The sequence below is a fragment of the Patescibacteria group bacterium genome, from assembly GCA_020148045.1.
Classification (GTDB): domain Bacteria; phylum Patescibacteriota; class Minisyncoccia; order Minisyncoccales; family GWA2-38-27; genus JAHCRG01.
In genome coordinates, this window is sequence record JAHCRG010000017.1 from 1 (window position 1) to 56,198 (window position 56,198).

Below are 56,198 nucleotides of genomic sequence, written 5' to 3' on the forward strand. Positions count from 1 at the left end.
CACCATCATAGTATTGCCATAATGGTTGATGGCCAGTAATAGTAGTATCCAAAGCTATCTCGCCTGTAGCATCAGTTGTAGGAGTATCAGATTGAGGTAGTTCAAATGAAGTAGCCCCGCCAAAATCGTGAACTCCTAACCATACTGCTCCATCTGCTTTATTAACTAATGCTTTATCAGTAACCCAAGCATCTAATTCGCTAAAAGTATTAATGTCCTCGTCCTGCATATAGCCAGTTACGGTAATTGCGTCTGGAATGTCAGCATCCACTACATTCGCCCAAGAATAATTATGTAAGTTATTATCTACATTTAAGGTAGTCCCTGTCCAACTAATAAGAGTGCCTGCAGTGATAAGCTCTGATGGAGTATGCCATTGGAAATCACCAGTTGTAGTTTCGTAGGTTAAAATATCTTCATCAGCCGGAGTGCCGTCCACTTCTTTAAGCATCGCTTCTGTTATTTTGTCAGCACCGATTGCAGTAGTTATAGCTGTCGCCCCAGAGCCAGTGACATCTCCAGATAAGGTTATAGTTTGATTGCCGGTGATATAACTGCTGGTGTCATAGTCGATTACTCCGCCAGTGGTCATATTTAAAAGATATGTCCCGGCAGGTTCGTCAGCAGGCAAATAGAAGTCAGCATTAGAAGTCATAGCACTGTTAGGATTTAAACTAACAGTATAATCAGTCCCTCCCTGTTCTGAATAAAGAATGACTTTGCCGTCAGCTCCATCTGCTCCCGAGGTAAAGTTTCCTACTGTTACGGCATCAGCTGTTGTTGCTCCTCGGCCAGTAACGCTGGCCAGGTTATCAGCTTCAGTGGCCGTAATAGTTAAAGTGTCAGAGCCCGGGCTAATTGCCGTGGAGGCAATGCCTGAACCAGCTATGGTTAAGGTATCAGTGGTAGTGTCGGCAGTGGTACTGCCGCCGTCGCTTGATATTGTTTCCCAGAGGTTCTGGTCTACATTAGGACTGGCATTAGCAATGGTAACAGAACCACTGCCGTTGGTGATAGTTATTCCTGTTCCCTGAGTCAGGGTTGCTTTGGTTAAAGTATTGCCAGTAGTATTGCCTATTAACAGTTGTCCATCAGTATATGAGGTTTGGCCTGTGCCTCCAAATCCAACAGCTACTGTATCGCCTTGCCAAACACCAGCGTCTATTGTGGCTAAAGTTGAAGTAGCTGAAACCGTTAAGTCGCCTATTACATGTAATGTGCTACTTGGACTCGCCGTCCCAATGCCGACATTGCCATTCATAAAAACAGCCGAATAGTTGTTGTCTGCACCAGTAGCACCATTAACATATAAACCATAAGCATTTGTTGTAGCTGCACCAGTGTCTTCACCCGTAGCAGTAAAGTAACCGCCATAAGTATTAACAGTTCCACCAGTTGAGACCCCAGAAGATGTGACATCCCCATATAGACCATAAACATTGGCAGTGCCAGCTGTGAATATGCCGGTTGAATCAGTGTCAGACCTGAAGCCATAATAAGAACCGGCAGCAGTAGCAATTTCATCGTAATCGATATCTAACTTCGCCCCTGGTCCCGTCGTCCCGATGCCAACGTTGCCTTCATAGCCAATAGCATTAACTACGAGAGTGTTTGTATCAACAACTAAATCTCCAAATGTCCCTGTGCCTGTGACATCAAGATTTCCCGACAAAGTGGAGCTGGCTGCAGTTAGGTTGCCTGTAATCGTTGCGTTTCCTGAAGGGACTTCCACCCAGAAGGGAGCCGTAGATGTGGCATTGCTGCCGACGACAAAGTCATACCCGGTGTCCTGAGGATAGATAAGGTCGGTGGAGGTGGCAAAGGCGCCGCCACCAGCCCCGATTCCCGTCAGATTAGAGCCGTCTCCGTAAAAATAGGCAGCCGTTGAGGTTCCTGTAGTTGTCAGATTAGCTGAGCCTAATGATATATCTCCACCTGTGACAGTTAAGGTTAAGTCACCACTGGCATCTATAGAGAAGGCAGAGTAATTTGAATTATCATAACCTACTTTTAACTGAGGGGTAGTGGTTGTAATGGCGGCGATTGCTCCAGCATTTATATCACCGCCGGCGGCAAAGCTCCCAGTGCTCCCAGTGCTTCCAGGAGGACCTTCAGGGCCCCGATTACCTCTGCTTCCCCGAGAACCAGTAAGGCCAGTTAGACCCATGAGACCAATTGGTCCTGGAGAACCAACTGGTCCTGGAGGACCAGCAAGACCTATAGGCCCTTCTTCTTTCAATTTCTCAAGTTCTTCTCGAAGGGATTCTATTTCTTTTGTATGGTCAATAACAATCTTCTTGGGCGGAAGTATCCTCCAGGGTCGAACGATAAATCTTAAACCATCAAAAACCCAGTCAGCCAATCCCTTTACCCCTTCCCGTCCCCGAGAAATCTTTTCTTCAATATAATTATTGACAGCAATATATTCCTGTCTAATCCTTTGCCAACCTGCTCTGAATAATTGGAAAACAAATCTTGTTGTCCGGGGGAAAGCAGAAGCAATAGCTTTGGCAAGCTGACGAATACCGCTAACAATTTTCTCTCCAAATTGGGAAATCTTATTTCTGACAACTGAAAAATTCTCTTCAACAAAATTGTTGGTAGCAATATATCCCTTTCTAGTGTTTTGCCAAACAAAGTTGAACGCCTTTCCAGCCGTTACAACAGGAGGTGCTTTTTTAATTTTTGAGATTTGGTTTTTAAAACCCTTATCAAGCCATCGGCCATATTCTTTGAAAGTATCTACTGTTTCGTAAACTGCTGCTGAATAAATTTCATCTTTAGATATTTTGGATTCTATTTTAGAGAGCCCAATTTCTATATCCTTGTGGATAACAGAAAAACTTTCTTCAACAATCTTCTTTCCTATTTCTCCTACTTCTCCCACCTCATCCATCACTTCTTCTAAAGAAGCTCTGCCAAAAACTCCACCAGCAATTATCAAAACGAAAACCATTGCCCAAGCAAATCCAAAACGAAAAGCAGGAGAACGAACTGCCCTTCCAGCAATCTCCTGAATCATCTCCCGAACCCGAAAATGCAGAGGTCGGACCTCTGCAAGTTGAAATTCACCAATTGGAAGATTTCTCGGAACTAAAACTTCTTTCTCAACCTTTTTAACCTTAACCTTCTTTGCTGTTATGACTTTCTTAGTTTTCTTAGTTTTTAAATTATTGTTGTATTCTACAACCCTATTTAAATACTTTTCCAACCATTCTTTTTTTGTCACCCAGTTTCTTCCAATTTTTACTGCTTTTAATTTTCCCTGACGCGCTCGCAAACTCAAATACTCCTGTGAGTGCTCGCAGTACTTTGTTGCTTCTTGAAGGGATATGTAATTGTCTTTTCCACTAGTCATGGTATTGACAAATATGTCTGTATAATTAAAATAAGAAAAGAAGACCCTAAAAAAATTACCTTAGGATTTTGCGCAGACTTGGGGTTCAATTTTCAAGGGGTCTTCTTTATTTTATAGATAGATATATATAATATATTATTATATATAATATCTATAGTTATTACTATATTATCGCTGACCTCAAAATGCCTGTCAAGAGAAAAACTGTGAATAACTATCGGATAGCAAATAGCCCCTTTTCTATATAAAAAAGCCCCTACAAGGGGGCTGTTTCTGTCCGATATGGCAAAAGAATTCTTAATTCTCAGTTATTAATGACTCTTTATGCTCTGTAATATGCCCAATCCAATAAAAATTGCGATTAAGCTACTTCCTCCATAGCTAACCAAAGGTAAGGGAATTCCAATGACAGGTAAAATCCCAAGATTCATGCCAATATGAATAAAAATCTGAGAGATTAAAACAATCGTAAAACCCGAAGCAAAGAGCCGAGGAAAATTTGACTGGGCCGAAATAGCAATTTTCATAATCCGCCAAATTAAAATCGTAAACAAAAGAAGAAGAACCGCCACCCCTATTAAGCCAAATTCTTCTGAAATAGCAGCGAAAATAAAGTCAGTATGGGGCTCGGATAAAAAGCCATATTGGGTCTGAGAACCCTTGCCTATGCCCTGACCAAAAATTCCTCCAGAACCTATAGCAATTTTTGCCTGAGTTTGACTCCAACTCATTCCCAGGGGCTCAATCTGAGGCGCTAAAAAACTTATAATTCTTTCTTTTTGATACTCTTTCAAAAGAAATGACCAACTTAAGGTTAATAATAAGAGGCCGCAAAGAACTAAAATTAAAAAATGCCTTAGTTTAATCCCAGAAATAACCAAAATTCCGAACCATAAAGCAACCAAAATCAAAGCAGAACCTAAATTTGGCTGGTAAGAAATTAAAATAAAAGGAAATATAACATACAAACCTGATAAAAAAATATGAGATAATCGATACATCTCAATATTCCTCATTGAGAAGAATTTAGCTAATAAAATGATTAAAATAAGGACGGTTAACCCTATCGGATCGAATGAAATAGCACCTAATTTATACCAACTTTTTACTCCCCGGATCTCGGGGGCGAAAAAAAAGAGCCCAAGTAAAAATATAAGACAAAGAAAATAAAGCACTAAAATAAAATAAGGGTTTTCCCGGAGTGCTCTCCAATCAAAAGAACTTAAAAAAAGCATTAAAATAAACCCTATTCCTAAAAAAATTATTTGTTTCTTAAAGTTTAAAAAATCTCCCTTGCCTAAAGAAATACTATAAATCGAAAGCAGGCCAATCCCAACGAGCAAAAGCACTGAAATTATAAGCAACCAATCTAGTTTTTTGAAATGCTGAATCATATACTTAGAAATTAATAATTATTTTATCATCTTTAGAAACTCTTGTTCATCTATTGTTTTTATCCCTAGTTTTTTAGCTTTATCATATTTTGAACCAGGTTCTGAACCAACAATTACATAATCTGTTTCCTTTGATACTGATTCAGAAATATCTCCGCCCAATTGCCTAATTCTATCTTTTGCCTCATCTCGAGTCATACTACCTAAACTTCCTGTAAGCACGAAGTTTAGGTTTTTCAATTTTTGCTCTCTGTTCTTTGTTCTTTGTTTTTTGATTATAATTCCTACCTTTTCTAATTTTCTCAAAAATTCTATATTTTTCTTTTGTCTAAACCAACCATAAATTGATTTTGCTACCACTGGTCCAATATCTTTTATATTTTCTAATTCTTCCGAACTGGCTTTTTGGAGTTTTTCTAAACCTTCAAAATGTTCTGCTAAATCCAAAGCGGTTTCTTCTCCAACATTTCTAATCCCTAAAGCATAAATAAATCTTGGGAGAGTAATTTCTTTTCTGTTTTGGACAGCTTTAATTAAATTCTCGGCTGATTTCTCAGCAAATCTCTCTAAAGACAAAAGGTCGCCTTCTTTTAATTCAAAAAGGTCAGCCGGGTCAGAAACTAAACCTTCTTCTATAAGTTGGTTGATAATTTTTGAACCCAGTCCCTCAATATCAAAAGCTCCTTTAGAAATAAAATGACAAAAGTATTCTCTTTTTTGGGCAAAACAATTTGGGCTTAAGCAGCGAGAAACTGCCTCTCCTTCTGGCCTTATTATCTTACCTTCACAAACAGGGCAGCGCTTGGGCATTTTAAATTCTTTTTCTTTGCCGGTTCTTAATTCTGGAAGAACCTTTATAATATCTGGGATAACATCCCCTGCCCTACCGACAATAACTGTGTCTCCAATCTTCACTCCTAATCGTTTTATTTCATCTTCATTATGTAAAGTTGCACGGGAAATTGTTACCCCTCCAATCTGAACTGGTTTTAGATAGGCAACTGGTGTCAAAGCACCGGTCCTGCCGACTTGAACCTTGATATCTTCAACAATAGTAGTAGCTTGTTTGCCGGGAAATTTAAAAGCAATTGCTCCTCTCGGCGCTTTGCCAACTACTCCTAACTTTTCAAAAATTTTGTTTGAATCAACAATAACAACTAGTCCGTCTATTTCGTAAGGAATTTTTTTTCTTATCTTTTGGATTTCTTTATGGAATTTAAAAACCTCTGATAAGTTGCGGCAATATTTATTATAGGGATTAGTTTTAAAACCGAGGGTCTTTAAAATTTTGTGTTTTTCCTGATGAGTCGTTTCGCCAAAATTTGTAATCAAATCATAAGCAAAAGAATCCAAGTGACGAGAAGCAGTAATTTTAGGGTTAAGCTGACGAACCGAACCGGCGGCTAAGTTCCGGGGATTGGCATAAACTGTCTTGAATTTTTCAAATTCTTTTTTAGGGATAAAAACTTCTCCCCGAACAACAACTGATTTTTTAACGTTTTTTCGCAAACGTAAAGGGATGGCTTCAATGGTTTTTAAGTTTTGGGTAATATCCTCTCCAATAATTCCATCTCCTCTAGTTGAGCCGGTTTTCAAAATTTCATTTTGATATATTAATTCAATTGCCAATCCATCAATTTTTAACTCACAATAAAAATCTATCTCTGACATTTCTCTTCTTGCCAAAAGCTTTGAAATTCTTTCTAACCAATTTTCAATATCTTTTTCAGAAAAAGCATCGTTAAAAGAAAGCATTGGCTTGGGATGTCTTACTTTTTCAAATTTCTCTAATGGTTTCCCCCCTACTCTTTGGGTTGGAGAATCCGGGGTAATAAATTCTGGGAATTCTTGCTCTAAATTAAAAAGCTCTTTTTTCAAAGAATCAAGAGCTGAGTCAGAAATTTCTTGACGGTCAAGAACGTGATAAAGATAGCGGTGGTAGTTTATAACTTTTTTGAGTTTTTCAATACGTTTTTTTGCTTCTTTTTTTGTCATTTGTAAATAATAGAAATTGGAAATTAGAAACGTTATATTTCAACCTCAATTGCCCTTCTCGTCTCTTTATAAGTTCCAACTGACTTAATACAATAAAGAGAAGCATTGCAATCAGACTCCCCAGATAAAAACACTCGAACATAGTAAGAAGCGTCGCCAACAGAAGTCTGTCCGGTTAGGGGATAACGAGGATTAGGAGTACCGACATCATGGATTATTACTCTTAATACTTCTTCAATTCCAGTATCAGCTGCATAAAAAGCAATTACTGAATTTTCCATTTCTTTTATCATCCTTAGCTGCCCTACTAAAATTGTAGCTACACTTAAAACAATGGTTAAAAGGATAACCATTATTATAATGGCTAAATAGAGAGAAACACCTCTTTGTGAAAATTTAGACATATTATTTTATGATTTTATTTTGTAATTTAGCGACTAAAAAAATTTCAGTAAAAAGAAAGTAATCAAAAAATAAATTACTAAACTTAAAATATCACGAAAAATTGTGGCGAAAGGTCCAGTCCCAATAGCTGGATCTTTTTTAAATCTTTGCAAAAACCAGGGAACAAAAATCCCAATTAAAATTGCTGCCAAAACAGTAAAAAATAAAGAAACTCCTAAAATAATTCCAATGAGATAAGGAGAATTAAACCAAAAAATAGATAAGAGAAAAAGCAATCCACCTAAAATTAAAGCCATTAGAAAAGCTGTTTTAATTTCTCTTAAAAGATATTTTTTAATCTCCAATTGGCTATCTAAAACTAAGTTTCTAATGAATAAGGTCTCGGTCTGGGCGCCAACAGCACTAGCAATATAAAGAATTAAGGGAATAAAAGCTGCCAAAATAAAATGAGCTTTTAATGGAGTTTCAAAAAAATTAATAATTTGGGCAGCGAAAATTCCCCCAAAAAGACCTAAAATTAACCAGGGGATTCTAATTTTAGCTAAAAATAGAGGAGAGCCCTTAAAGATTTTTTTAAAAGGGCTATGAATACCGGTTGACTTTAGAAAGTCCTCAACATTTTCTGAATGCAAAATATCTAAAATAATATCTGAAGGAACAGCTCCTAAAAATTTGTCCTCTTTATCTACCACCGGGATAGATTTAAGGTTGTTTCTAAGAGCCAAAATTGCTACTCTTTCCTGGTCAGTATAGGGTCTTACTTTAACAACTTCTTTTCTCATCACTTCTTCCACTTTTACCTCTCCGGACCTTCGAAAAATTTCTTTTATAGAAAATACTCCCAGCAGTTTTTTTTCTTTATTAATAACATAAATATAATTGATGGTTTCCAAATCCTTCATTTTTTTAAAGAGCATTTTTTCAACATCTAAAATCCGTTTCCCAGGATAAGTAAGAGGAACGGCTTCAATCATTTTCCTCCCGGCCGATTCTAATGGAAATTTTTTGTTATCCATATTTAACAGGTTAGGTGAAAAAGACCAATTACTTTTTTTTGTTCTCCTTCCTCCTCTTTGGATTCTTCTTTGATTATATTGAAGGTCTTAGTTGCTTCTCCGGTTTTATCAACTATCAACTCAATTCCTTTTTCTTTTATAAAATTCTGGGCACCTTCAGTAACCTTTGCTACTCCGCTTTCTCCGGTTCCAATTATGATTGTCTCGGGACCCTGCTCCACTGCTCTTTTAACATCTCCAACATCAATTAGATGGCTTTCTTCTCGCCACCAAGATAAAACCTCGCCCGTCCAACGAACTTCAACATCATAATCATAGGTTTTGCCATTAATAGTTATTGAACCGAAGTGATACTCTTTTATCATATTCAAAAAAGGGTTGCCTGTTTAGATATCTCTCTTTGTTCTTCTTGAGAAAAAATCCTGATTTTTCCAAAAACCCCATCGTAACCCGGCTCTATCTGAACATTTCCTTGCCTGACCCTTATTATGCCTTCGGCAATTTCTGGAAGAGTGACAGCTTCCAAATTTGGGTAAGGGGTGTTTAACAAAATTTCAAACTCATTTCCAAATTTTTTTATTAAATTTTGATATTCTAAACCAACCTGCTTTGTGCCCACTGTTCGCCCTAAAGCATCAGCGATTATTTCTTCTAAAGGAATTAAACTTCTAAAAGGAATTGCTCTTTCTGGCTTGAAGCCGCTTGGCCTGTCCGCTAATTCTTCTACCCTATTTAAAACTCCAAGCGTTAAAGGTCTGCCGCAATTTGGACAAATATTATTGTATTTTTTTGATTCCTGGGGAGACAATCTCAGCTCACAAGCCCGATGGCCGTCATAATGATATTTTCCTTCTTGAGGAAAAAACTCAATTGTATAAAGAAATTTAGCTGGGTCTTTTGCTTTTATCGCCTCAATAATTGCAGGATAAGAAAGCTCTGTGTCAAAAACATTTGCTTCCCGACCAAGCTTTTGGCACGAATGCGCGTCACTATTTGAAATCAAAGTAATCTTGTCTAATGCAGATAACCGCCAGTTCATCGGAGGATCGCTGGAGAGCCCGGTCTCTATAGCATAAATATATTTTGTATAATCTTCAAAACATTCTTCAAGAGAATCAAAGCCAGAACGGGAACCAAATATACTAAACCATGGAGTCCAGGCATGTGATAAGACAATAAAGCAATTTTGGGAGATGCCTAAAACAATTTTTACTAACTCTTTGGCATCTAATCCTAAAATTGGTCTTCCATCAGCCTTTAAATTACCAATCCAACCCAAGTGAGTATTAATTTTTTCACAAATTTCAAAAGAAGGAGAGAAAACTATAATATGAATTTTTCTAACCCTACCATTTTTGGAGTAAATACAACTGATCTCTGAAGTCAAAACAAAACGAGTTTCAGCGTCACTTCCCTCAACTAGGTTAGGTTCCGTTGATGGATTGTTTTTTAGTTGATAAAGGCCGGGTTCTGCTGGTTTAAGTTTTTCTTTTAAGTTTTTTAGCCATTCTGGATGAGTAAAATCTCCTGTTCCTAAAACTTTTATTCCCTTGAGTTTTGCCCATTTATCCAAATTCTCCAAATCTATGTTTTTGCTAGTCGCTCGGGAATATTTAGAGTGAATATGAAAGTCAGCTATAAACCTCATAGATTTATTATTTCATTTTATCATTTTTTTGATAAATTTAAAATATACCCAAATTATCCCCAAAAACCCTTGACAGAACTTTCTGAATTCTTATAATAGAAAATATAGTGAATGGAAGGCAAAAGGTCGGAAGAAAATAAAAAATAAACCCTGTTAAATTTGCTTTGCAACTGTTTAACAGAGTAAAGTAAATAAAGTAAAAAAAAAGTCCATGATTAACGACAAATTATATCCTACTTTTACTGCTCAAGAAGAGCCTGAGACTCCTGAAGCTCCAGCAGAAGGAGGAGAAGAAACTCCTGAAGCTCCAGCAGAAGGAGAAACTCCGGAAGCTCCAATTGCACAGGAAGAAGCCCCAGAAGAAACTCCTGAAGCTCCAGCAGAAGGAGAAACTCCGAAAGCTCCCGAAGAAGGTTCAGAGGTTTAAAGTAAGCTCTATTTTCTAATCAAAAATCCCGTTTCTAACGGGATTTTTGATTATCTTAGTTATTTTAGTATAATGAAGATTTTTTAATAATGATTTTATAAAGATTTTCCAAAAAATCCCCACCCGCATAAGCAATAATAAAAGCTAAAGCTGGACTAAGGTAATCCAAACCTAAAAAGGTAATCCCGGTTTCTTTTACAGCTATGGCGACGAGAAGACCAACAACTCCCGACAGAAACATCATAAATAAAAAATAAGGGAGTTGGAATTTAACATTTTTGTAGGAAAACTGGTGTTTAATAAAACCAACTAATCCTCTTAAAGCTCCTCCACCGAAACCAGCAATGAGAATTGATGTGTACATAATATAAATTATAGTTTTAATTTCCTTTGCCTAAAGGTTTTAGCAGTTTCTTCAGCTGTCTTCCTACCAAGTTTAGTTAAAGAAAAAAAGCTCTTTGGGTCGCCAGTAATCAATCTTCTTTTCCTTAAAGTCCTCAAGGGTCTGTCAAGTTTGCGAGAATCTGGCCATTTTGAAATTCTTGAAAAAGAAAATACCTTAGGAAAAAGAATAAAGCATTCCTTAACTAATCTCTCAAAGGCACACTTTTCTTTCTTCGCCATTACTGAATAAATACTAAAAAGAATTAGGTCATTGATAGAGATTCTTTGATATAGTTCTTCTTCAAAAGCTTTCTTTGCCATTATTAAAAGTTTGGTAAAATATTAGTAAAAAGATACCAAAACAAAAAAGCAACAAAACAAACAACAGTTATAATATCTAATAATATAATCATTTTATTATAATTACCTAATCTACTTCCATTTTAGCACATAAAATAAACCATTTCAAAGATAATTCCTAAAACAAAAATCCCTACCAATAAATAAAAAACAGGGTTCATTTTTTGAGAAAACTTTTTTTTCAAAAATTCCCGATACAAAAGAACAATAATCATTCCTTCAACTCCAAGAGCTATTGCCCCAGTAAAACTAATTACTTCAATAAATTCTCTAATCCCTAAGAGAAAAAGAAACAAAGGCAAAAAACAGGTTAAAAACCAGGCAAAATTTTTGGGGATGCCAAAATCATACCAAAATACTTTTTTTAAGGTTAAAGCCAGAGTAAGAAAAGAAGTGAAACAAGTAATCACCCCAAAGATAAAACCTAATTTTATAATCTTATCTCCTAATGTCTGCTCTAATCCTGAAATTGCTTCCTCAGATGTGACAGGCCCTGAAGCACCCAGAACTATAACAATAAAAAAAAGATAAATAACGACAGCTACAACAGTTCCCCAAAATATCACTCTTCTTAAATGGATTCTTGAACCAGCCAACATCTCCTTAATTTCTGGAATCACAGCCGAACCCCAAAGAGAAAAAAGAATTACTCCGTAGGGGAAAAATAAAAATTTTGGATTTAAGGTTTTGAAATAACTGATATTAATAGAAGGGAATGCTTTTATAAAAAAGATGGTAAGGATAATAAAAAGAACAAAAAGTAAAGACAGCTCAATCCCAGAAATACTTTTTATACCCCGAAAAACTAAGTAAGCACCGAGCCCAAAAAATAGAAGGGTATACAAGGTTGAATTACCTCCCAAATAAGGACCCAAAAAGAAATTCAAAAATTGACCTCCGATAATCAAATAAGCAAGAAGAGCCCCCATTAGACCAACTGTAATAACAAGAAAAGTAATTCTCTTCCATTTTTCCCCGAGATATTCTCCTACATATCCTGGCAAACGACGCATTTTTTTGCTGCCTAAAACCACCTCACCGTAAAGAAAGTTAATAAAAATAGCAACTAAAGCCATAAATAAAAAATAGGAAACTACAACAAAAAAACCGGCCTTAAAGGCCACAAAAGGTAAACCAAATATCCCTACTCCTATTACTGTCCCAAGAAAAACAGAGAAAGCTCTAAGGAAAAGCATAAAAGTATAGAGTGCGGAAGTCTGACTTCCGCATTACTTCCGCGTTAAATCTTTCTTAAAAATTTTTCTTTCAAGCTCGCCAAAACCAATTAGAACAACCGTAGCTAAGAAAAATGTCAAAAGGGCTAAAAAATAAAGTCCAGCACCAATAGCTACGCCAATAGCAGCAGAACACCAAAGACCAGCAGCAGTGGTTATCCCCTCTACTCGAAACTGCCTGTGGATAATAACTCCAGCCCCAATAAAACCAATTCCAGTAGCTACTGCTAAAATCAATCTGGAAGGGTCAAAGTTAATACCTGCTTGCCCGCTAAAAAAATTAAAAAACTCAAAACCAATTATGGTAAAAAGACAGGAGCCTAGAGTAACTAAACTATAAGTTTGAAGCCCTGCTTCTTTCCCTTTATACTCTCTTTCCAGACCAATTATACCACCCAAAACAACAGCCAGAGTTAACTGAAAAATAAGTTGGATATCAATATCCATAAAAATTAGAAATTAGAAATTAGAAATTTAAACTTTATACACCTTGTATCCTTCTCTTACTTTTTCTTTAACTTTTATTCCAACCGCATCACCGGCTTTTGCCCCTTTTATTTTTTCGTGCTCCATCTCCATTGAATCAACAGCTTGCTCAAAATCAGTAGCTTCTCCTCCAACAATCCGAACAGTATCCCCTACTGAAAGCTTGCCTGATAATTCAATAACCGCTACCCCAATTTTTGAAAAATAATGGGCAACCTTTCCAATTAATTTCCCCTCTTCTTTAGGAAGATCTTCTGGCATATTTTACAATTTAATTATTTAAACAATAAATCTCTCGACCTTTCTTTCATTGTAGCAAACTAAAAATGGGAATTCAATAATTCCCATCTTTAGTGAGGGGGACCGATCCAACAAACTTGGCCTATTCTTCAAAGCTGGGTTTGGACCTAGCCAGGGATATCCGTTAAACCTCCTTCATTAAATCTGGTGTCCTTAAGGAATTTTATCCCGCACCCCCTCACTTCCAATATTAATAAACCAAGAGAGACTGTCAAGCCTTTTTTATCACCAAATTATCCACACCTTATCAACAAAATAAAAGTGCCCTTGGGAAGAATCGAACTTCCATCTAGACGTTAGGAATGTCTTGTTCTATCCGTTGAACTACAAGGGCAAATTTAGATAATTTATTTTAGCAAGTTTTCCACTTGCTGACAAGGATTTCTATGATAAAATAAACTATTATGAAAAACGCTTCACCAATTGTTGAAATTGCAAAAAAGGTCTGTCCAGCAGTAATAACTATTGTAATTTCCAAAGACCTTCCAAAAATAGAAGGCTTCTATTTAATGCCCTTTGGCGGCAGAGGAATTATTATGCCAAAATTCAAAAAAGGAAAAAAAGAGCCAACAAAAATAGGAGGAGGGTCTGGCTTTATTATTTCCGCTGATGGTTATGTCATAACTTCCAGGCATGTTGTTGCTGACCTCGAAGCTGACTATACTGTTATTTTAGAGCCAAAGAAAAAATATCCAGCTAAAGTTCTGGCTCGCGATCCGATTAATGACATTGCTGTTTTAAAAATAAAAGATAAAAAGCTTCCTTATTTAGAATTAGGCGATTCAAATAAAATTGAACTCGGAGAAGAAGTAGTTGCTATTGGAAATGCTTTGGGGGAGTTTCACGATACCCTAAGCTCGGGGATTGTTTCTGGATTGTCGCGATATATTCAAGCAACCGACCGACTCACCCGCCAAGCAGAAAGATTAAGGGGCCTTATTCAAACTGATGCTGCTATCAATCCAGGGAATTCTGGAGGACCTTTAGTAGATATGGGAGGGAAAGCTATTGGTGTTAATACTGCTATGGTAATGGGAGCTCAAAATATTGGCTTTGCTATCCCAATTAACTATGCTAAAAAGGACCTGGAAGAAGTTAAAAAATATGGAAAGATAAGAATTCCATTTTTAGGAGTGAAATATGTTCTCCTAACAAAAGAAATAGCCGAAAAAAATAAGCTACCGGTAAATTATGGAGCTTTGATAGTCAGAGAGACCTTAGGGGAATCAGCCGTAGTCAAAGGGTCAGCTGCTGAAAAAGCTGGGCTTAGAGAATTTGATATAATTTTGCAAGCCAGAGGCAAAAAAATTACCACTGAAAACCCTTTATCAAATATCTTGCAAAAGTGCCAAATTGGAGAAGAAATTGAACTAAAAATTTTAAGAGAGAAGAAAGAAATGACTGTGAAGGTCATCCTTGAAGAAAGAAAATAATACTACGAGAACAGTTCTCGTAGTATTATTCTTGTTAAGAATCATAATTATCAACGAGGCCCGTCCTCGTTGATTTTTAACTCCATCACTTCAAATCTTATGGTCATTAATTGATAAAACTGATAAAAAATCATTGCTCCTACCGAACCGGCAACCAAAAGAAGAATAATAATTCCTGTGAGGGTAGAAATCCTTATATTTAAAAAATCAAACATAATGAAAAATTGTGCATGCCCTTATTTTTTGGGTGGCTAGTCGGATTCGAACCGGCGACGGCTCTTCCACAAAGAGCAGTGTTACCGCTACACCATAGCCACCACATGTGCCCCCGAGAGGAGTCGAACCCCTATCGCAAGTTTAGAAAACTCGCGTTCTATCCGTTGAACTACGGGGGCATACATAACATTATACCTGAAATAAAGTATTCAGTCAACTTCTGGGAAAGGCACTGATTCTAAAAACGGATTAGGATATTCTTTAAAATCAGCCTCTTGGGATATTCTCTCGTGTTCCTGCCAAACCCCCAAAACTTCCTGATAGGCCCCTTCTTTTAATAGGACGAATCTATCTAAAGCTTCAGGTTCTACTTTCTGGGCTAAGATACTATATTTATAAAATAGAAATCCTCCAAAAATCAGAGACAGAAGAAAAAGAAACAAACAAGCCAGAAAAGCGTGTTGAGCTATACTCAGAGATAATTTCTCCAAAAATTTTTTAAATTTTTTAATCCCTATCTTCATAATCACTTAGTATAAACTTTTATTACTAAAGTAATGCTAACACCTTGGGCTGATTTTTCTACAGTTAAATTTTGAATTTCAATTAGATAAGGGCTTGTTTCCGTTTTTTCAAGAAATTTTAAAAAATTGGGGAAAGAGCCAATTAAGCTTAGGCGAAATCCTATGGAATTCCAGGGGTCAGTTTCAGCTGCCTCCAGGAAGACAGGCGAAATCTCAATTGAAAGTTCAGAATCTCCTGCTTCTTTTTCCCAAAATTTAATTAAATCAATTGGAATCTCCGGGTCAACAAAAAGCTGGTTGATTTTTTCTAAATCTGGCTCTAGTCCTTTATAAATCTCTTTAAATTGTTCAAACTTTCCAGCCTCTTCCTTAGATAAAATTAATTCTTTTTTCGCTGCAATAAGTTCTTCAGAGCTTTTCTCAATTCCTTTAAATAGAGGACGTATTATAAAACCAACTATAGATATGGTTGCTACCCCAAAAATTACTGAAAATATAATTATTTTTTTCTTTGGGGACATAAGTCTAGATATTTACTTTGAAGCTTGTAAAAAAGTTAATATCAGTTGGTTCAACCCAATTTGCCGGTGGAAAGGAAATCTCTTTAAAATTACTCTCTTTTTCAAGGTTTTCCTTAAATTCAAATAAAGTTTCTCTGGTTGAAACAAAACCAGAAAGAGAAACCCTAACATTACCTTTTTCTTCGTCAGGAGAAAAAACAGCAGAAAGATTATTTAAGTAAGTTTCCGAAGGCAGAGTTTGGGAAATTTTTTCTAAAATCTGAGAAAAATAAATTTTTTGTTGGTAAAAAGAATTTAATTTTGTTAGGGTTAAATTGACTGAACTAATTTTTTTTCGAAGATCTTGAATTTCAGACTGCTCAAATTCTTTTTCGGCTTCAACTAAAAAAGCTTTTTGAGATTCAACTTGGCTCCGAAGATAAATTTTAATTGAAAACAAAATCAAAATTAAACAAACAAGAAAAAACAAAACTAAAGCCCAAAGAATTATTACTATTTTCTTTTTCTTTTCTAATAAAAGTTTTCCTTTTTCTACTGGCGGAAGTAGATTAATCATAAACTTATTAAGTGAAGCCCGACTTCACTTATCATTTATGCCTCTCAGTGCTAAACCCAAAGCAGTGGTATAGCCGAGTGATTCTTCAAACGCTAGTTCCGGCACTTGTTTTAAGGGCTCTGGCAAAATATTTATCCAAGGGTTACCAAGCTCAACTGGGATTTCAAGTTCAGAAGAAATAAAATCAGTTAATCCTTTAAGATTAGCTCCTCTACCGCAAAGAAGAATTTTCTTTATTTCTTCACCATCGGGAGGAAGATGTTCACGGCTGCTATGAGTATGATAATAACTAATATATTTTTTAATTTGCTTGACTAAATTGGTTAGAACAGGAGTTATTACTTCGGAAATTTTTTTATTTTTAACAGTTTTTTTTAGCGGCCGCAAACCATATTTTAATTTCAATTTTTCAGCTCCAGCTAAATTTACCCCCAGAGTTCGAGAAATAGTTTCAGTCAGCTTCTGGGAAGAAACAGGGACTGAAGAGGTAAAACGCAAAGAATAACCAGAAAAAATAATAAAACTAGTCCTACTTTTCCCAAAATCAATTATAAATAGAGGGAAAGGACTAACTCCATTTTTTATTAAAGCTCGGCTAATAGACTGAGATTCAACCTCCAGAACTTGGGGAAGAAGACCTGCTTTTTTTAAACAAGATAGATAAGGGTCAACAGTTTTTTTGGGAAGAGCGGCAATTAAAATATCAAGATGGTCTAAATTATCGTGAACTGGGGCAACAAGCTGAAAATCCAAATAAACTTTTTCAACTGGTAGGGGGATATAATTCTCAGCTTCAAATAAGACAGCTGTTTTTAACTCTTCTTCTTTCATTTTCGGCATCTGGATTACCTGCAGGAAAGCTTTTTTCTCGGGTAAAGAGGCAACAACATTCCTTGTCCTCAATTTTTCTCCTTTAACTTTATTCAATCCTTCTTTAATAATTTCAATTAAAGCCGTTTCATTTTTTATTTCTCCTTCTTCAATTATTCCTGGTTTTATTTTTACTTCTCCCCAAGAAGCTAAAGCCAAAAATTTCCCCTTTTTTTTAAGTTTTACAATCTTCAAAGATAAGTCAGAGAAGTCCAGACCGAATGACTCTGGTTTTAAACTTAAAAATTCTAACATAATTTTAGAAATTAGAAATTTTAATATGACTCTTCCCAATGGTCGATGGTGATTACTGGGGAGAATGTCGGTTTTATTTCCTCGCTATCTATTCTATATCCTAACCCATATCGTATTATATCATCATCCAGAGTAATATTAAGCCACTGCCAAAGACTAACTAAAGATAGTTTTCTGGCTATTATTCCCCCTTTCACATCAAAAGAAGTATCCGGTATGCTGACAAAGCTTACCTCATCATTGGCATAAATTACTCCTTCAATATCAAGGTCAGCAGGGAAAGAAGAAAATAGACCAAAATCTATTTTTCTTTTAGTCAAAAGACCAGAGGGACTTTGAGCCGTAGGTTGAATAATTGTTATTTGAGAAAATCCCTCGTCTTTTTGTCCTCCTCTGGTCCAAGAATATTTCTCTCCGATTTTAATATTATCATCAGCTACTAAGGCCCCTTTAACAACAAGATGGCGACCTCCCCTTAAATCAATATTACCCGTAACATAAGTAATAACATTATTGAGGGTCAAAGTTCCCCCTTCTCCTACTTCCCATAAGAGGTCCTCAAATTCTGAAGTGGAATAGACACATTTGTTGGGTTGGGTAGTACAGGAAGCACCATTGCATAAAACCTCGCATTCCAAGCTATCCTCAGCCGCTTGGGCTCTACATTTAAAAGAATAACAAGGAAGAGGCCCTGGGGAATCAAAATCAACCAAGGGAAGGGATAGGGAATCTGGCGGACAGCCTGAGCCGGCCGGTAGACACTTCTCTGTGCAAACATTTTTTGTGCAGGTAGCTTCAGCAGCTAAAGTACTGGCAGAGGACTTGTTAAGGTTGCCTACTGCTAAAACCTGGCCTTCTAAATCCTCTATTTCAGGAGTTTCAGGATCATCAGGAGTAGCTGGATTATCATAAACTTCAACCGTGCTTGCTCCTTTAATGTCTAAATTGTGATTACTGAAAAGATTACCGTCATTAATCCTCAATTTGCTAAACTTGATGTCAACATTTTCACTGCTTCCACCGGAAAGAATAGCACTGTCTCCAACCGGGCTGGCCAATGCCTTAAATACTGTTGTTTTGACTATTCTTTGAGCGGTTTTCCCATTAGGAAGTGACAGGGTAGAAGTAGAAATTATTTTACCCCGACCGCAAGCAGAATTTTGGATAGTAACTTGATATGATGAACCGTCGCCAAAAGAGTGGGTAAACTCGGCTGTCCAGTAATCTCCGCTCGGATCAGGATTTTTATTATCGCAGTCAATAAAATCAGTTTCCCAAGCCGGATCTCCGTCAGCCGTTATGTCATCGTTCCCTAACTTCCAGATAGCTTCGTTTATTCCTGCTTCAGCTAAATAATAAGTTCGAACTCCTGCCTCCTGGCTTTTAGAAATTCTTAATTCGGTTAAAGTAAAAATTAAAAAATAAGAACCTAAAAGCAATAACGCTATTAAGATTAAAAAAGTAATAATAATAACGGTTCCTTTAGAATTCATAAGTTTCTTCCAAATATTTTAGTTTCTAACTCAATACTTTTATTCCTCTTTTCTAAGGTCAGGGAAATATTAATAATCCTAGAGCCCCAAAATTCTAAATTAGTTACATATTCCCCAATTATTACCGGTCCCTCGGTAGTGATAGTAGTTAAAGTTTCAGTCGGCGAGGTAGTATCCCAGGAAAGAAAAGTACTGGGATCACTGGGAAAATAATATCTTTTTACTTTCCTTTTCACCTCACTACCTTCTTGATAATAACAAATGTAATAGTACCTAGTTGTAATATGACCATCTTCAAATTCAATTATACTGCTTATCTCACTTCCATCATCAGAAAGTTCAGTAATTATCTCCTTTGCCTGGCGAATTTCTCTAGACATTCTTTCCAAAATCACTCTTCCATTTTGAGTAATTTCCGCTACCTCCTCTCCGCTCAGATAACCTCGCTGACTTAAGGTATAGGCAGAATAAACAGCAACGACAACTAAGATAAAAATGGTAATGGCAACGAGCATCTCGGTTAGGGTAAACCCATTTTTCTTGAAATTTGAAATTTGAAACATTAGATATGTAAAGTATTTATAATATTTATCTTTTTGTAATTAAAGTAACGAGTTCTATTTTTTTGGCGGGCACTCCCCAGGAAACGATTACTTTTATCTTTTTTATTCCTGTATCTTCGGGACAATTAGGAGAGGAACTGCCGTTAGGATCAAAACAGGTCACTTCTGTTTCCCTTGAATAAGCGCTAAAAGGAGGGTTAAGTGTTTGCTGTTCACCAGAAATTTCTTCGTATGATGTAGAAATAATTTCTTCCATTTTTGCCTCTCCAAGATAAACTGCCGTAGTAGCCATCTTAGAAGAACTCACTATCTGAATGCCCAATGGAAACATAGCCAAAACTGCCGTAATTCCTACTGCTAAAATAAAAATTGCTATTATCACTTCGATTAGAGTAAAGGCATTCTTCATACTAATCTTTTTTAATTTTAACAAAGCCAGATGGTCTAACCTCAATAGTTTTTGTTTGGTTTTTAGTATTTTCTAAAACAATGGTTCCACTTTCTTTTACTGCTCCATAGGGATTAAATTCCACTTTATCATCAGTAAAATCAGCAGAAAGGGACTCAATTTCGTTCGGTAGAACTACTTCTAAAAGAGGCTGAGTTTGACCACACTGGACTATTTGATATTTTTTTTCTGTCAAAAATAATTGAAAGCAGTGATTAATTTGTTCGGTTACTGCTATTTGCTGGGCGTAGCGGAGGTCAGTAACCAAAGTTCTAACCGCCCCATTCAATTGGATAGTAGGTTGAAATTGTCTATACACCGGGATACTAATTCCAACAAGAATTCCAATAACAGCAAGAACAATTAGAAGTTCTATTAGGGTAAAACTATTTTCCTTGAAACATGAGACATGAAACATGAAACAAATATCTAATATCTAATTTATAGTGCTTCCATCATTGAATACATTGGCTGAATCATTGAGATGGCAAAAAAGCCTACTATTGCTCCAACAATAAGCATTAAAACTGGTTCAATTACAGCTGACAAATTTTTAGTGGCATTAGCAACTTCCTCTTCAAAAAATTCAGCTAATTTTTCTAAAACATCTGAGGTCTTACCGGTCTCTTCCCCAACCTCAATCATCTGAATTACTAAGGTCGGGTAAATATTTTCGTATCGCTTAAGAACTCCAGCCAACTTAGCTCCTTTTTTAACCTCCTCTGCCGCCTCTGATATTGCTTTCTTGTAATGAACATTACCTAAAGTTCCCGAAACAATTTCCAAAGACCTAACAATAGGCACCCCAGCAGCAATAAGAGAAGACAAGGTTCTAACTGTATGGGCAGAATTGGTCTTTTTTATAATAGGGGTTATAATAGGGATTTTTAAAGCAAGGGTATCAAATACTAATCTTCCAGCCTTCGTTTTTAAAATCACCCTTAACAAGAATATAAAAAATAGAATCCCTAATGGAAGCGAGAACCAAAACTTGGATAAAAAAGTGCCAGTAGCAATCACTAATTTAGTAGTAATTGGAAGTTCAATCTCCAATTCAGCAAAAACCCGAGCAAGCTTTGGGACAACTACAATCAACATTAAAATTCCAATACAGGCCATGGCAAAAATTATAACTGCAGGATATATCATTGCCCCTTTTATTTTTGATTTTATCTCATGTTCTTTTTCCATTTGTTGGGTTAAAACTCTTAAAACTTCCTCCAGGGTTCCTGTTTCCTCTCCGACTTTTACCATACTAATGAAAAGTTCAGAGAAAATATTGGGGTATTTAATAAGACCATCAGAAAATGTTTTTCCTTTGATAATTTCTTCTCTTATCTCTAAAAGAGTCTTTTTAAATTTTTTGTTTTTAGTTTGATTAGCTAAAATTCTTAGGGTCCTGGGTAAGGAAACACCGGCAGCAATCATAACTCGGAGATTTCTGGCAAACATTATTTTCTCAGTCAAAGAAACCCAACCAAAAAAAGGAACTGTGATTAAAAATTTCTTTTTATGCTCCTCTTCTTCAGAAGTGGCTTTAATTAAAATAGAACCTTCTTTTCGAAGGATTTTAGCAAGTTCGTGTTCGTTCTTAGCTGACAGAGTTCCTGAGCGCGGCTCTCCTTTTAGGGTTTTGGCAATATAATTATACCGAGGCATGGGATTTACTCTATTATTACCCTCAAAACTTCCTCGATTGACGTTACTCCCTGGGCTGCTTTTACAAATCCATCTTCAATTATTGTTCTCATCCCCTCTTTTTGAGCTTGCCCTTGAATTCGGTCAGTAGTTGCCTGGCTAACAATTAGCTCTTTTATAGTTTCGGTAACATTTAAAACTTCAAAAATCCCAATTCGCCCTTTATGACCTTCGGGACATTCTTTTGAGGGTTTTGGTCGGTAAAATGGAATATTTTTGAAAGTAGCTCTTGGCTTTACTGCTTTTTCTTCCTTTAAAACTTTAAGGACCTTCTCTAAATCACAATATTTAGCTAAATTTTTCAGTTCAGAATCTGTTAAAATGTACTTTTCACTTTCTGAACAAAGCCGCCTAACCAATCTTTGAGCCATAATTACATTTAAAGTTGAAGAGATTAAAAAAGGCTCAGCTTTCATATCAATCAACCGAGGGATGGCTCCGGCAGCATTGGTTGTGTGTAAAGTAGATAAAACCAGATGACCGGTTAAAGCAGCATTAATAGCCAAGCCGGCGGTTTCGTTATCTCTAACCTCACCAACCATAATAATATCTGGGTCCTGCCTGACTAAAGACCGAAGCCCTGAAGCAAAAGTTAAACCAATTTTAGTGTTAACTTGAGTTTGATTAATCCTTGGCATTCTATATTCAATCGGATCTTCAATAGTAGAAATATTTACTCCGGGAGTATTTAAAATCTCCGTCATAGCATAAAGAGTAGTGGTTTTTCCCGAACCAGTAGGACCGGTAACAAGAATCATTCCTACTGGTTTTTTTAAATTATATTGAACTCTTTCTAAAGCTTCCCCTCTTAAGCCCAAGGTCTCTAAAGTAAGAGCTTTGGCTTTTTCCGGCAAAAGTCGCATTACAATTTTTTCTCCGTCAAAGGTTGGTAAAATCGAAACTCGGATAGAATATTTATATTCTCCGGTCTCAATTTTAAATCGGCCATCCTGAGGAAGCCGATGCTCATCTAATTTCAAGCTGGAAAGAACTTTAATCCTGGCAACAATCCCGGAACTAGCTATTTTTGGTAAAACCATGGCATCGCGTAAAATTCCATCAATCCGATAGCGAACTACAACTTCTTTTTCTGTTGGCTCAATATGAATATCAGAGCCCCTCTGTAAAATTGCATGTTTCATCAAAGTATCTACAATTCGAATTACCGGTAATTCTTCAGCCACCTTCCTTAAATCTTCTTTCTCTTCAACAAACTCTTCCTCCTTAACGGGTCTTATCACCCCTGCTTCTTTTTTAATAATTTCTCCAAATTCAGCTTCAAGAGTTTTTTGATATTGCCTTAAAGCATTCTTGATACCTGCCGAGGTTGTTAATCTTGGTAAAATTTTAAAATTAGCCTTCTTCTTAATAAATTCAATGGTTCTTAAATCTTCGGGATCAAGCATAGCCACTTCCAAGTTTATCCCCTTTTTTCTAAAGGCAACGATGTTATGGCTTTTAGCAATAGCTTCAGGGATTATTTTTAAAACCTCGGGAGGAATCATCTCCTCTTCTAAATTTACAAAAGGGATACCTAAAATATAAGCTTCCAGCCTAACTAAATCCTCTTGACTAATTAAACCCTCGGAAATCAAAACATCCTCAATCTTCTGTTTGGTTTTCTCTGCTTTTTTTAGGGATGCCTCAAACTGAGCCTCGGTAATTAGGTCAGCATCAAGCATGAAGGCCTTTAATCGCTGTGGCTCTACTCTCATATGTTTTAATTTAAGATTATATATTTATACCTTAGCGAATCAAGGTTCTCGCCGAAGGCGAGGTTCTTATTCTTCAATGGCTTTTTTAATTTTTTCCATCACTTCCTCTATTGTATATTTAGTTTTCACTAAATAAGCAGTTGCTCCCAATTTAACGGCTTGTTCCACATCTTCCATCTTTTCAAGATTAGTCAAAACAATAACCGGAATTTCTTTTGTCTCTGGTTCTTCTTTTAGCTTCTTCAAAACCTCAAAACCGTGCATTCTGGGCAAAACGAGGTCAAGCAAAATTAAATCTGGCTTTTTGGTCCTGGCTAAGTTAAAACCTGTTTCCCCATCTAAGGCACTAATCATTTCATAGCCCCCCTGTTTCAAAATATCTCCAAATGTTTTTTGAAGAGCAGATTCATCTTCAATGAATAATATTTTCTTCATGAAACTATCAACGAATACCTAATCTATTACGAATTTACGAATATTCGTAAATTTGAAAAGGATTCGTTATTCGCTGATTACTAAATTGGTAATGTAAAATAAAAGGTTGTTCCTTTTCCCTCTTTGGATTCAAACCAAATTTTTCCTCCTAATTTCTCAATAATTGATTTGCAGACATATAATCCTAAACCACTTCCCCGGGTTCGTTCTTTCAAAATATTCTCTGCCCGGAAAAATTTCCGGAAAATATACCTTTGTTCTTTTTTAGGAATACCCGCCCCCGAATCTTTTATTTTAAAAAATAAGTTTTTTTCTCTTCTCTCAATGCTAATTTTCACTTTCCCTCTACCTTTGGTATAACGAACAGCATTGTCTATAAGATTTTCAACTACAAGTTTTAATAAAGAAGGGTCCGTAAAAACTTCAGACAAACTTTTCTGAGAAGAAAAACTTAGCTCAATATGTGAGGCCTCGGCAAAAACCTTATATCGTGAAACTTGCTCTTTTATTAAACTTTCCAAGGAAAATTCTTTTTTCAATACTGGAAAAGTTCCTTGTTCAATTTTGGAAACAATTAACAAATCATCAATTAATTCTACCATTCGGGCAATATTTTCTTTCACATTATTTAAATATTCTTCTACTTTTCCCGAAGGCACTTCCATTTCTTTTGAGGTCAGAAGTTCAAATGTCCATTTTATGTTGGTTAAAGGAGAACGCAGCTGGTGAGAAATTATGTTGATAAATTCCGATTTCATTCGGGAGGCCTCAGCCAATCTTTCAAAGCTCCGAGTCGTAACAAAGGCAATAATAAATAAAACTGTGGTAATAACAAGAATAATCAGAGCCACCATTTCAGGATCAGCTATATAACGAGTCCCGATTAAATAAGAGACAATTGAAGCTGAAGCAATAACACTTCCCATTACCAAAAAAAGAAACTGGGGGCACTGCCAAAGAGGAAGCCCATAACGTCGACACTGGGCAAGAATATTTAATTGGGCAAGAATTTTTTTAAGCATCTAATTATTTTATTATATCATTATATCATAAATCAATAAAGATTGACCACAAAGGAAAATTTTGCTATATTTGAAACATACGGGGTGTGGTGTAATGGTTAACATTCTCGCTTTGGGAGCGAGCGATTCCCGGTCCGAGTCCGGGCACCCCGACTGCGGGTATAGTATAATGGTAGTACAAAACCCTTCCAAGGTTTAGGCACGGGTCCAACTCCCGTTACCCGCTCTATGTCAAAAAAAGTAAAAAAAATTATTTTTCCAGGAACAACTTTGATAGTTTCTTTTTATCTTTCAATTTTGTTCACTATCGGAATAATCGCTGGCTATCTTGGCACAACCCTTTTTCATAGAAGAATCCGGAAAAAAAGAGGGGAAGTAAGAGGGGTAAATTTACCTTTCAGAAAATGGGAAATCCATTTACATCACTGGATATTAGGAGGTTTAGGAATCCTTATTACTTATTTTTTCTCATCTTTATCAATTTTCTGGATAGGTGTTTTCGGTGGTTTAGTTTTTCACGATATTTACACTGATAAAAAATGGTATAGAGTTATTTACAGAAAATAGACGACTAAAAAAAGCCCACTCAAATTGAGCGGGCTTTTTTTATCTAATATCTAACACCTACCGGGCATACTCCACTGCCCTATTTTCCCTAATCACCGTCACTTTTATTTCACCGGGATATTTTAATTCTTCTTGGATTCTATTGGCAACTTCTCTGGCTAATTTCTTTGCAAATAAATCATCGATCTCTCCCGGTCTAACAAAAATGCGAATCTCTCTACCTGCCTGGATAGCATAAGCTTTTTCAACTCCAGAAAAAGATAAAGCAATACCTTCAAGCTCTTCTAATCTTTTGAGATAATTTTCAAGGGTATCTTTTCTTGCTCCAGGACGGGCACCTGAAATTTGGTCAGCTACCTGAACTAAAATTGCTTCAAGGGTTTCGGCAGGGTATTCTTCATGGTGAGATTTCATAGCATCAATTATTTCTTTCTCTACCTCAAACTTTTCTAAAATTTTTATTCCAATATCAGTATGGGAACCCTGAACCTGATGGTCAACTGCTTTCCCAATATCATGGAGCAAACCTGCTTTTTGGGCTATTTTTGAATTAGCTCCTAATTCTGAAGCTAAGGTAGCAGCCAAATGGGAAACTTCAATTGAATGAAGTAAAACATTTTGACCATAACTGGTTCTAAAACGCAACCTTCCTAAAAGCTGAACTATTTTGGGGTCAAGATTGACTATTCCGGTATCATAAACTGCTTTCTCCCCCGCTTCTTTTATCTGCGAAACAATATCTGATTCCACTTTCTGAACTGTCTCTTCAATTCTGGCTGGTTGAATCCTGCCGTCCTGAATTAATTTCTCTAAAGCAGTTTTAGCAATCTGTCTTCGGATAGGATCAAAACCAGAAATCATTACAACTTCAGGCGTCTCATCAACAACTACTTCTACGCCGGTTAATCTCTCTAAGGTTCTAATGTTTCTTCCTTCTTTCCCAATAATTCTTCCTTTTATCTCCTCGTTTGGAAGATTAACTGTCGTAGTAGTCAATTCCTGAGCCTGAGAAAGAGCATATTTTTGAATAGCCAAAGCTACTATTTCTTTAGCTTTCTTCTCATATTTTTCAAAACCAGCTTCCTCTAACTTTCTTATTTTCTCCAAAATTTCTTTCTGATATTCTCTTTCAAGGTCTCCCAGTAATTCTTTTTTTGCTTCTTCCCTGGAAAGTTTAGAAACCCTCTCCAAATTTTTAAGAGTTTCTTGTTTCAAATCTTCTAAAGCTGTCTTTATCTCCCTAAGTTTTTCCACTTTCTCACGAAACTCTCTTTCTTTCTCTTCCAGATTTGAAATTCTCTCCCCTAAGATATTCTGTCTTTTCAATAAAAGCTTTTCAGCGCTAAAAAGTTCCCGGCGCTGACTGGCGACATCTCTTTTTGTTTTTTCAATAATCTGAGTTGCTTTCTCTTTAGCTCTTGATGTTATTTCTCCGGCATCTTTTTTTACCTGAGAAATTTTCTTTTGAAGAGTTGTCTCTATGGTGTCTGCTTTTTTCCTGGCAATTGATTGACGGGCAAAATAACCCAAGGTCGCTCCTATTGCCAAAATAAGGACACCCGCTAAAAGTAGGATAAATTGATACATATTTCGAAAGAATTTGGCTATTTATCATGTTGTTGTAAAAAACAAGAATTTAATAGAATAAACCAAAATTCAAATTATTTGTTTTCTAAAGACATCTTAGCAAATATTCCAAAAAAAGTAAACCCTGGCTTAATAAAAAACCGTCTTTAAAAAAGACGGCTATCTTTGAACCTCCTAATTTATCTACTCTTTTGCCTTTATTACTTCATCAATAATTCCGTATTCCTTTGCTTCATCGGCTGATAAATAAAAATCTCTATCAGTATCTTTTTCTACTTTTTCTAAGGATTGACCCGTGTGTTTAGCTAACATTTTATTTAATTTATTTTTGATTTTAATAATCTGTTTAGCTGTGATTTCAATTTCTATTGCCTCTCCTGTTACTCCGCCTGCTACTTGATGAAGCAAAACTTCGGTATTTGGCAAAGCAAAACGTTTCCCTTTTTCCCCGGCAGCAAGCAAAACAGCACCCATTGAGCCCGCTAATCCAAAACAAATTGTAGCAACCGGGCATTTTATATACTGCATGGTATCGTAAATTGCCAGACCAGCAGTTACCGAGCCTCCGGGCGTATTGATATAAAGCTGAATGTCTTTTTTTGGATCCTGGCTAGCTAAAAACAGCATCTGGGCAATTACTAAATTAGCCAGGGTATCAGTAATAGGACCTGCTAAAAAAATGATTCTATCTTTTAAAAGCCGAGAATAAATATCATAAGCCCTTTCCCCATGTTTTGTTTTTTCTAAAACCGTTGGAACTAAATTCATAAGTTTTCAAGTAATTGAAATATTTTTTCTATTTTCTCTGCTTCTTGAGTATACTTCTTTATTTCCTCGGAGTCAAGTTCTCTTTTGCCGATTTCTCTTAAAACCAAGAAGTTTTTTACTTTTTTCTGAGTTTGGGACAGAAAGGAATCTATTACTTCTTTTTCGGTTTTTTTCAGTTTCTTTAAATAATCCTCAAAAGGGATTTTTAATCTTTCAGAAACCATTTTTTTAAGATCTTCCAGCATTTGTTTTTGTTCCTGCTCAATTAAAACTTCGGGAATTTCAGATTTTGATGCCTGACTTATTTTTTCCAAAATCTCTTCTCTTACTCGCTGAGATTCTACCCGTTCTTTCTCTAAATTAAGTCCTTCTTTTACATTGTTCTTGAGGGCGTTTAAATTTTCAAATTTTCCCAAACTTTTTGCAAACTGGTCATCAACTTTAGGAAGCTCCACATTCTGAATTGACTTCATTTTAACTTTAAGCGTAATCTGTTTGCCTAGCTTCTGGAAAGGATGGTTTTCCGGAATATTTATTGAAACTCCATCTTTTTCCTCTTCTGCCTTCATTCCAATTAATTTTTCTTCAAACCCTGGAATGAAATGACCCTCTCCTAAAATAAAAGCATCCTTTCGTCCCTCTCCCTGAATTTGAGCTGACCAATATTCAATCTCCACAAAATCCCCTTTCTGAGCAGGTTGATTTTTTAAAGTAAATTTTGCCCGAGATTTCTGAAGCCATTTTAAAGCATTTTCAATTTCTTTTTCTTCCACTACAACTTTATTTCTCTTGATATTAGAAGCAATCTTTCTATAATCAGGTAATTTAATTTCAGGCAGAACCGCTGTTTTCGCTGAAAAAACCAAATCACTACCCTTAGCAAGTTTCTTAATTTCAATCTTTGGCTGAAAAATGGCTTCAATTTTATTTTCTAAAACTGCCTTTTTATAAGTTTCATTAACAGCTAAATCACCTGCTTCAATTAATATCTTTTCTGGACCTATATGTTCTTCGATAATATTTTTTGGCGCTTTGCCTTTTCTAAAACCTCTAATTTCTAAGTCCTTACCCAAGTTTAAGGTAGCCCGCTCAATAAAGTTATCGAATTCGTCAGCGGGCACTTCAATCTCTAGTTCAATTTGAGATTTCGGTAATTTATTTATCTTTACCCGCATATTTCTCCACCGCCTTCTTAATTATCTCTTTAGCTTTATCTACTCCTCCCCAGCCTTTTATTTTAACGAACTTGTATTTTTCCTTCTCTAACTTCTTATAGTCGGCAAAAAAGATCTCTATCTCTTTTTTAAGATGTTCATCAAGGTCCTCTGTTTTTCGAATCTTTTTAAAGCGAGGATCTACTTTTCCCGAAGGAACAGCCACAATTTTATTATCAATTCCTGCCTCGTCTTCCATCAAGAGCATCCCAATTGGACAAGCTGAAATAACACATCCCGGGAAAGTGGGATAAGTGGTGAGGAGAACCACATCTAATGAATCACCATCTTCAGATATTGTCTGGGGAACAAAGCCATATTCAAATGGAAAAAACATAGGGGAGTAAAGCGTCCTATCTAATTTAAAATATCCCTTATCTTCTTCGTATTCATATTTATTTTCTGAACCCTTAGGAATATCTATCACTACATTGATTTGGTCTGGTGGATTTTCCCCAGCTGGAATATCTTTAAATAAATTAGTCATAATATTAAATAATATTATTTTGATTTTTTAGTCGACCTTGTGGTTGTAGTTTCTGGTTTTTTAGTTTCTTTCTTTTTTGCTACTTTCTTCTTATTTTTTTCCTCTTTCTTCTCTTTCTCTTCTTTCTCTTCCTCTCCAGCTTCCCCTGCAGCTCTAACATCTATCTTCCAACCAGTAAGTTTAGCAGCCAATCTCACGTTTTGACCATCTTTGCCAATAGCTAAAGATAATTGGTCCTCAGGAACAAGACAAAGGGCTTTGTTTTTTGGCATAATTTTTACTTCCAAAACCTTAGCTGGAGAAAGAGCATTAGCAATAAATTTTTCTGGGTCATCAGAATATTCAATAATATCAATTTTTTCTCCTCCTAACTCATTAATCACAGCTATAACCCTTGACCCTCTTTGTCCAACAGCACTCCCTATTGGATCTACTCCCTCTTCTTTTGATTCTACTGCAATTTTTGAACGGGAGCCTGGCTCCCGGGCAATTGATTTAATTACTACTTGGCCCTGAGAAATCTCCGGAACTTCCAACTCAAAAAGTTTTGAGATTAATTTTGGATAAGCTCGGGATAAAAACACAGCGGGCCCCTTTGGAGTTTCCTCAACTTTTAAAATATAAACTTTTAATCTTTGGCCAGGTTTATAAAATTCTCCAAAGACCTGTTCTTCCCTTGGCAGAACCCCTAAGGTCTTGCCAATGTCAATAAGAACATTCCTCCCCTCCATTCTTTGGACAATCCCTGAAACTATTTCTCCTTCTTTTGATTTATATTCTTCAAAAATTGTTTCCCTTTCTGCTTCTCTAATTTTCTGCAAAATCACCTGTTTTGCTGTCTGGGCAGCTATCCGACCATAATCCTCTCGGGTTTTTAAAGGTATCTCTAATTCTTCTCCAGCTTTAACCCCTTTCTTTTTTTTCTTTGCCTCTTTTAGCATAATATGCTTTTCCGGGTTAAAACGAATCTTTTCTTCCTTTTTCTTTTCCTTGCCCGCCGTAGCCTTGGCGGAGGCGGATTTTAACTTCTCTAATTCTTCTTCAGAGTAAATCATCTCTTCTGAGACAACTAATTTTATCTGCCAAAATTTAACTCCCCCGGTCTCTGGATTTAGTTTAGCTCTAATTAACTGACCTCTTTCGCCATAATCTTTTTTATAGGCAGCAGCAATAGCCGTTTCAATACTCTCAATTACCTTTTCTAAAGGGATTCCTTTTTCTTCGGCGATTTGAGAAATCGCTGATGTAAAATTTTTTATATCCATATTAATAAAATTGTCCGTTTTCCAACGGACAGAAATATCATTTTCATTCCTACAATCTTATCCTATCAAAGCAAAATGCTCTTGTCAACCCTAGGGGTTACTTCTTAAATTCCTTTTTAATCAGTTCAACTAATTCTCTGGGGGTGTAATCGGTTTTAAGAAGATATTTTTCCGCCTTGAAAAAAAGTCCTTTCTCCTCTAATTCTTTATTTGTATAATTAGTCAAAATGAACACTAACATATCTTTTGTTTTTTTCTGTTTTCTAATTTCTTCTAAAACCTCAATGCCATTTATATCTGGAAGAGCAAGGTCAAGCAAAACTAAATCCGGCTTCTTGGCTTTTCCTTGCTCTATTTCTTTTATTTTCCTAATAGCTTCCTCTCCCAAAAGCATTGGGTCTACATCAAAACCAGCTTTCTCCAAAGCTGTCTTATAAACATCAATGGTCGGCAAATCATCTTCAATGAACAAAATTGTCTTTTTCATACAAGTTTATTATAGCAAATTCTTAACTATTAATAAAAACAAAAAAATGTCAATTTCTATGTTGTAGTTAAAACAGCCCGTGGCTATTTACACTACGGGCTGCTTTATCTCAGTTATTAACAGCTTCTACGAGTTCTTTAACTTTCTTTTTATCAATTCTTTGTTTCCAGGTTTTCACATTAATTTCTCTACAATCATCATTCCCCGCCTTTTAAGATGTGTTAACTATTGCCCCATTTACATAATCAAAGCATCTGCCCCAGATTTTATTGCCCCTAACGCAGATTCCGTTAATGGCCTTTTATTTAAAATTTCAGATCGTAATAAATTATTTACCAGTTAATTCTCGCATTGAAGCCCCTATAAGAACTGCTGTTGTATCTATAATAGGCATAGAAATATGAATATTGGATATTATAATTTGAAGATCAGTACATGCAAACAAGATAGCTTTTGCGCCATTTTTACATAAAGAGGAACAAATTAATTTAATTTTTTCCTCTTGAAGTTTATTTCTTTTTCCATTAATTAATTCTACTATAATTTTATTCAGACTGTCTTGTTCTGTTTTTGTCGGATACAAAAAACTTATTCCATGTTTTTCTAAAACATCATTATATATCTTATCTTTAACAGTAGTTTCTGTAGCTAAAATCCCGACGGCATCTACTTTCATTAATTTTAGTTGCAATGCCGTTTCATCGAGTATACTTAAAAATGGTATTTTTACAGCTTCGCGAATTTCTTTTATATATTTATGCAATGTATTACATGGTAGTATACCAAAATCAGCTCCCGCTCTTTCTAATACTTTTGCCCCTTTAATCAAATATGGAAGCATCTTGTGTGAATTTATGCCCTTGATAATTGCTTCATCCTCAATGACAAAAGGAAACGGTAAATTGTATATTACAATTGATGGATACTTATCTTTTTTATTTTTTTTAAATAAATCAATAATTGAAAGATATATTCTTGAAGTTGTTCGTGGGCCTACCCCGCCTAGGATTCCTAATGTTTTCATGTTTCTTTATTATTAGTTAAATTTACTATTAATAATAAAAAATATTTTAAAAAAAAGCAAGTTAATCCTTATTTACTCATCAGAATAAAAATACCCGGACCCTCATTTTTAACATGAGGTTCCGGGTAAAATTTCTAAGCGTTTTTTTATCCCAAGAAAAGACATTAACGCCTCAAAATCTTTATACGCACGCTTGTGGTTTCTGCTTTTTTTCCTAAGTTCGTAGTAACTATTGTGACACCAATCATATCCACGATTCCTTAAATCTACAAACATAGGTTCTCCTTCAAGAGGAATATAGCAAGGAGTATTGCATATCGTCATATATCGATCAGTCGGATTATTTGTTGTACATAATTCTGGCCTCCGCTTTCGAAGAAATTCCCGGATCACTGTAAATCGTTCCTCCGGTTTACTCATTAGATTTACAAACTGAAAACCCTCGGCAGAATACGATTTTTTCCAAATCAACGGATGATACATGTCTAACCAAGAAAAAGGATGGGCTGCCATATACAAAGTGGCGTTATTAGCACCCAATTCGCCCCCGTGCCTCCTTCCAGATTTTTTGATTCTTTGAACCATATCAGCTACTTTCTCATCAGTAGAAGATTCTAGTTCAGCCCCAAGCGCGCTCAAAAGCTCTAGCGCACCACTACAAACCTGCTCAGCTCCATCGAAAAAGAAATTAATGTTACTGCCATCTAAAAACTCGGTAATTACATCTCGAAACTGTGATTGCTTCGTTTGCCACCCATTACAATAATAGGCGATAGGCGTTGGATCAATTATTCTTACGATTGACTCAAAGCCTTTTAACCTAAGTTGTCTTGATAACTCTATTGCAGGAATCAATCCAGCACAAAACCTAGCTGGCATCCCTACCGGATGCTCATAGACAACAATGCTAATTTGTATAACATTTCTTGGCCGAAAAACAAGACCTTCTTTAATCCAAGACGAATTAATTGTGGTGTTCATGCTCAATCTCCTTTCTATTTTCAGGTTTTTAACGTACTTTCCTAAAGAACTATTTTAAGAAGAATTAAAAAAACTTCTCATCTCTGGTATCTACTTAATAAAGTAAATAACAGGGACGAGAAGTGTTTCCCGCGGTGCCACCCTGATTCCCCCGCTTTGGGCGGGGGCACTTTCACTGACTCTCCCCGCTAAGCGGGGTTTATCAGTTATCCTCTGGTTACGGAGGAAGCCGGGCTTCCACTAATGCAGAAGCCACCTCCTCGGGCCCATTTACCCGATTCATCGGTTTTAGTAATTTTCAAAGATATTTCAATTATGTAAACTGTTTTCCATAATAGCAAACCAAGAAACCTTGTCAAGAGCATTTGTTATTTCACCGGCAGCTCAATATAAAAGGTGCTTCCTTTGTCCTTTCCCTCTGACTCTGCCCAAATTTTACCATTGTGAGCTTTGATGATATGGCCAGTAATAAAGAGGCCTATTCCTCTGCCCGTTCCATAAACTTTCTTTGCTTCCTTGCTTCTTTCAAAAGTTTTAGTGAAGAGAGTTTTTAATTCTTCTTTTGGAATACCCATTCCTGTATCTTTAACTGTTATTTGTAATTTGTTATCTGACGGTTGACATCTTACAATTACTCCTCCCTTAGGAGTATATTTTATTCCATTATCAACAATGTTAAATAAAGCTATCCTCAGTTTTTCAGGGTCGGCTTTAATTCTTGGTATCTTCCCTGGTTTTTGAAGCTTGAGATAAATACCTCTGGCTTTAGCTTCAAACTGAAGCTCTTCTATTATTTCTTTAAAGATAGGCCTTATATCTATATTAGGTTTAAGAGAAACTACTTCTTTGCCTAATTGAAATTGAGTGATATCTAAAAATTCATTAACTATTTTAATTAATCTGCGAGTTGAGACCTGGAATTTTAAAAGAGCATCTTTGATTTTTGGAGAAACTTTTCCATAAGTACCTCCGAAAATCAAGTCAAGATACCCTATCATTGAGGTTAGGGGAGTCCTTAAATGATGCTGAGTAGCCATAATAAACTGATTTTTCGCTTCATCTAATCTTTTAAGTTCTTGATGAGCCTTTTTTTCTACCTCGTAAGCTTTTCTGATTTCTTGAGTTTGCTCATCTACTTTTTGCTGGAGATTTTCAGTCAATTCTTCTAAGGCCTCGTTAGCTTTTCTTTGGGTAAAATTAGCTTTGATAATTTTGTCCGTGCTCTTGTTAAAAAAGTAACCATAAACAATGACTAAGGTAAAAACAGAGATAATTACTAATTTTGAAATCTTCCCTTCAATTAAAAAAGAAAGGGTAAGAAAAAAAATTATTAAAATCGAGCTGATTATTTGATAATGCAAAAACAAGCAATTGCGGAATTTCAATTCGCAATGCTGACAACGTTTATAAGGAGTATGATTAAGGGTTTTGACTAACCAGCAATTTTCGTTAAGATATCCGGGTTTTCCTATTTCCATTTTTTTCTCTTTGAAATTTTTCACTTTTTTCCATTATTTCTTATCTCTTAAAAATCTTTTTAAGAAAAACATACATTAAAGTAGCCACACAAAAACCAACAAAACAAGCCAAAAATATCAAAAAAGCCATTATCAAAATAAAAATCCAGACAAAATCAACAAATTTTCCAAAATAGAGAAATAAAAAACCAATAAAGAGAAGGACTGCTGTCATGCCAGAGACAAAATTTAATTCTCCTGATTCTTTCTGAATTGGTTCCGATCTTTCTTTTAGCAACTTTCTTAAAACCAAAGCGTGAAATTGATAAAGAATATCAATTTTTACAGAAAAAATCCTCAACCCCACCAAAATGCTCGCTGCCAAAACCAACCAATGATTATGAATCAAAAAAGCAATTAAGGTTAAAATTCCAGCAATAGCCCTGGAAAATTTCAAAGAATTATCATAAATTAGGCATTGTTTCATATAATAGTCATTAATATTAATTAACTTTTAAATTTTCGACCTTGAATACACTATGTTCATCTTTTAGCTATATAAATTTCCACTCAAATACTTCAGACCGCTATCAGGGAAAATGGCACAGATTCTCTTTCCTTTTTTGAGTTCTTTTGCTTTCTTTAAGGCAACATACCCTGTAGCTGCTGAGCTTTGACCAACTAACAATCCTTCTTTTCTTGCTAATTCTCTGGCTATTTTTTTCACTTTTTCCATTTCTTCTCTCTTTATTTCAAAGATCTCGTCAAAAAATTTTCTTTTGAAAATTTTGAATTTTTCTATTTCAGCTAAGGGGAGGAAACCAGCTATTGAAACTCCCTCTTTTGGAACCACCCCCACAATTTTCACACCTGGTTTTTCTTTTTTCATTCTCATTGCCACTCCCATTCCAGTTCCAGCTGTCCCCAGACTTAAAACGACCATATCTAAATTTCCCTTCGTTTGAATTAAAATTTCTTTGGCGATGGTTTGATAGTGAGCCATTGGGTTCTCTTTATTGTTGAATTGATCAAAACAAACAAATTTTTGAGGCTCTCTTTTTAAAATCTTATCTCTTAACTTTATTGCCCCCATTTCACCTTCTTTGGCTGGAGTCAAAATCAATTCGGCGCCAAAAGCTTGAATAATCTTTCTTCTCTCTTTGTTTCCTAATTCTGACATTAAAATTTTTACTTTGTAACCGTTAATAGCGCCCAACATTGCCAAAGCTATTCCTGTATTGCCGGAAGTAGCTTCCAAAATTGTTTTTCCTTTTATTTTTGCTTTTTTCTCTGCGTTTTTTAACATAAAAAAAACCATCCTATCTTTTATCGAACCACCGATATTGAACCATTCGAGCTTGGCTAAAATTTCAGCATCTTTTTTGCCGACCAATTTGTTAATTTTGACCATTGGCGTTTGACCGATCAACTCCGTGATGTTTTTTGCTACTTTCATTGCTTTTCAAATTTAAGAAATTTTTTTATTTTATTACTTGTTACTCGTGTTCATCCTTGTTCCATACAAAGCGGGATCTGATTTCATTCGATTTACCAATTTCCAAAGACTATTGGCGCGGACAGGAGAAAAATTTTCCCTCAACCCTATTTTATCAATAAAATACAGATCAGCATTTTTAATGTCTTCTGGTTTTTGGCCAGACAGGACTCTTATTAACAAAGCAATAATCCCTCTTATTATAACAGATCTGCTATCAATATCATAAAAGACTTTCCCGTCTTTAAATGCGGAATGAAACCATGTCTTTACTTGGCAGCCCTTGATAATATTATCTTCTGTTCTATATTTTGAATCAATTGGGGGTAAATCTTTTCCTAATTTAATTAGATAATTATATTTATCCATCCAGTTGTCAAAAATTTTGAATTCGTTAATAATTTCTTTCTGTATCTCTTGTATAGTCATTTTACTTGAACATTTTTTGAATTTTCTTCAGCGCTTCATATAGAGAATCTATTTCCTCTAGGGTATTATAAAAAGCCAAGGATGCTCTAATACTACCTTCAACTTTATAATGTTCCCAAAGAGGCTGCGTGCAATGGTGGCCAGTGCGCACCGCAATACTCATTTTATCTAAAAACATTCCGACATCATACGAATGAATGTTGTTTAATAAAAAAGAAAAAATACAAGTTTTGTTTTCCGCCGTGCCGTATAATTTCAGTCCATTTAAGGCCGTGAGCTTAGCCGTTCCATAATCCAACAACTTTTTTTCATAATTTTTTATATTATCTAATCCTATGCCTGTCAGATAATCCAATGCCGCACCCAATCCAATGGCGCCAATGTAATTAGGGGTGCCGGCTTCAAATTTAAAAGGTAACTCATCGTAAATGGTGTGCTTAAACGTCACACGATCAATCATCTCTCCTCCGCTCTGATATGGAGGCATTTCCTGCAACCAGTGCTCTTTTCCATATAAAACCCCTATTCCTGTAGGCCCATATACTTTATGCCCTGAAAAAGCATAGAAGTCGCAATCTATATCCTGAACATCAACATTCTGGTGTTGAATTGCCTGGGCTCCATCTATTAGGACAGGAATGTTATTTTTATGAGCAATGGCTACAATTTCTTTGACAGGATTAATGGTACCAAGGGAATTTGAAACGTGAGTAACAGCCACCAGCTTTGTTCTGTAATTGATTAATTTTTTATATTCATCCAATAATAATTCACCTTTATCATTGAAAGGAATTACTCTTAGCTTAGCGCCTTTTCGGATACACATTACCTGCCAAGGAACAATATTGCTATGATGCTCCATTTCAGACACAATAATCTCATCGTTCTCTTTTATGTACGCCTCTCCAAAAGAAAAGGCCACCGCGTTGATGGAAGCCGTAGCCCCACTGGTAAAAATTATTTCACGGGCAGATCGGGCATTCAAATAATCTTGAACCTTTTTCCTGGCCGATTCATGCATTTTAGTCATTTGGTCGCTTAGATAATGAACCCCCCTGTGAACATTGCTATTATGCTTGGAGTGCAATTTGTTTATGGTATCTATAACAACTTTGGGTTTCTGGGTGGTTGCTGCATTATCGAAATAAATAAGGGGCTTCCCATAAATTTTCTGGTTAAGCACAGGGAAATCATTCCTTATCTTTGTTATATTAAAAGTAGATATTTTATGAGTATTTTTTGTTTTGTGCATTTTATAATTTTAGCCGTTCTCAGCAACTAATTTAATTTTACCACTTTATTCCCCAAAACAAAAGCAGCCACCAAACCGATAACTGCTTTCATTTTATTCCAGGCCGAGTTCTTGGTTTGCTTTTTCGCGTTATTGTCTCAAAATTTTAGAATATGCTTTAATAAAACGCTCGGTGTCTTTAATAGCACCAATGCTAACTCTTATTGTGCCTTCAATATTTGGTCCTTTTCTTGGCCTAACAAGTATTCCTTCTGACTTCAAAATCTCAAGAGTTCTTTCCTGGTTATCTGGTTTAACAAGCAAGAAGTTAGCTGCGCTTGGCCAGAATTTTACATTGTTTTCTTGGAAGAATTTCTCAAGTTTTGGCTTGGATTTTTCCATAACCTCTCTGACATAGTTTCTCACATATTCTACATCCTCTAAGGCAGCTGAAATAGCAACTTTGGCAAACATATTTACATCATAAGGACCCTTGATTTTTAATAATTCTTTAATATTTTTCTCCTGGCTCAAAACATAGCCGGGTCTAGTAGAAACCAAGCCAAAGGTTTTTGAGAAAGTTCTGCTTATAAAAAGGTTGTCATATTCGTCAATTAAATCCTTAACAGTAATATTTGAAAACTCAAAATAAGCTTCGTCGTGCAAAACTGCAACATCTTTTTCCCTTGCTTTCTCTAAAATCTTTAAAACATCCTCTTTGGAAATTGCTGTACCAGTAGGATTATTGGGGTTAATGAGAAAAAGTAGTTTGATATCTTCTTCAATTAAATCTAAAACCTCTTTAAGGGGGAATGATAAATCTTCTCGATAAGATGGTTTTAATATTTCTGCTCCCTGAACTCCAGCTGACTGATAGTGCATAGCAAAGCTCGGAGTCGGTATTATCACTTTATCACCGTCTTTAACAAAAGCTCTCATAATTACATCAATACCCTGATCAGAACCATTAGTAACCATTACTTGAGAAGGTCTTACACCAGCATATTGAGCAATTCTTGAATCTAAATCTCCGTATTCAGGATAAACTTGAAGCCGGCCTGACTCTATAAATTCTTTTAATGCTTTTTTAACCTTTGGGCTTGGCTCTATGGTCATTTCATTAAAGTCCAACAAAAGATAACCACCTGTGGCTCTCCCTTCTAGGGGTGGTTTATAAGGACTCATCTTTTTAATATTTTCCCTAAATTTCGCCATACTTAAATTAAGCCCTTGGTGCTAGGAAGCTCTTCTAAAATTCTCTTGTCTTGAGAACAAGCTACTTTCATTGCTTTGCCAAAGGCCTTGAAAACTGACTCTGCTTTGTGATGGTCATCTTCTCCATATAAGGCCTTGATGTGCAAAGTAGCTTCTAGATGCCGAACAAAACCCCAAAAGAACTCTTTGATTAAACCAGATTCCAAATCTCCAATTTTTGGATTCTTAAATTTACAATCAAAATTTAAAAAAGCCCTGCCAGAAATATCTAAAGATATTACTGAAAGGGCTTCGTCTAATGGAAAAACAAAATAACCTGCTCGGTTAATTCCTTTTTTATCTCCAAGAGCTTTTTTAAATGCCTCTCCCAAACAAATACCTATATCTTCAACAGTATGATGCTGGTCAATATCAATATCTCCTTTAGCTCCGATTTTTAAATCAAACAAGCCATGCTTGGCAAAATTATCTAAAAGATGATTCAAAAAGGGAATAGGGGTTGAAATATCTACTTTCCCCTTTCCATTAATATCAAGCTCTATTTCAATATCTGTTTCTTTAGTTTTCCTCTGAAAAGAAGTTTTCCTTCCCATATAAATATTGTAATCTTCTAATAAAAAAAGTAAAGCGCCTGATTAAATCACCAAGCGCTTTCAATGTTTTTGAGAAAAGCCCTCTTATCCTTCCTCGAAAACTCTCACAAATACTAACTCGGAATCTGGCCATATCTCCTTGGGAGCCCTTAACCAAAACATGGTATGCTTGCCGCAAGTGCACTTTTTCTCCCCGTACGGAGGAGATAGCGGAGGATTAGGGGGTCTCAATGACTCGCCACCAAAACAACTAGGCCACTTTCCTCGCTCACTCTTGCTCTCAGTGATTGCAAGACCTAGATCCTCTTCTATAGTGTTAACTTCTGTTTTTCCGTCATAAATCATTTTTCCTTTTGGCATCGTTCTTTCTCCTTTTTTTTCTGATTGTTTCTTTTAAACTCTTGATTGTTTCTTTTAAAAACCGGGTAAAATGTACTGATGTAAGTATAAATAAACCCAAGCAAAATGTCAAGGTAAAGAGGCCATCGATTATCAATGGCCTCTTTAAGATTTAATTTACTTTTTCTCAATTATATCACGCAGAAACCCAATTCCTTGAACTCTCTTGTTGACATATCCCTTAAAATAATTTCTCTCTTCTCGGAGTTAAAGAGCTAAAAATTATTTAATCTTATCTCAGCGGATTTTTTGTGAGCGTCTAGTCCTTCAATTGAAGCAAATTTTGTGGCGATTTTAGCCAGATTTTTGGCGCCTTTTTTATTTATATTTTGATAGGTTGGAATTTTAATAAAGTCTTTTACTGACAATCCTCCAGTATATCTTGTAGTCTTGTTAGTGGGAAGAACATGATTTGTCCCAGAACAATAATCGCCGAAAACTACTCCGGAATATTCGCCGAGAAAAAGAGAACCATAATTTTTTAATTGACTAAGATATTTCTTTGGATTTTTAACTTGGAGTGACAAATGTTCTGGAGCAATTTCATTGGCCATTTTGATAGCTTCTTTTAAGTCTTTAACTAGAATTTCTTTTTTCTTTTTGAAAGCTTCTTTAATAATGTTTTTTGTGGCTATCTTTTTAATTTGCGTTTTTAGTTCCTTGTTCACTTCTTTAATCAAATCTTTCGAATTAGTAACAAAAGTTATTTTTGTCTCTACATCATGTTCTGCCTGAGCTAATAAATCTGCAGCAATAAATTCAGGGTTGGCATACTTATCAGCAACAATTAGAATTTCGCTGGGCCCAGCTAAAAGATCAATCCCGCATTCTCCAAAAACTTCTTTTTTTGCCTGGGTTACATAAATATTCCCGGGCCCTACAATTTTATCTACTTTTGGGATGGTTTCTGTTCCATAAGCCATGGCAGCTATTGCCTGAGCTCCCCCAATATTGAAAATTAAATCAGCCCCACTTAAATCAGCAGCTACAATAGTAATTGGTTTTATTTTAGGAGAGCAAACAATAATTTCTTTTACACCAGCAACTTTAGCTGGAATTCCACACATTAAGGCAGTGGAAGGTAGGGGGTATCTGCCTCCTGGGACATAAACCCCTATCCTCTCAATTGGAATTATTTTCTGGCCAACTGTTAGGCCATTTTTCGTGTATTCAAAATCTTTGAAATTCTTTAGTTGGCTCCTGGCAAATCTTCTAATATTGGCAGCTGCCCTTCTCATCGTTTCTATAGTTTCTCTCTCCACTTTCTGGTAGGCCTTCTTTATCTCTCTTTTATTTACTTTAAAATCCTTTAATTTAACCTTATCAAAAAGCGTTGTATATTTCCTAACAGCTTTGTCTCCGTCTTTCTTTACATCTTCAATTATTTTTTTAACCGTTTCCATCTCTATTTTATTTTGGCAAGTTAAATAAGAAAAGTCAATTTCAAAAAAAAGAGCAGTTAAAAATTACTGCTCCTAAAATATGTCTTTTATTTTCTTAATTCGAGAACCCAATAAGTTCGTCCTAATTCTTTTGGGGGTCGAACTATACCAGTGTTCTGAAAACCGATTTTGGAGAACATTGATATAATGGGCTTGGCCTTAGGATTAGTAGAAAGAACCACAACATCTGCTCCTTTTTCCTTCTCTCTTCTCAAAAGCTCCCGAGTTAACTTCTCTCCGATACCTTGCCTCCGTAATTCTTTTTTTATGCCCACCTCTTGAAAATAAAACACATTTTTTTGTCCCTCAAATAAAAATTTCAATCTCGGAGAAAAACGACTACCCTCTTTCAGATCCGTTTCAAGAAGTTGATACATCCAGGCAAAACCGACCACCTCATTGCCTTCAAGAGCAGCTAAAGCCATAGCCTTAGGTCTTTTAAACTGCTCCTGCATGATCTTTAATGCCTGAGAAGGTCTAAACTTTTCCTTCCATGGTTCTTCCTGAAAAATCTTACAATAAAGTTCTGCCGCTCTTTCCATTAACAGAGCATTACCAATCATATCCATTAACAACATTTTTGCCTCCCGAATTTCCTTATCAAAAAGTTAAAGAACAGAACAATATTTCCTAATTAAATTTTGGCAAACTTTTTTGACTTTGTCAAGGGATTTTATATCAACCCATTCATCTGGCTGATGTCTATTGCCTCCTTTTGGGCCAAATGAAAAAGATGGCACTTTTAGTTTTTCATTTATCATTTGAATATCCTGATAGCCCAACTCTTGAAGATTAAGATAAGCTACTTTACCAATAGCATCTTCTATAACTTTTTTAACTAATTTTAGTTCCTTTGAATTTGTATAAAATGCGCTTAAGTCGTGATAGACGGTAAAGTTTCTTAATTTAAATTTGTTTTTTGATAAAAATTTATTTAAAGTTTTTTGGATAATATCAGATTCCAAGCCAGGATGGCCGCAACGGATGTCAAGCGTTGCTTTAGAAATATCTGCAACAGCATCTCCTCTCTGGCTCACAATTTGTCTTCCATATTTATCTCTTCCCAAGCTTACCCCCCCTGAAATTGCTGACAAATTGCAAATTGAGGGACCTAAATTTTTGGTTCTATATTTTTTTAATGTTTTTTCTAAGTATTTAACAGCTTCGACCAAACCTGTAATTACATTTTTCCCCTGGTCTGGCCTTGAAGCAGGAGCAGTTTTACCCTCAACCCGAAAAGAAACTTTTATTATACCCCTTGCTCCGTTCCAAATTTTAAGATTCGTCGGTTCAGCACTAACAGCTAACTGAGGAGAAATCTGATATTCTTTAATAAATTTCTTCATTCCTTTAAAATCGTATTCTTCGTCGCAGTAAAAAAGCAACATTAAGCCCTTTGTTTTTTCAAAACTCTTCAAGGCAGATAATATCGCAGCCATCCCTCCTTTCATATCCATACTGCCCAAACCATATAACTTATTTCCTTTAACAGTCCCCTTAAAAGGACTATGTTTTTGCCATCCCCTCGGCTCAACCGTGTCCATGTGAGCAATGAGTAAAAGTTTCGGTTTTGAGCCGTCCTTAGCAATAATATTAAATCTCTCGCCCTCAACTTTTTGTTTTCTAATCTTAGTTAGAAAGGGAATTCGTTTTAGGTACCTGAAAATAAAATTGCCAATTTCTTTTTCATTGATTTTCTTGTCTATGTGACTTGGGATAGAAATTAATTTTTTCGTCAGTTGAAAGGTGTTCATAATATAATTCTATCATTTTTTTTTGATTTTGTAAAATTTTTAAGTTAGAATACGAATATGAAAAATTTTATAATTATTCCAACTTCAACAGCTGAACATTTAGCAAAAGGAATCAAATCAAAAGGGAAGAGCTTGGAAGTTATTCTTCCTGAGAAAAACAGAGAGGGAAAGAGATATTTTCCTGACGGCGAGGTTTATATGAAAATCTCTAAAGCAGATAAATTAAAAGGTGAAAGAGTTGTTGTTTTGCATTCTGGCGCCCCTATGCCAAATAAAGGATTAATAGAATTAGAATTAATCTTGGAGATTCTAAAGGATAATAAGGTAAAACCAGAAGTATTTTTTACCTATTTTCCTTACAGCCAGCAAGATAAAGTTTTTGAAAAAGGAGAGACAAATGTGGCTGAAAATTTACTTAAGAAATTAGTGAGTTATTACAAAGTTAAGAAAATTTATATCATTGACCCTCATTTTGGAGGAAGGAACTGGGTTAAAAAATATCCAATAATTGGGGTGTCGGCAGTTCCTTATTTGATTAAAAAAGCCCGGCGGGATTTTGATGAAAACATTTTATTTCTATCACCAGACAAAGGAGGAGAGAGGAGAACTGGATTTTCCGGAATTAAAAAGAAGAGACTAACTTCTTTTAAGGTGAGAACATTATCTCCAAAACTTAACTTTAAGGGAAAAATAGTAGGAGTAGTTGACGATATAATTGAAACCGGCGGAACCCTTTTGAAATTTTATGATTTTTCTAAAAAAGCTGGTGCTAAAAAGATTATTGTTCTAATCACCCAGGGCATCCTTCCTGCTGGTATTTCTAAGATAAAAAAGAAATACTCTAAACTCTATTTAACTAACGCCGTAAAACAAAAGGAAGCAAATATAGACATAACTGACTTGATTTTAAAAACTCTCTCTTAGTGCCTGCGCACCGAAGGTGTGGACCTGGTGGGAATCGAACTCACATCAGAGCAATGCGAATGCCCCGTTTTACCATTAAACTACAGGCCCATCTCCTCCTCTATTGTTTTAATAAACCGCAATGGGTCCACACTGGAACCATTGGCTTTGATTGAGAAATGTAAATGAGGAGCTATCGAATAACCAGTGTTCCCTGAAAGTCCTATGACATCACCTTGTCTAACTTGCTCTCCATCCAAAACTTTAAACTTATTTAAATGTAAATAAAGAGAGTAAATTCCAAGACCGTGGTCAATTATTAATGTTTTCCCATAATTGATTAAACCCTCGGAAAAACGAACTATTCCATCATTGACAGCATAAACTGGAGTATCCATGGCTGCATCAAGGTCTACCCCTAAATGCTGAAGCGCCACCTCCCCGCTTTTCCTAATACTTCCATACTTTCCTACCACTTTAATTTTTTTAAGCGGGTAGATAAAGGGCTGGTTAAAATAAGCTGTTGGGGTGAAAATTTGAAGAACCTCATATAAACTGGGGTTATCTTTTTTAGCTATATTCTCTGAAATCTTTGGTGGAGTATATCCTTTTTTTTCAAGTTCTTCAGTAACTAAAAGCTTGGTAACCGGAAAATCTCTTTTAATAATGTTTAATTCTTTCCCAAATTTATTATTGGAAAAATTAATATTTAGGTTATACTTCCCTGGCTCTTTTTTAACGCTGATTCCTACAATGGCAATCCAGTCCCCGGTTGCTGACTTAAAAAAATCAATTTTCTCTGGCCCAAATTCTCCGCTAATCTTATCTATCCCTGCTTTGTCCTTAACTCCAATCAAAAGGGTGTCTCCTTGCTCTAATCTATCAGAGGAAAGATAAACCCGGGGCAATAGTATCTCCTCTGATTCTTCCTCTTCTTCAGCTTTCTCCGCCGGAGCAGTTTCTTCTTTCTCAACAACTTTCTCTTCTTCTGGAACTGCTTCTTTGTCAGGAATAATCTCTTCTGAAATACTTCCTACCGAAGCTAACCAATACTGATAACCTCTAAAGGCAAAAATGCCTAATCCTATAAGAATCAATAAAATTATGAGAATTTGAACTTTCCCTTTTGATTTCATAATATTTCTCAAGTTTTCATTGTCGGGGTGCCGAGATTCGAACTCGGGCTAAATCCTCCCGAAGGACTCGTGCTACCATTACACTACACCCCGTTAAGTAACCCAGTATTTTCTTTTCGTCATTTGATCTTGCTTCATCTCAATTTCTTCCCTTTCTTTTCTTGCCTTTTGGGCTTTTTCTTTTAATTTCTCATCTGATAATTTTCCTAATTTTTTAACTTCTTTTTCCAAGAAATCTTTTTTGTTTTTCTTTGGGTCAGCTAAAACATAACCGAGCAAAACATCTAAAACCCACCCTATTTGGGGCCCTGCTGAAATATTCAAAATCTTCATCACACTATTACCATTTACTTTCAGCATTTTCACTGAAATCGGGTCTTGGGAAACCCTTTCAATAATATATCTAAGGTGACGCAGTTTATATGGCTCTGCTTTAGGGCAGCCAGAACCAATTCTATCTGCCATTCTCACCTCCAAAAGTTCATCCATATTCTCTATCCCAACCTGACGGACCAATCTCCTCACAGAGGTCTCTGAAACTTCGCCAACATTATAATAGAATAGATGGTACCTAACAAGTTTAACAATCTTTTCAATATCTTTTTTGGAAAACCGCAAGCGGTTCAATATCTGAGCTGTCATTTTAGCTCCAACTACTTCGTGGCCATAAAAAGTAGCATCAGGACCTTCTCCTCTTTTAGCCCTGGGCTTACCAATATCATGAAACAGGGCAGCTAATCTTACATGCTTGTTAAAGTTTCTCTTGGCAGCATATTTTAAAGAAAGTATAGCATGCTCATAACACTCGTAAATATGATGCTTATTCTGGCTTATTTCGTAACCTTCCTCAAGTTCAGGAATTATATACTTTAAAAGCCCCAACTCTCTCAAAAACTCTATTCCATCTGCTGCCTTTTCTGCCATAATAATCTTTAAAAGTTCATCTCTTATTCTTTCTTTGGAAATTGCCTGAAGCCAAGGCACATTTTTCTTAACTGCTTGGGCAGTTTTTTTTTCAATCTCAAAATCCAAAACAGTAGCAAATCTAACTGCTCTAAGCATTCTTAAAGCATCCTCTGAAAAACGGTCTTCGGCTTTCCCAACCACCCTAATAATTTTATTTTTCAAATCTTTTTGGCCTTCAAAGGGATCAACAATCTTTAATTCAGAACCTTCTAAACCAGCTGCTAATGCATTTATAGTGAAATCTCTCCGAGCCAAATCTTCCTCAATGGTTTCTGCCCATTCAACTTTGTCAGGATGCCTTTTGTCAGTATATTTTTCTTCAGTCCTAAAAGGAGTAATCTCAACTTCTTTTAATTTTGGGTCTTTTGAGTCAGTTAAAACAGTTACTGTTCCAAATTTATTATCAGCAAAACATTTAGGGAAAATCTTCTCAATTTCTGCTGGCTTGGCATTTGTAGCAACATCCCAATCCTGTGGTTCAACTTTCCTTAACAAATCACGAACGCAACCACCAACCAAATATGCCTCATAATTTTTCTTTTTTAATTCATCAACAACAAATTTTACTTCTTTTGGTATTTTCATTATACTTTAATCTTATCTCAAAAATTGATTTTTTTCAACTTTTCTGGTAGAATTACGATACGCGCCCGTGGCTCAATTGGATAGAGCGCCTGGCTTCGGACCAGGAGATTGTGGGTTCGACTCCTACCGGGCGCACAGTTCTTTCGGGGCTGTAGCTCAAACTGGAGAGCGTCTCTTTTGCACTGAGAAGGTATGAGGGTTCGAATCCCTTCAGCTCCAATAGCGGTTTATCTTCTTTAACCGCTTTTTTCTCAAAAAAAAGCAATGTTTTAAACATCGCTTTTTTTATTGCGTGCGGATGATAAACTTAGCGGGTTTCGCACTTGGTGCACATTCTTGCTTCGGGGTAGATTTTTAGCCGCTCTTCAGAAATTTTCTTGCCGCATTTTTCACACTTCCCGTATTTGCCTTTTTTTATTTTCTCTAAAGCTAAATTAATATTTTGGAGCTGCAGTTCCATGCTGTGTTCAATGGGAAGAAGAGTTACATATTCCTCCACCTGGTCAGCTGCGTCTTCCAAGGCCTGACTGCCAGCACCGCCATTAAATTTAGGATATTTTGTATCCCAGTCACCTTTAAGCTTCTCATCTTTTCTGGCAAATTTCCCAAGCTCAACTTCAATTGAAGTTTTTCGTTCTTCTAATTTTTCCTTTAATTGTTCAAGAAGTTTCTTGGTCATACTATTTATTAGCATATCCTGCCGATATCCAACCTATTTTGCCATCTTCAAACTCTATTTTGTACCACCCTTCAAGCTCTTCCAATAATGGATAACTTTCACCAGAATAAGCCGCACCTATTATAGGATAGTTGGTTCCCGGTCCTTCCCTTACCTTTAACAAGGTCTTAAGTGTTTCTTTAACAGTGACCATTGGTATCTCTTCCGGGGGTTTCTCTTCTTCTTCCTCCTCCTCCTCTTCCTCCTCCTCCTCTTCTTCTTCTTCTGGAATTTCTGTTGACTCTTCCGGCGTTTCAACTGACGAAGCAGGCGGTTGTCTTCTTATTCTGAAAAACCAATACCAAAAAGTGCCGATACCCGCCAAAAATACTAAAATTACAGTAACAATTAAAATTCTAACCCAAAGTTTCCCTCCAAAAGTAGGTTTCTTAGGGACAACTCTAATAACTTCCGAGGGTTTCGGAGAAGGAGGGGGTTTTGGAGGTCCTTTTTTCTTCTCCCGAAGCCGCTCTAATAATTCTCTTCTTCTTTTTTCTTCTTTTGCTAAAGCTTCTTTTCTTTCTCGTTCTTGACTCGCCCTCCTTCCAGCTTCCTCTCTTCCCCTCTGCTCCTCTTCTTTTTTTCTCCGCTCCTCTGATTCTTTTTGCAGTGCTTCAATCCTTTTCTTGGCTTCTTCAATTCTTCTTTTTTCCAGCTCCCCGGCCTTAGTTGGAACTACGGTAGGAGCAGGGGAGGGTTTTTTTACCTCTGGCTCTTTCTTGCCCGCCGTAGCTTTAGCGGGGGCGGGCCTCCCTTCTATCTTTTGATCTATTTTTTTAATTCTTTCAATTATATTATTTCTTTTTTCTGAAAGAGTTTGAAATCTTCTTTCAAATCTTCTCATCTGAACTTCTACTCCCTGCTTCTTTTCTTCCAAATTCCACCTTTCTGTTTCAATTTTTCTCCTCTTTTCTTCCACCTCCCATCTTTCTTTTTCTAATTCTTTTCTTTTCCCTAATTTCTTGACCCTTTTTTCTTCTTCCTCAACTAATTTTTTCTCTTCCTCAATCTCTTTTTCTTTGGTTAAGACACTCTCTAAAATTTTTCCAATTCTATTTAGTTCTCCAGAAAAGTTAATTTTCTTTGCTTCAAAAGATTTTTTAACTTCCTCTATTCCTTTAAGTTCTGTCTTTAATTCAATCCTCTCTAATTCTAATTGAATGTTTTCTTTTTTCTCAGAAATTTCTTTTTGTTTTTTAGTTAATTCTTCTCCCTTAATTTCTATTTTTCTGCCTTCGGACTCAATTTCTTTGAGTTGACTATCCAGTTGCTTTAATTTCTCCTCCCAGGGCCATCTTTTCTTTTCCAATTCCCGACGTTTTTCTTCTATTTTCCATCTCTCTTTTTCTATCTGCTTTTTTTCTTCAGCTGTTTTCGCTGCTTCCTCTTTTTCTTCAATTAATCTCTGGGTTTCTTCAATTCTCCTTTCCTTGGCTGAAACAAGCTGAAAGTTTTTTTCAACCCCCCTTAGTTCTTCTAAAATTGTTGTCTTTCGTAATTCTAAGGGTCTTTTCTCGACAACGAATTTCTCAAAGCTTTCTTTTATTTTAATTTCTTCTTCTTCTATTTTTCTCTTCTCTTGCAAAAGTGCCATTTTTCTCATTTTAGGCTCTTCTCTCCTTTTTCTTTCCTCTTCCTTGGCCGTCACAGCTTCAGCGGCGGCTTTTCTTCTTTGTTCCTCTTCTGCAACCCTTCTTTCCTTAATCTCCCCTCTCTTTTCTTCCTCCGCTCTTTTTCTCTTTTCTTCTTTTGCCCTTACTCTTTCTGCTTCCTCGGCCGTCACAGCTTCAGCGGCGGCGGCTCTTCTTCTTTTTTCTTCCTCTTCTTCTTTTCTTAACTTCTCTTCTTCTGCTCTTTTTCTTTCTTCTTCTGCTCTTTTTCTTTTCTTCCCCTCTCCTTTTTTTCTTCGTTCCTCTTCCATCCTCAATTCAGCCGCTCTTTTTTGAGGGACTCCTCTTTTAGCTGCTTTCTGTTGAAGACGGACAATGTCCTTTTTCATTGTCCTAATATCCTCTTTTTTGATGGATATATCTATATCTCTGGGCATAAATATGTTATTTCTTTAGCAAAGATAAATTAATCCTACCTTGTTCATCAATTGAAATCACTTTTACTGAAACCGCGTCCCCTATTTTTACCACATCCCCAACTTTTCTTACTCTTTTATCAGATAATTTAGATATATGAATCAATCCCTCTTGACCTGGTAAAATTTCAACAAAAGCCCCAAACTCTAAAATCCTTTTTACTCTCCCCTGAAAAACTTCTCCAACTTTAACTTCTCTGGTAATGTTCTTTATCCAGGCAATTGCTTTTTTAGCTGCCTCTTCTTTCTCCGAAGTAACAAAGATAAGACCGGAATCTTGGATGTCTATTGCTGCTCCGGTTTCTTCAGTAATCTCCTTAATCACTTTTCCTCCGGGACCTATTACCTCTCTGATTTTTTCTGGATTAATTTGGATAGTTAAAATTCTGGGAGCGTAAGGTGAAAGCTGGGCTCGAGGTTTTGATATAATTTTATTCATTGAGTCTAAAATCTCTAATCTTGCTTTCTTGGCCCTATTAAGAACTTCTGTCATAATTTTCTTGCTTATTCCTTCAATTTTCACGTCCATTTGAAGAACGGTTATTCCTTTTTTAGTTCCGGCTACCTTAAAATCCATATCTCCGTAATGGTCTTCTGGGCCCTGAATATCTGTTAAAACCTTATAACTACCTGTTTTTTTATCTTGAGCCAACCCAATAGCAATCCCGGCTGCTGGACTTTTTATCGGCACCCCGGCATCCATTAAAGCCAAAGAAGAGCTGGAAACTGAAGCCATTGAAGTTGAACCGTTTGAAGAAAGGATCTCTGAAACCACTCTCATTGTATAAGGGAATTCATCGAAATCGGGAATTAAAGACAAAAGAGCTTTTTCTGCTAACATTCCATGACCAATCTCTCTTCTCCCCGGCCCTCTTAACGGCTTGACCTCTCCAGCTGAATAGGGGGGAAAATTATAATGGTGCATAAATCTTTTTTTCCCAACAATTTCCATCCCTTCTAATAATTGCTGGTCCCCAGGCGCTCCTAAAGTTAAAATAGACAAAGCTTTAGTTTGCCCCCGACAAAATAGACCGGAACCATGGGTTCTCGGCAAAAGCCCAACTTCACAATCAATTTTTCTAATTTCATCTAATTTTCTATTATCAGGCCTCTTGTTATATTTTATTATATTTTCGTGAAGTAATCTATCTATTCCCTTTTCAAAAAAATCTTGAGCATATTTTGTTTTTCCCTCTTCAGAATATTTCTCCTCAACAAAACAGCTAAGCTCTTCTTTTAATTCATCTATCTTATCTGTTCTTTGGCTTTTGTCCTCTTGGTAGAGAGCTTCTTCTAGTTTTTTGTCCAAGAATTCTTTAATTTCTTTTTCTAAAACATCATCAACCGGAAATGTTTCTAAAAGTAATTTTTCTTTCCCAACTTTCTCTATGATTTCTTTTTGAAAAGCAATGACTTTTTTTAAATGTTTTTCTGAAAAATCCAAGGCCTCCAAAATCACTTTTTCATCAACCTCTTCGCAATTCCCTTCAACCATATTAATTAAAACTTCTCCACCTTCTAACATTCCGGCAAAGATAACATCCATTTGGCAACCTTCTCTTTCTTCATAAGTTGGGTTTAAAATAAACTTGCCGTCTTTTTGACAAACCCTAACCACCCCTATCGGTCCTTGCCAGGGAATGTCAGAAATAGATAAAGATAGAGAAGCAGCTATCAGCCCTAAAATATCAGGGTCATTTTGACCATCCCAGGAAAGCACAGTAGTTATTACCTGAATTTCTCTGGCTAAATTTTCAGGAAATCTTGGCCGAATAGCTCGGTCAATCAACCTGGCGTTACAAATCGCCTCATCAGAAGGCCGACTTTCTCTTTTAATATAGCGAGGGCCTTTAATTTTTCCAGCAGCATAATATTTTTCTTGATATTCAACAGTTAAAGGAAAAAAACCGATATCTTCTCGGTCTTTTTTACTCATTACACAAGTAGTCAAAAGCAAAGTATCACCATAACTAACTAAAACACTACCATTTGCTTGTTCGGCTAAATTCCTAATCTCAACTTTAAGATTTTTTTCTCCTAATTTTAGACTAAATTTTTGACTGTTCATTTCTTCAGTAAATATTTCTTTGGGAACATTTCTAAATCAACAAATTCATCAGCTATTTCTTTTAAACGGCCGGAGGATGACCTTCCAAAAGCAATGACTTCCACTCTTTTCCCCTGGTTCTTTAAGTATTCAACCAAAGAAATAAAATCGCCATCACCAGAAGCAAGAACCAAAGTATCAACACTCGGAGCTATTTTTATCGCATCAATAACTATTCCTACGTCCCAATCAGCTTTCTTCTGTCCTCCGTAAAATTCTTGAAGATCTCTAACTCTTGTTTCAATCCCGAGTTTAGTCAGAGCTTCAAAAAAAGCTTTTTCCTCTCCAGTTTTTGTCCTTACCACATAGGCGAAAGCTCGAATTAAATTCCTTTCACTAACCGCTAATTTTAAAATCTCCCGAAAATTAACCCGGGCATTGTATAAATTCTTGGCAGAGTGATACAAGTTTTGGACATCAATTAACACTCCGACTCTTTGTCCTATATGTTTTACAACCATATTATTTCTTCAACCCTATTGCTTTTACAATTTTATTGTAGCTTCTTTCGTTTTCTTTTTTTAGATATTTCAAAAGTTTTCTTCTCTTAGAAACCATTTTCAAAAGCCCTCTTTTGGAATGAAAATCTTTTGAATGTTTTTTTAAATGCGAAAGCAATCTCTTAATTTCTTCGGTAAGCAAAGTAATCTGAACCTCAGCAGACCCAGTATCTGCCTTATGTAGTTTATACTTCTCAATAATTTTTGTTTTTTCTTCCGGTGTTAACATATCTGTGCCCCCACCAGGACTCGAACCTGGACTCATATCCTTAAGAGGGATCTGCTTTTCCAATTAAGCTATGGGGGCAAATTATGGACAGGGGAATATCCACCAGCCTTGGCCTGGGCCTTGCCAAACTGTTGTCCCAATTATTGTTAGAAATGTATTCACAATTACCCAAGCCCCATAAATTATTACAAGACCAATAACAACTGCTGTAAATAAGCTTTTTGCTTTGGAAAGCATCTCTGGTTTCCCTTGACTTATAATATACATTACACCGCCAATGGCTATCATTAAAGCGGCCGTAATCGGAACAAATATAATTAAAAGACTATCAACCCATCTATCAAACATTACAAATAAATGACAAAGTTCGCAAGGAACAGTTTGGTCTCCGGGTTGATCAGGATCATCTACAGAGAGACCGCAAGGGACAAGCCCACTATAAACTGGGGTAACAAATGAAAAAAGGAATATTATAAAAAAAGCTACCAAAAATATTTTTTTCATATTGTTTAGTACTAGTATAATCTATTTTTAAAAAAAAGAAAAGAGCAAAACAAAACTAAGCTTAGCTTAGTTTTAGTAGTTTTAGCTTAAATATTGTATTGTTTTATCTAGCGAAAAGGGTTTCTGGCGCCCCGAACACCGAAATGAACATGACAGCCTGTGGAGCGTCCAGCTCCTGGAGTTCCTGGCTTGCCTCCCATCAAAGCAATCATCTGACCTTGGAAGACTGTCTGCCCTGGAGCAACCAAGCTCTTCTGAACATGACCATACATTGTTACTACTCCATTGGGATGCAAAATTGTTAAATAATTTCCAGCTCCATAGTTCCAACCATATTTTACTCTTTGCACCATCCCTGCAGCAGCGGCATATACTGGGTCACCGCACTTACCTCCAAAGTCAATGGCATTATACCAGTGAAGCCCTTGGGTAATATGGCGAGCCGAATGAGGACAAATAAAGTAACTTGAACCAAGAGGAACCTGTGGTGCTGCATAATAACTCTTCTTTGGAGGAGGAGGTATCGTTCCATTAGGAATAATTAAAATATCACCAATATAGATATCTCCTTCGTTTGAAAGTTCATTAAAATCAACAATCTCCCCGACTTCCCCTTTATAAATTTCAGCAATTTCACTCAAGGTATCTCCTTTTTTCACATGATAGATAACTCCTGGAATCGGCAGGATAATAAGTTTCTGGCCCGGCTTAATTATTGATTTTGAGCTTAAATCATTAGCCCATAAAATCGTGTCAAGAGAAATATCAAATTTAGCTGCAATAGAAGAAAGAGTATCGCCTGATTCTACAATATATTCAATAATTTCTTTTCTTCCTTCTATCTCGCTCTCAATACCTCCCAACACACTTCCCAAAACCTGAGGAGTAATTGTTATTGGCGGCGAAACTCCAACTACACTATTTTTTTGGATAAAACTCATCTCAGGAGACTCCCTTAGGAAGTTTTTCGCAGGTTCTACAAATAAATCTTGGGGAGGAAGTTTGGTTTTTATGGTTGCAGTTAAAAAAGAAAAATCCCGAAGAGAAAGGGATCTTAAAGTTGGCTCAAAAACTAAAATTCCAAATAAAAAAATAGTCAAAATCGCTACTACCCCAAAGAAAAGTTCTTCTTTAAAGGATTTTTGAAATCTTTGACCTATTTTATTTTTGACTAATTGAAACAGGTGGAATTTAGACATCTATTTTACTATTTTAGCTTATTGGAAGCGGAGGTCAAGCGATTTTTCCACACCCTTGTGGTAAAATGAATTAATGGATTTAATCTCAAAAAAGAATATCAAGGCTCTGCTCAAAAAATATCAAACCAGTCGCTCCGCGATTAAGAAAATCTATCCTTCAAAAAGATTAGGTCAGAATTTTCTAATTGACAAAAATGTTGTTAAAAAGGTTATTAAAGCAGCTGAGCTTCATTCAAAAGATATTGTTTTGGAAGTCGGCCCTGGAATTGGGGCTTTAACCCAAGAAATAGCTAAAAAAACAGACAAGGTAATTGCAGTAGAAAAAGACCCAAAGATGGTAGAAATTTTAAAAGAAACCTTGAAAGATTTTAAGAATATTGAAATCATTAACAAAGACATACTAAAATTCAATAACTACTCACTACTCACTACAAACTACAAACTAATCGCTAATCTTCCTTTTTATATCACTGCACCTGTTATCAGGAAATTTCTAGAAAGTAAAAACACGCCAAAAGAAATGATTTTAATAGTTCAAAAGGAAGTTGCTCAAAGAATATGCTCTAAACCTCCCAAGATGAACATTTTAGCTGTTTCTGTCCAGTTTTATGCTAAACCCAAAATTATTTCCTACATCTCAAAAAAATCCTTCTGGCCCAGTCCAAAAGTAGATTCGGCAATTATCAAAATAGTTCCCCAGAAAAAATATAAAGATGTTGATATTGATTTGTTTTTCAAAATCGTCAAGGCTGGCTTTGCTCATCCTAGAAAACAACTTGCCAACAACCTGACTAATGGGTTAGAATTAAACAAACAAGAAGTTAACGATTTGCTTTTGAAAAACGATGTCCAGCCAACTCAAAGGGCTGAAACTTTGACTATTAATAATTGGATTCAATTAACAAAAATGTTATAATATTTTAATGCTGTGGAAAATTAAAAACTTTTTATTTAATCTATGTAAAAAGAAAACAATTCTCTTTGTTTTCTTTTTTGCTTCTCTAGAGATATGGCTTGGTTAGCAGACGCCTTTATCGGCGTTATCACAGTTTTACCCGGACTAATGGTTATGGTGTTTGTCTTTGTTTTTGCAGGCGTATCTTCTCTTTTCGCCAGGCTATGTGGAGCACTTTTAAAATGGGTAACTAGTCCTCTTTTTATCAAAATGCCGTATACAAAACCAGGCTCTATTCCAGACGGAAATCCAATAATTGAAGCCGGTTTAAGTATCACCCAGGGATTTGTAAATATGCTCTTGGTTTTAATCTTGGTCTATATTGCTATTGCCACCATTTTACGATTAGCCGGCTATGAGACAAGAAGGCTTTTAGTTACTTTTATTCTTGTTGCTCTTTTAGTAAATTTTGCTCCAGTTGTATGTGGTTTAGTTGTTGATGCTTCCAATATTATAATGAATTTTTTCCTTGGAGAAGTTTCTGGAGGCAGACACCTTATAGCTAATCTTAATAATTTATGGGAAATTATTAAAGAAGAGCTTGTTGGTTTAAAAGCATTTTCTACAGCTTTTATTTTTACTGAACGGCTTGAGGTAATTTTTAAAGTTGCTGCTATTGGCGTTATAAATTTGTACTTAGGTTTAATTTTGCTTCTTTTCGCTTGTATTTTTGTATTTAGATATATTGCTATTTGGATGTTAGTCATTCTTTCTCCTTTAGCTTTTGCCTGTTATATACTGCCGGTAACAAGAAAATATTGGACAATGTGGTGGAATCAACTTATCCAATGGTCATTCATCGGAGTAACTTGTGCTTTTTTCCTTTATTTAGCAGATCTATTAGCTAATTTAGGAACCCAAATATATGGCTCTAGCGCTCCAATGATTGTAGGAGATAGAATTCTTCCTTATCTCGTGCCGATAGGCTTTCTTATGATGGCTTTAATATTCGGCCTCAAAACTTCAGCAATGGGAGCCTCAACGGTGATGAGTCTATCAAAAAGAAGCGGAAAATGGGTAGGAAAAGCAACTTGGAAAGGATTAAGGCCTAATATAGATAGAGCTTTATATCGGGCAACGGAAAAAATACGTGGAAAAGGAAAAGGGATTACTACAAGAACTATAGGAGCCGGCATAGCCAAGCAGTGGGGGAAAGCA

Annotated in this window: 59 protein-coding genes and 10 tRNA genes (1 of these 69 running past the window's edge); 10 read left to right on the top strand and 59 right to left on the bottom strand. The window is 36.0% G+C overall.

Translation table 11 applies throughout. The features are described from left to right. The 7 genes from KJA13_03555 to KJA13_03585 form a co-directional block, all read right to left on the bottom strand. Positions 1–3,358 (bottom strand): hypothetical protein (locus KJA13_03555; GenBank protein ID MBZ9578076.1); only part of this gene is annotated, 3,358 nt, incomplete at its 3' end. A 311-nt stretch (positions 3,359–3,669) separates the two neighbouring features. Further along, complete coding sequence (locus KJA13_03560) at positions 3,670–4,752, bottom strand: rod shape-determining protein RodA (GenBank protein ID MBZ9578077.1); 1,083 nt, start codon at positions 4,750–4,752, stop codon at positions 3,670–3,672. A gap of 18 nt (positions 4,753–4,770) precedes the next feature. Next, positions 4,771–6,747, bottom strand: a complete 1,977-nt coding sequence (gene ligA, locus KJA13_03565; protein MBZ9578078.1) for an NAD-dependent DNA ligase LigA — start codon at positions 6,745–6,747, stop codon at positions 4,771–4,773. A gap of 32 nt (positions 6,748–6,779) precedes the next feature. After that, complete coding sequence (locus KJA13_03570) at positions 6,780–7,151, bottom strand: pilus assembly PilX N-terminal domain-containing protein (GenBank protein ID MBZ9578079.1); 372 nt, start codon at positions 7,149–7,151, stop codon at positions 6,780–6,782. Positions 7,152–7,184: 33 nt separating this feature from the next. Beyond that, the gene (locus KJA13_03575) at positions 7,185–8,168 is read right to left on the bottom strand and encodes a magnesium transporter (protein ID MBZ9578080.1); all 984 of its coding nucleotides are present in this window, start codon (positions 8,166–8,168) and stop codon (positions 7,185–7,187) included. Between the two features lie 2 nt (positions 8,169–8,170). Next, the gene (locus tag KJA13_03580) at positions 8,171–8,533 is read right to left on the bottom strand and encodes a hypothetical protein (protein ID MBZ9578081.1); all 363 of its coding nucleotides are present in this window, start codon (positions 8,531–8,533) and stop codon (positions 8,171–8,173) included. A gap of 2 nt (positions 8,534–8,535) precedes the next feature. Continuing rightward, complete coding sequence (locus tag KJA13_03585; protein MBZ9578082.1) at positions 8,536–9,816, bottom strand: DNA helicase UvrD; 1,281 nt, start codon at positions 9,814–9,816, stop codon at positions 8,536–8,538. 211 nt (positions 9,817–10,027) lie between these two features. Between KJA13_03585 and KJA13_03590 the strand changes: the two genes are divergently transcribed. Beyond that, the gene (locus KJA13_03590; GenBank protein MBZ9578083.1) at positions 10,028–10,243 is read left to right on the top strand and encodes a hypothetical protein; all 216 of its coding nucleotides are present in this window, start codon (positions 10,028–10,030) and stop codon (positions 10,241–10,243) included. 64 nt (positions 10,244–10,307) lie between these two features. Here the strand turns inward: KJA13_03590 and KJA13_03595 are convergent, their stop codons facing one another. The 6 genes from KJA13_03595 to KJA13_03620 all read right to left on the bottom strand — a co-directional run bounded on the left by KJA13_03595 (position 10,308) and on the right by KJA13_03620 (position 13,342). Continuing rightward, complete coding sequence (locus tag KJA13_03595; GenBank protein MBZ9578084.1) at positions 10,308–10,607, bottom strand: hypothetical protein; 300 nt, start codon at positions 10,605–10,607, stop codon at positions 10,308–10,310. Between the two features lie 8 nt (positions 10,608–10,615). Continuing rightward, positions 10,616–10,948 (bottom strand): hypothetical protein, encoded by a 333-nt coding sequence (locus KJA13_03600; protein MBZ9578085.1) that lies wholly within the window; start codon positions 10,946–10,948, stop codon positions 10,616–10,618. 122 nt (positions 10,949–11,070) lie between these two features. Next, positions 11,071–12,183 (bottom strand): amino acid permease, encoded by a 1,113-nt coding sequence (locus KJA13_03605; GenBank protein ID MBZ9578086.1) that lies wholly within the window; start codon positions 12,181–12,183, stop codon positions 11,071–11,073. Between the two features lie 33 nt (positions 12,184–12,216). After that, complete coding sequence (locus tag KJA13_03610) at positions 12,217–12,669, bottom strand: MgtC/SapB family protein (protein MBZ9578087.1); 453 nt, start codon at positions 12,667–12,669, stop codon at positions 12,217–12,219. Positions 12,670–12,696: 27 nt separating this feature from the next. Next, complete coding sequence (locus KJA13_03615; GenBank protein ID MBZ9578088.1) at positions 12,697–12,969, bottom strand: hypothetical protein; 273 nt, start codon at positions 12,967–12,969, stop codon at positions 12,697–12,699. Between the two features lie 301 nt (positions 12,970–13,270). Beyond that, a tRNA-Arg gene (locus KJA13_03620) sits at positions 13,271–13,342 on the bottom strand. A gap of 70 nt (positions 13,343–13,412) precedes the next feature. On the opposite strand from KJA13_03620, the gene KJA13_03625 reads away from it, so the two are divergent. Continuing rightward, on the top strand, positions 13,413–14,441 hold the full coding sequence (locus tag KJA13_03625; GenBank protein ID MBZ9578089.1) for a trypsin-like peptidase domain-containing protein: 1,029 nt from the start codon (positions 13,413–13,415) through the stop codon (positions 14,439–14,441). A 50-nt stretch (positions 14,442–14,491) separates the two neighbouring features. Here KJA13_03625 and KJA13_03630 read toward each other — a convergent pair whose 3' ends face one another. The 15 genes from KJA13_03630 to KJA13_03700 all read right to left on the bottom strand — a co-directional run bounded on the left by KJA13_03630 (position 14,492) and on the right by KJA13_03700 (position 24,757). Further along, complete coding sequence (locus tag KJA13_03630) at positions 14,492–14,656, bottom strand: hypothetical protein (GenBank protein MBZ9578090.1); 165 nt, start codon at positions 14,654–14,656, stop codon at positions 14,492–14,494. 31 nt (positions 14,657–14,687) lie between these two features. Beyond that, positions 14,688–14,758 (bottom strand) — tRNA-His (locus KJA13_03635). A 6-nt stretch (positions 14,759–14,764) separates the two neighbouring features. Continuing rightward, positions 14,765–14,836: transfer RNA gene (locus tag KJA13_03640), tRNA-Arg, on the bottom strand. Positions 14,837–14,866: 30 nt separating this feature from the next. Continuing rightward, complete coding sequence (locus KJA13_03645) at positions 14,867–15,181, bottom strand: hypothetical protein (protein ID MBZ9578091.1); 315 nt, start codon at positions 15,179–15,181, stop codon at positions 14,867–14,869. Between the two features lie 2 nt (positions 15,182–15,183). Then, positions 15,184–15,702: a hypothetical protein gene (locus tag KJA13_03650; protein ID MBZ9578092.1), complete on the bottom strand. Its 519-nt coding sequence runs from the start codon at positions 15,700–15,702 to the stop codon at positions 15,184–15,186. 4 nt (positions 15,703–15,706) lie between these two features. Continuing rightward, positions 15,707–16,258: a hypothetical protein gene (locus tag KJA13_03655; GenBank protein ID MBZ9578093.1), complete on the bottom strand. Its 552-nt coding sequence runs from the start codon at positions 16,256–16,258 to the stop codon at positions 15,707–15,709. Between the two features lie 24 nt (positions 16,259–16,282). After that, positions 16,283–17,383 carry a type IV pilus assembly protein PilM gene (pilM, locus tag KJA13_03660; protein MBZ9578094.1) on the bottom strand — a complete coding sequence of 367 codons (1,101 nt, stop codon included), beginning with the start codon at positions 17,381–17,383 and terminating at the stop codon, positions 16,283–16,285. A 20-nt stretch (positions 17,384–17,403) separates the two neighbouring features. Beyond that, positions 17,404–18,876 (bottom strand): hypothetical protein, encoded by a 1,473-nt coding sequence (locus KJA13_03665; GenBank protein ID MBZ9578095.1) that lies wholly within the window; start codon positions 18,874–18,876, stop codon positions 17,404–17,406. Then, positions 18,873–19,439 (bottom strand): prepilin-type N-terminal cleavage/methylation domain-containing protein, encoded by a 567-nt coding sequence (locus KJA13_03670; protein ID MBZ9578096.1) that lies wholly within the window; start codon positions 19,437–19,439, stop codon positions 18,873–18,875. The genes KJA13_03665 and KJA13_03670 overlap by 4 nt, the downstream gene beginning before the upstream one ends. Before the next feature lie 25 nt (positions 19,440–19,464). Further along, positions 19,465–19,848: a prepilin-type N-terminal cleavage/methylation domain-containing protein gene (locus KJA13_03675; protein MBZ9578097.1), complete on the bottom strand. Its 384-nt coding sequence runs from the start codon at positions 19,846–19,848 to the stop codon at positions 19,465–19,467. A 1-nt stretch (position 19,849) separates the two neighbouring features. Continuing rightward, the gene (locus tag KJA13_03680) at positions 19,850–20,305 is read right to left on the bottom strand and encodes a prepilin-type N-terminal cleavage/methylation domain-containing protein (protein ID MBZ9578098.1); all 456 of its coding nucleotides are present in this window, start codon (positions 20,303–20,305) and stop codon (positions 19,850–19,852) included. Positions 20,306–20,328: 23 nt separating this feature from the next. Beyond that, the gene (locus tag KJA13_03685) at positions 20,329–21,546 is read right to left on the bottom strand and encodes a type II secretion system F family protein (protein ID MBZ9578099.1); all 1,218 of its coding nucleotides are present in this window, start codon (positions 21,544–21,546) and stop codon (positions 20,329–20,331) included. Between the two features lie 5 nt (positions 21,547–21,551). Further along, positions 21,552–23,300 carry a type II/IV secretion system protein gene (locus KJA13_03690; GenBank protein ID MBZ9578100.1) on the bottom strand — a complete coding sequence of 583 codons (1,749 nt, stop codon included), beginning with the start codon at positions 23,298–23,300 and terminating at the stop codon, positions 21,552–21,554. A 66-nt stretch (positions 23,301–23,366) separates the two neighbouring features. Beyond that, positions 23,367–23,735 (bottom strand): response regulator, encoded by a 369-nt coding sequence (locus KJA13_03695; protein ID MBZ9578101.1) that lies wholly within the window; start codon positions 23,733–23,735, stop codon positions 23,367–23,369. Positions 23,736–23,815: 80 nt separating this feature from the next. Then, positions 23,816–24,757, bottom strand: coding sequence for a HAMP domain-containing histidine kinase (locus tag KJA13_03700; GenBank protein MBZ9578102.1), 942 nt, complete (start codon positions 24,755–24,757; stop codon positions 23,816–23,818). A gap of 80 nt (positions 24,758–24,837) precedes the next feature. Here KJA13_03700 and KJA13_03705 point away from each other — a divergent pair. The 3 genes from KJA13_03705 (at position 24,838) to KJA13_03715 (ending at position 25,324) form a co-directional block, all read left to right on the top strand. Next, positions 24,838–24,910 (top strand) — tRNA-Pro (locus KJA13_03705). Between the two features lie 2 nt (positions 24,911–24,912). Next, positions 24,913–24,983, top strand: a tRNA-Gly gene (locus tag KJA13_03710). A 2-nt stretch (positions 24,984–24,985) separates the two neighbouring features. Beyond that, positions 24,986–25,324 carry a hypothetical protein gene (locus KJA13_03715; GenBank protein ID MBZ9578103.1) on the top strand — a complete coding sequence of 113 codons (339 nt, stop codon included), beginning with the start codon at positions 24,986–24,988 and terminating at the stop codon, positions 25,322–25,324. Positions 25,325–25,381: 57 nt separating this feature from the next. Here the strand turns inward: KJA13_03715 and rny are convergent, their stop codons facing one another. The 19 genes from rny to KJA13_03810 form a co-directional block, all read right to left on the bottom strand. Continuing rightward, the gene (gene rny / locus KJA13_03720) at positions 25,382–26,911 is read right to left on the bottom strand and encodes a ribonuclease Y (protein ID MBZ9578104.1); all 1,530 of its coding nucleotides are present in this window, start codon (positions 26,909–26,911) and stop codon (positions 25,382–25,384) included. Between the two features lie 183 nt (positions 26,912–27,094). After that, a complete protein-coding gene (clpP, locus tag KJA13_03725; GenBank protein MBZ9578105.1) occupies positions 27,095–27,679 on the bottom strand; it encodes an ATP-dependent Clp endopeptidase proteolytic subunit ClpP in 585 nt (194 codons plus the stop codon). After that, a complete protein-coding gene (gene tig, locus KJA13_03730) occupies positions 27,676–28,854 on the bottom strand; it encodes a trigger factor (GenBank protein MBZ9578106.1) in 1,179 nt (392 codons plus the stop codon). The genes clpP and tig overlap by 4 nt, the downstream gene beginning before the upstream one ends. Then, complete coding sequence (gene ppa / locus KJA13_03735; GenBank protein ID MBZ9578107.1) at positions 28,835–29,380, bottom strand: inorganic diphosphatase; 546 nt, start codon at positions 29,378–29,380, stop codon at positions 28,835–28,837. Before ppa ends, tig begins: the two co-directional genes overlap by 20 nt. 14 nt (positions 29,381–29,394) lie before the next feature. Continuing rightward, the gene (gene nusA / locus KJA13_03740) at positions 29,395–30,645 is read right to left on the bottom strand and encodes a transcription termination/antitermination protein NusA (GenBank protein MBZ9578108.1); all 1,251 of its coding nucleotides are present in this window, start codon (positions 30,643–30,645) and stop codon (positions 29,395–29,397) included. A 97-nt stretch (positions 30,646–30,742) separates the two neighbouring features. Beyond that, the gene (locus tag KJA13_03745; protein MBZ9578109.1) at positions 30,743–31,132 is read right to left on the bottom strand and encodes a response regulator transcription factor; all 390 of its coding nucleotides are present in this window, start codon (positions 31,130–31,132) and stop codon (positions 30,743–30,745) included. Between the two features lie 328 nt (positions 31,133–31,460). Then, positions 31,461–32,156 (bottom strand): amino acid racemase, encoded by a 696-nt coding sequence (locus KJA13_03750; GenBank protein MBZ9578110.1) that lies wholly within the window; start codon positions 32,154–32,156, stop codon positions 31,461–31,463. A gap of 108 nt (positions 32,157–32,264) precedes the next feature. After that, complete coding sequence (locus KJA13_03755) at positions 32,265–33,137, bottom strand: hypothetical protein (protein ID MBZ9578111.1); 873 nt, start codon at positions 33,135–33,137, stop codon at positions 32,265–32,267. Positions 33,138–33,505: 368 nt separating this feature from the next. After that, positions 33,506–34,615 (bottom strand): HAMP domain-containing histidine kinase, encoded by a 1,110-nt coding sequence (locus KJA13_03760; protein MBZ9578112.1) that lies wholly within the window; start codon positions 34,613–34,615, stop codon positions 33,506–33,508. A gap of 40 nt (positions 34,616–34,655) precedes the next feature. Next, positions 34,656–35,081: a DUF4395 family protein gene (locus KJA13_03765; GenBank protein MBZ9578113.1), complete on the bottom strand. Its 426-nt coding sequence runs from the start codon at positions 35,079–35,081 to the stop codon at positions 34,656–34,658. A gap of 63 nt (positions 35,082–35,144) precedes the next feature. Continuing rightward, positions 35,145–36,050, bottom strand: coding sequence for a PLP-dependent cysteine synthase family protein (locus KJA13_03770; protein MBZ9578114.1), 906 nt, complete (start codon positions 36,048–36,050; stop codon positions 35,145–35,147). A 33-nt stretch (positions 36,051–36,083) separates the two neighbouring features. Further along, positions 36,084–36,518 (bottom strand): SufE family protein, encoded by a 435-nt coding sequence (locus KJA13_03775; protein ID MBZ9578115.1) that lies wholly within the window; start codon positions 36,516–36,518, stop codon positions 36,084–36,086. A 1-nt stretch (position 36,519) separates the two neighbouring features. Then, the gene (locus KJA13_03780; protein ID MBZ9578116.1) at positions 36,520–37,770 is read right to left on the bottom strand and encodes a cysteine desulfurase; all 1,251 of its coding nucleotides are present in this window, start codon (positions 37,768–37,770) and stop codon (positions 36,520–36,522) included. A 129-nt stretch (positions 37,771–37,899) separates the two neighbouring features. Then, complete coding sequence (gene hisC, locus KJA13_03785; GenBank protein ID MBZ9578117.1) at positions 37,900–38,964, bottom strand: histidinol-phosphate transaminase; 1,065 nt, start codon at positions 38,962–38,964, stop codon at positions 37,900–37,902. A gap of 2 nt (positions 38,965–38,966) precedes the next feature. Next, positions 38,967–39,557, bottom strand: coding sequence for an imidazoleglycerol-phosphate dehydratase HisB (gene hisB, locus KJA13_03790; protein MBZ9578118.1), 591 nt, complete (start codon positions 39,555–39,557; stop codon positions 38,967–38,969). Between the two features lie 84 nt (positions 39,558–39,641). Next, a complete protein-coding gene (locus tag KJA13_03795) occupies positions 39,642–39,917 on the bottom strand; it encodes a hypothetical protein (protein ID MBZ9578119.1) in 276 nt (91 codons plus the stop codon). A gap of 254 nt (positions 39,918–40,171) precedes the next feature. Next, on the bottom strand, positions 40,172–41,359 hold the full coding sequence (hisD, locus tag KJA13_03800) for a histidinol dehydrogenase (GenBank protein ID MBZ9578120.1): 1,188 nt from the start codon (positions 41,357–41,359) through the stop codon (positions 40,172–40,174). A gap of 86 nt (positions 41,360–41,445) precedes the next feature. Then, positions 41,446–41,976 carry a GNAT family N-acetyltransferase gene (locus KJA13_03805; GenBank protein MBZ9578121.1) on the bottom strand — a complete coding sequence of 177 codons (531 nt, stop codon included), beginning with the start codon at positions 41,974–41,976 and terminating at the stop codon, positions 41,446–41,448. A 30-nt stretch (positions 41,977–42,006) separates the two neighbouring features. Beyond that, complete coding sequence (locus KJA13_03810) at positions 42,007–43,152, bottom strand: M20/M25/M40 family metallo-hydrolase (GenBank protein MBZ9578122.1); 1,146 nt, start codon at positions 43,150–43,152, stop codon at positions 42,007–42,009. 57 nt (positions 43,153–43,209) lie between these two features. Between KJA13_03810 and prs the strand changes: the two genes are divergently transcribed. Next, on the top strand, positions 43,210–44,076 hold the full coding sequence (gene prs / locus KJA13_03815) for a ribose-phosphate diphosphokinase (GenBank protein MBZ9578123.1): 867 nt from the start codon (positions 43,210–43,212) through the stop codon (positions 44,074–44,076). Between the two features lie 19 nt (positions 44,077–44,095). On the opposite strand, the gene KJA13_03820 is transcribed toward prs, so the two are convergent. The 4 genes from KJA13_03820 to KJA13_03835 form a co-directional block, all read right to left on the bottom strand. Then, a tRNA-Ala gene (locus tag KJA13_03820) sits at positions 44,096–44,166 on the bottom strand. After that, on the bottom strand, positions 44,157–45,191 hold the full coding sequence (locus tag KJA13_03825; GenBank protein MBZ9578124.1) for a M23 family metallopeptidase: 1,035 nt from the start codon (positions 45,189–45,191) through the stop codon (positions 44,157–44,159). The genes KJA13_03820 and KJA13_03825 overlap by 10 nt, the downstream gene beginning before the upstream one ends. Before the next feature lie 22 nt (positions 45,192–45,213). Beyond that, a tRNA-Pro gene (locus KJA13_03830) sits at positions 45,214–45,284 on the bottom strand. Continuing rightward, positions 45,285–46,742, bottom strand: a complete 1,458-nt coding sequence (locus tag KJA13_03835; GenBank protein MBZ9578125.1) for an HD domain-containing protein — start codon at positions 46,740–46,742, stop codon at positions 45,285–45,287. A gap of 61 nt (positions 46,743–46,803) precedes the next feature. Between KJA13_03835 and KJA13_03840 the strand changes: the two genes are divergently transcribed. Both KJA13_03840 and KJA13_03845 read left to right on the top strand, forming a co-directional pair. Continuing rightward, positions 46,804–46,877: transfer RNA gene (locus tag KJA13_03840), tRNA-Arg, on the top strand. Positions 46,878–46,887: 10 nt separating this feature from the next. Beyond that, a tRNA-Ala gene (locus tag KJA13_03845) sits at positions 46,888–46,961 on the top strand. 88 nt (positions 46,962–47,049) lie between these two features. Here KJA13_03845 and KJA13_03850 read toward each other — a convergent pair. The 8 genes from KJA13_03850 to KJA13_03885 all read right to left on the bottom strand — a co-directional run bounded on the left by KJA13_03850 (position 47,050) and on the right by KJA13_03885 (position 54,085). After that, positions 47,050–47,421 (bottom strand): TraR/DksA family transcriptional regulator, encoded by a 372-nt coding sequence (locus KJA13_03850; GenBank protein MBZ9578126.1) that lies wholly within the window; start codon positions 47,419–47,421, stop codon positions 47,050–47,052. Position 47,422: 1 nt separating this feature from the next. Continuing rightward, on the bottom strand, positions 47,423–49,507 hold the full coding sequence (locus KJA13_03855; protein ID MBZ9578127.1) for an SH3 domain-containing protein: 2,085 nt from the start codon (positions 49,505–49,507) through the stop codon (positions 47,423–47,425). A gap of 7 nt (positions 49,508–49,514) precedes the next feature. Next, positions 49,515–51,614: a polyribonucleotide nucleotidyltransferase gene (gene pnp / locus KJA13_03860; GenBank protein MBZ9578128.1), complete on the bottom strand. Its 2,100-nt coding sequence runs from the start codon at positions 51,612–51,614 to the stop codon at positions 49,515–49,517. Beyond that, entirely contained in the window at positions 51,611–52,114 is a 504-nt protein-coding gene (locus tag KJA13_03865) for an NYN domain-containing protein (protein ID MBZ9578129.1), read from the bottom strand. The genes pnp and KJA13_03865 overlap by 4 nt, the downstream gene beginning before the upstream one ends. A gap of 1 nt (position 52,115) precedes the next feature. After that, complete coding sequence (rpsO, locus tag KJA13_03870) at positions 52,116–52,382, bottom strand: 30S ribosomal protein S15 (protein ID MBZ9578130.1); 267 nt, start codon at positions 52,380–52,382, stop codon at positions 52,116–52,118. A 5-nt stretch (positions 52,383–52,387) separates the two neighbouring features. Next, positions 52,388–52,460 (bottom strand) — tRNA-Lys (locus KJA13_03875). Between the two features lie 3 nt (positions 52,461–52,463). Beyond that, positions 52,464–52,886 (bottom strand): hypothetical protein, encoded by a 423-nt coding sequence (locus tag KJA13_03880; protein MBZ9578131.1) that lies wholly within the window; start codon positions 52,884–52,886, stop codon positions 52,464–52,466. A 107-nt stretch (positions 52,887–52,993) separates the two neighbouring features. Further along, complete coding sequence (locus KJA13_03885) at positions 52,994–54,085, bottom strand: M23 family metallopeptidase (GenBank protein ID MBZ9578132.1); 1,092 nt, start codon at positions 54,083–54,085, stop codon at positions 52,994–52,996. A gap of 73 nt (positions 54,086–54,158) precedes the next feature. Between KJA13_03885 and rsmA the strand changes: the two genes are divergently transcribed. Further along, positions 54,159–55,001 carry a ribosomal RNA small subunit methyltransferase A gene (gene rsmA, locus KJA13_03890; protein MBZ9578133.1) on the top strand — a complete coding sequence of 281 codons (843 nt, stop codon included), beginning with the start codon at positions 54,159–54,161 and terminating at the stop codon, positions 54,999–55,001. Between the two features lie 93 nt (positions 55,002–55,094). Next, positions 55,095–56,198 carry the 5' portion of a hypothetical protein gene (locus KJA13_03895; GenBank protein ID MBZ9578134.1) on the top strand. The gene runs 1,128 nt beyond the window's last position, so only the first 1,104 of its 2,232 coding nucleotides appear in the window; its start codon is at positions 55,095–55,097; its stop codon lies off the right edge, out of view.

Excerpts from the sequence above, each read along its gene's own strand:
- KJA13_03560 (MBZ9578077.1), bottom strand. The coding sequence starts at position 4,752 with ATGATTCAGCATTTCAAAAAACTAGATTGGTTGCTTATAATTTCAGTG.
- ligA (MBZ9578078.1), bottom strand. The coding sequence starts at position 6,747 with ATGACAAAAAAAGAAGCAAAAAAACGTATTGAAAAACTCAAAAAAGTT.
- KJA13_03570 (MBZ9578079.1), bottom strand. The coding sequence starts at position 7,151 with ATGTCTAAATTTTCACAAAGAGGTGTTTCTCTCTATTTAGCCATTATA.
- KJA13_03575 (MBZ9578080.1), bottom strand. The coding sequence starts at position 8,168 with ATGGATAACAAAAAATTTCCATTAGAATCGGCCGGGAGGAAAATGATT.
- KJA13_03580 (MBZ9578081.1), bottom strand. The coding sequence starts at position 8,533 with ATGATAAAAGAGTATCACTTCGGTTCAATAACTATTAATGGCAAAACC.
- KJA13_03585 (MBZ9578082.1), bottom strand. The coding sequence starts at position 9,816 with ATGAGGTTTATAGCTGACTTTCATATTCACTCTAAATATTCCCGAGCG.
- KJA13_03590 (MBZ9578083.1), top strand. The coding sequence starts at position 10,028 with ATGATTAACGACAAATTATATCCTACTTTTACTGCTCAAGAAGAGCCT.
- KJA13_03595 (MBZ9578084.1), bottom strand. The coding sequence starts at position 10,607 with ATGTACACATCAATTCTCATTGCTGGTTTCGGTGGAGGAGCTTTAAGA.
- KJA13_03600 (MBZ9578085.1), bottom strand. The coding sequence starts at position 10,948 with ATGGCAAAGAAAGCTTTTGAAGAAGAACTATATCAAAGAATCTCTATC.
- KJA13_03605 (MBZ9578086.1), bottom strand. The coding sequence starts at position 12,183 with ATGCTTTTCCTTAGAGCTTTCTCTGTTTTTCTTGGGACAGTAATAGGA.
- KJA13_03610 (MBZ9578087.1), bottom strand. The coding sequence starts at position 12,669 with ATGGATATTGATATCCAACTTATTTTTCAGTTAACTCTGGCTGTTGTT.
- KJA13_03615 (MBZ9578088.1), bottom strand. The coding sequence starts at position 12,969 with ATGCCAGAAGATCTTCCTAAAGAAGAGGGGAAATTAATTGGAAAGGTT.
- KJA13_03625 (MBZ9578089.1), top strand. The coding sequence starts at position 13,413 with ATGAAAAACGCTTCACCAATTGTTGAAATTGCAAAAAAGGTCTGTCCA.
- KJA13_03630 (MBZ9578090.1), bottom strand. The coding sequence starts at position 14,656 with ATGTTTGATTTTTTAAATATAAGGATTTCTACCCTCACAGGAATTATT.
- KJA13_03645 (MBZ9578091.1), bottom strand. The coding sequence starts at position 15,181 with ATGAAGATAGGGATTAAAAAATTTAAAAAATTTTTGGAGAAATTATCT.
- KJA13_03650 (MBZ9578092.1), bottom strand. The coding sequence starts at position 15,702 with ATGTCCCCAAAGAAAAAAATAATTATATTTTCAGTAATTTTTGGGGTA.
- KJA13_03655 (MBZ9578093.1), bottom strand. The coding sequence starts at position 16,258 with ATGATTAATCTACTTCCGCCAGTAGAAAAAGGAAAACTTTTATTAGAA.
- pilM (MBZ9578094.1), bottom strand. The coding sequence starts at position 17,383 with ATGTTAGAATTTTTAAGTTTAAAACCAGAGTCATTCGGTCTGGACTTC.
- KJA13_03665 (MBZ9578095.1), bottom strand. The coding sequence starts at position 18,876 with ATGAATTCTAAAGGAACCGTTATTATTATTACTTTTTTAATCTTAATA.
- KJA13_03670 (MBZ9578096.1), bottom strand. The coding sequence starts at position 19,439 with ATGTTTCAAATTTCAAATTTCAAGAAAAATGGGTTTACCCTAACCGAG.
- KJA13_03675 (MBZ9578097.1), bottom strand. The coding sequence starts at position 19,848 with ATGAAGAATGCCTTTACTCTAATCGAAGTGATAATAGCAATTTTTATT.
- KJA13_03680 (MBZ9578098.1), bottom strand. The coding sequence starts at position 20,305 with ATGTTTCATGTCTCATGTTTCAAGGAAAATAGTTTTACCCTAATAGAA.
- KJA13_03685 (MBZ9578099.1), bottom strand. The coding sequence starts at position 21,546 with ATGCCTCGGTATAATTATATTGCCAAAACCCTAAAAGGAGAGCCGCGC.
- KJA13_03690 (MBZ9578100.1), bottom strand. The coding sequence starts at position 23,300 with ATGAGAGTAGAGCCACAGCGATTAAAGGCCTTCATGCTTGATGCTGAC.
- KJA13_03695 (MBZ9578101.1), bottom strand. The coding sequence starts at position 23,735 with ATGAAGAAAATATTATTCATTGAAGATGAATCTGCTCTTCAAAAAACA.
- KJA13_03700 (MBZ9578102.1), bottom strand. The coding sequence starts at position 24,757 with ATGCTTAAAAAAATTCTTGCCCAATTAAATATTCTTGCCCAGTGTCGA.
- KJA13_03715 (MBZ9578103.1), top strand. The coding sequence starts at position 24,986 with ATGTCAAAAAAAGTAAAAAAAATTATTTTTCCAGGAACAACTTTGATA.
- rny (MBZ9578104.1), bottom strand. The coding sequence starts at position 26,911 with ATGTATCAATTTATCCTACTTTTAGCGGGTGTCCTTATTTTGGCAATA.
- clpP (MBZ9578105.1), bottom strand. The coding sequence starts at position 27,679 with ATGAATTTAGTTCCAACGGTTTTAGAAAAAACAAAACATGGGGAAAGG.
- tig (MBZ9578106.1), bottom strand. The coding sequence starts at position 28,854 with ATGCGGGTAAAGATAAATAAATTACCGAAATCTCAAATTGAACTAGAG.
- ppa (MBZ9578107.1), bottom strand. The coding sequence starts at position 29,380 with ATGACTAATTTATTTAAAGATATTCCAGCTGGGGAAAATCCACCAGAC.
- nusA (MBZ9578108.1), bottom strand. The coding sequence starts at position 30,645 with ATGGATATAAAAAATTTTACATCAGCGATTTCTCAAATCGCCGAAGAA.
- KJA13_03745 (MBZ9578109.1), bottom strand. The coding sequence starts at position 31,132 with ATGAAAAAGACAATTTTGTTCATTGAAGATGATTTGCCGACCATTGAT.
- KJA13_03750 (MBZ9578110.1), bottom strand. The coding sequence starts at position 32,156 with ATGAAAACATTAGGAATCCTAGGCGGGGTAGGCCCACGAACAACTTCA.
- KJA13_03755 (MBZ9578111.1), bottom strand. The coding sequence starts at position 33,137 with ATGAACACCACAATTAATTCGTCTTGGATTAAAGAAGGTCTTGTTTTT.
- KJA13_03760 (MBZ9578112.1), bottom strand. The coding sequence starts at position 34,615 with ATGGAAATAGGAAAACCCGGATATCTTAACGAAAATTGCTGGTTAGTC.
- KJA13_03765 (MBZ9578113.1), bottom strand. The coding sequence starts at position 35,081 with ATGAAACAATGCCTAATTTATGATAATTCTTTGAAATTTTCCAGGGCT.
- KJA13_03770 (MBZ9578114.1), bottom strand. The coding sequence starts at position 36,050 with ATGAAAGTAGCAAAAAACATCACGGAGTTGATCGGTCAAACGCCAATG.
- KJA13_03775 (MBZ9578115.1), bottom strand. The coding sequence starts at position 36,518 with ATGACTATACAAGAGATACAGAAAGAAATTATTAACGAATTCAAAATT.
- KJA13_03780 (MBZ9578116.1), bottom strand. The coding sequence starts at position 37,770 with ATGCACAAAACAAAAAATACTCATAAAATATCTACTTTTAATATAACA.
- hisC (MBZ9578117.1), bottom strand. The coding sequence starts at position 38,964 with ATGGCGAAATTTAGGGAAAATATTAAAAAGATGAGTCCTTATAAACCA.
- hisB (MBZ9578118.1), bottom strand. The coding sequence starts at position 39,557 with ATGGGAAGGAAAACTTCTTTTCAGAGGAAAACTAAAGAAACAGATATT.
- KJA13_03795 (MBZ9578119.1), bottom strand. The coding sequence starts at position 39,917 with ATGCCAAAAGGAAAAATGATTTATGACGGAAAAACAGAAGTTAACACT.
- hisD (MBZ9578120.1), bottom strand. The coding sequence starts at position 41,359 with ATGGAAACGGTTAAAAAAATAATTGAAGATGTAAAGAAAGACGGAGAC.
- KJA13_03805 (MBZ9578121.1), bottom strand. The coding sequence starts at position 41,976 with ATGTTGTTAATGGATATGATTGGTAATGCTCTGTTAATGGAAAGAGCG.
- KJA13_03810 (MBZ9578122.1), bottom strand. The coding sequence starts at position 43,152 with ATGAACACCTTTCAACTGACGAAAAAATTAATTTCTATCCCAAGTCAC.
- prs (MBZ9578123.1), top strand. The coding sequence starts at position 43,210 with ATGAAAAATTTTATAATTATTCCAACTTCAACAGCTGAACATTTAGCA.
- KJA13_03825 (MBZ9578124.1), bottom strand. The coding sequence starts at position 45,191 with ATGAAATCAAAAGGGAAAGTTCAAATTCTCATAATTTTATTGATTCTT.
- KJA13_03835 (MBZ9578125.1), bottom strand. The coding sequence starts at position 46,742 with ATGAAAATACCAAAAGAAGTAAAATTTGTTGTTGATGAATTAAAAAAG.
- KJA13_03850 (MBZ9578126.1), bottom strand. The coding sequence starts at position 47,421 with ATGACCAAGAAACTTCTTGAACAATTAAAGGAAAAATTAGAAGAACGA.
- KJA13_03855 (MBZ9578127.1), bottom strand. The coding sequence starts at position 49,507 with ATGCCCAGAGATATAGATATATCCATCAAAAAAGAGGATATTAGGACA.
- pnp (MBZ9578128.1), bottom strand. The coding sequence starts at position 51,614 with ATGAACAGTCAAAAATTTAGTCTAAAATTAGGAGAAAAAAATCTTAAA.
- KJA13_03865 (MBZ9578129.1), bottom strand. The coding sequence starts at position 52,114 with ATGGTTGTAAAACATATAGGACAAAGAGTCGGAGTGTTAATTGATGTC.
- rpsO (MBZ9578130.1), bottom strand. The coding sequence starts at position 52,382 with ATGTTAACACCGGAAGAAAAAACAAAAATTATTGAGAAGTATAAACTA.
- KJA13_03880 (MBZ9578131.1), bottom strand. The coding sequence starts at position 52,886 with ATGAAAAAAATATTTTTGGTAGCTTTTTTTATAATATTCCTTTTTTCA.
- KJA13_03885 (MBZ9578132.1), bottom strand. The coding sequence starts at position 54,085 with ATGTCTAAATTCCACCTGTTTCAATTAGTCAAAAATAAAATAGGTCAA.
- rsmA (MBZ9578133.1), top strand. The coding sequence starts at position 54,159 with ATGGATTTAATCTCAAAAAAGAATATCAAGGCTCTGCTCAAAAAATAT.